The 57,671-nt window shown below is 45.6% G+C and carries 58 protein-coding genes, 2 tRNA genes and 2 pseudogenes (1 of these 62 only partly in view); 43 read left to right on the forward strand and 19 right to left on the reverse strand.

What is annotated here, in order from left to right; genetic code table 11:
• The 5 genes from polA to AAIH57_RS14595 form a co-directional block, all read left to right on the forward strand.
• A protein-coding gene (gene polA, locus AAIH57_RS14575; RefSeq protein WP_430022058.1) for a DNA polymerase I crosses the window boundary here: on the forward strand, window positions 1-103 show its 3' portion. 2,552 nt of this gene lie to the left of the window's left edge; only the last 103 of its 2,655 coding nucleotides appear in the window; its start codon lies off the left edge, out of view; its stop codon occupies window positions 101-103.
• A 115-nt stretch (window positions 104-218) separates the two neighbouring features.
• Window positions 219-1,049, forward strand: coding sequence for a DNA-formamidopyrimidine glycosylase (gene mutM, locus AAIH57_RS14580; RefSeq protein WP_413034196.1), 831 nt, complete (start codon window positions 219-221; stop codon window positions 1,047-1,049).
• Between the two features lie 192 nt (window positions 1,050-1,241).
• Window positions 1,242-1,997, forward strand: coding sequence for a manganese efflux pump (locus AAIH57_RS14585; RefSeq protein WP_430022059.1), 756 nt, complete (start codon window positions 1,242-1,244; stop codon window positions 1,995-1,997).
• Window positions 1,998-2,006: 9 nt separating this feature from the next.
• On the forward strand, window positions 2,007-2,603 hold the full coding sequence (gene coaE, locus AAIH57_RS14590; RefSeq protein ID WP_430022060.1) for a dephospho-CoA kinase: 597 nt from the start codon (window positions 2,007-2,009) through the stop codon (window positions 2,601-2,603).
• A complete protein-coding gene (locus AAIH57_RS14595) occupies window positions 2,600-3,163 on the forward strand; it encodes a lytic transglycosylase domain-containing protein (RefSeq protein WP_430022061.1) in 564 nt (187 codons plus the stop codon). Before coaE ends, AAIH57_RS14595 begins: the two co-directional genes overlap by 4 nt.
• A gap of 154 nt (window positions 3,164-3,317) precedes the next feature.
• Here the strand turns inward: AAIH57_RS14595 and AAIH57_RS14600 are convergent, their stop codons facing one another.
• Window positions 3,318-3,542 (reverse strand): alpha/beta-type small acid-soluble spore protein, encoded by a 225-nt coding sequence (locus AAIH57_RS14600; RefSeq protein ID WP_095288108.1) that lies wholly within the window; start codon window positions 3,540-3,542, stop codon window positions 3,318-3,320.
• A gap of 113 nt (window positions 3,543-3,655) precedes the next feature.
• Here AAIH57_RS14600 and nrdR point away from each other — a divergent pair, with 113 nt between their 5' ends.
• From nrdR to AAIH57_RS14620, 4 genes and pseudogenes are all read left to right on the forward strand, one after another.
• On the forward strand, window positions 3,656-4,123 hold the full coding sequence (gene nrdR, locus AAIH57_RS14605) for a transcriptional regulator NrdR (protein WP_175399660.1): 468 nt from the start codon (window positions 3,656-3,658) through the stop codon (window positions 4,121-4,123).
• Window positions 4,124-4,306: 183 nt separating this feature from the next.
• Window positions 4,307-4,379 (forward strand) — tRNA-Ala (locus tag AAIH57_RS14610).
• 311 nt (window positions 4,380-4,690) lie between these two features.
• Window positions 4,691-4,813 (forward strand): annotated as a pseudogene (locus AAIH57_RS14615) (BBE domain-containing protein); the annotation flags it as partial.
• A 479-nt stretch (window positions 4,814-5,292) separates the two neighbouring features.
• Window positions 5,293-5,934, forward strand: a complete 642-nt coding sequence (locus tag AAIH57_RS14620; RefSeq protein ID WP_430022160.1) for a formylglycine-generating enzyme family protein — start codon at window positions 5,293-5,295, stop codon at window positions 5,932-5,934.
• 71 nt (window positions 5,935-6,005) lie between these two features.
• Here AAIH57_RS14620 and AAIH57_RS14625 read toward each other — a convergent pair whose 3' ends face one another.
• Window positions 6,006-7,661, reverse strand: a complete 1,656-nt coding sequence (locus tag AAIH57_RS14625) for a DUF4179 domain-containing protein (protein ID WP_430022062.1) — start codon at window positions 7,659-7,661, stop codon at window positions 6,006-6,008.
• A complete protein-coding gene (locus AAIH57_RS14630) occupies window positions 7,636-8,181 on the reverse strand; it encodes an RNA polymerase sigma factor (protein WP_175399667.1) in 546 nt (181 codons plus the stop codon). Before AAIH57_RS14630 ends, AAIH57_RS14625 begins: the two co-directional genes overlap by 26 nt.
• Before the next feature lie 212 nt (window positions 8,182-8,393).
• Here AAIH57_RS14630 and AAIH57_RS14635 point away from each other — a divergent pair, with 212 nt between their 5' ends.
• Entirely contained in the window at window positions 8,394-9,239 is an 846-nt protein-coding gene (locus tag AAIH57_RS14635) for an AraC family transcriptional regulator (protein WP_430022063.1), read from the forward strand.
• 762 nt (window positions 9,240-10,001) lie between these two features.
• Here AAIH57_RS14635 and AAIH57_RS14640 read toward each other — a convergent pair.
• Both AAIH57_RS14640 and AAIH57_RS14645 read right to left on the reverse strand, forming a co-directional pair.
• Entirely contained in the window at window positions 10,002-11,216 is a 1,215-nt protein-coding gene (locus tag AAIH57_RS14640; RefSeq protein WP_430022064.1) for a hypothetical protein, read from the reverse strand.
• 933 nt (window positions 11,217-12,149) lie between these two features.
• Window positions 12,150-13,652, reverse strand: coding sequence for a hypothetical protein (locus AAIH57_RS14645; RefSeq protein ID WP_175399670.1), 1,503 nt, complete (start codon window positions 13,650-13,652; stop codon window positions 12,150-12,152).
• Between the two features lie 223 nt (window positions 13,653-13,875).
• Here AAIH57_RS14645 and AAIH57_RS14650 point away from each other — a divergent pair, with 223 nt between their 5' ends.
• From AAIH57_RS14650 to AAIH57_RS14660, 3 genes are all read left to right on the forward strand, one after another.
• Entirely contained in the window at window positions 13,876-15,360 is a 1,485-nt protein-coding gene (locus tag AAIH57_RS14650; RefSeq protein ID WP_430022065.1) for an amidase family protein, read from the forward strand.
• Between the two features lie 209 nt (window positions 15,361-15,569).
• Window positions 15,570-17,123, forward strand: coding sequence for a class I adenylate-forming enzyme family protein (locus AAIH57_RS14655; RefSeq protein ID WP_430022066.1), 1,554 nt, complete (start codon window positions 15,570-15,572; stop codon window positions 17,121-17,123).
• 345 nt (window positions 17,124-17,468) lie between these two features.
• Window positions 17,469-19,499 (forward strand): YheC/YheD family protein, encoded by a 2,031-nt coding sequence (locus AAIH57_RS14660; protein WP_430022067.1) that lies wholly within the window; start codon window positions 17,469-17,471, stop codon window positions 19,497-19,499.
• Between the two features lie 159 nt (window positions 19,500-19,658).
• On the opposite strand, the gene AAIH57_RS14665 is transcribed toward AAIH57_RS14660, so the two are convergent.
• The 3 genes from AAIH57_RS14665 to AAIH57_RS14675 form a co-directional block, all read right to left on the reverse strand.
• Window positions 19,659-19,955: a putative quinol monooxygenase gene (locus AAIH57_RS14665; RefSeq protein ID WP_175399674.1), complete on the reverse strand. Its 297-nt coding sequence runs from the start codon at window positions 19,953-19,955 to the stop codon at window positions 19,659-19,661.
• 94 nt (window positions 19,956-20,049) lie between these two features.
• Window positions 20,050-20,700: a nitroreductase family protein gene (locus tag AAIH57_RS14670; RefSeq protein WP_430022068.1), complete on the reverse strand. Its 651-nt coding sequence runs from the start codon at window positions 20,698-20,700 to the stop codon at window positions 20,050-20,052.
• A gap of 30 nt (window positions 20,701-20,730) precedes the next feature.
• A complete protein-coding gene (locus AAIH57_RS14675; protein ID WP_175399676.1) occupies window positions 20,731-21,150 on the reverse strand; it encodes a MarR family winged helix-turn-helix transcriptional regulator in 420 nt (139 codons plus the stop codon).
• A gap of 450 nt (window positions 21,151-21,600) precedes the next feature.
• Between AAIH57_RS14675 and AAIH57_RS14680 the strand changes: the two genes are divergently transcribed.
• From AAIH57_RS14680 to AAIH57_RS14715, 8 genes are all read left to right on the forward strand, one after another.
• A complete protein-coding gene (locus tag AAIH57_RS14680; protein ID WP_175399677.1) occupies window positions 21,601-22,122 on the forward strand; it encodes a TetR/AcrR family transcriptional regulator in 522 nt (173 codons plus the stop codon).
• Window positions 22,123-22,233: 111 nt separating this feature from the next.
• On the forward strand, window positions 22,234-23,187 hold the full coding sequence (locus tag AAIH57_RS14685; RefSeq protein ID WP_430022069.1) for an SDR family NAD(P)-dependent oxidoreductase: 954 nt from the start codon (window positions 22,234-22,236) through the stop codon (window positions 23,185-23,187).
• A 400-nt stretch (window positions 23,188-23,587) separates the two neighbouring features.
• Complete coding sequence (locus AAIH57_RS14690) at window positions 23,588-25,015, forward strand: NAD(P)-binding domain-containing protein (protein ID WP_430022070.1); 1,428 nt, start codon at window positions 23,588-23,590, stop codon at window positions 25,013-25,015.
• A gap of 138 nt (window positions 25,016-25,153) precedes the next feature.
• Window positions 25,154-25,630 (forward strand): hypothetical protein, encoded by a 477-nt coding sequence (locus AAIH57_RS14695; protein WP_430022071.1) that lies wholly within the window; start codon window positions 25,154-25,156, stop codon window positions 25,628-25,630.
• Between the two features lie 266 nt (window positions 25,631-25,896).
• Window positions 25,897-26,643 carry a DeoR/GlpR family DNA-binding transcription regulator gene (locus AAIH57_RS14700; RefSeq protein ID WP_175399681.1) on the forward strand — a complete coding sequence of 249 codons (747 nt, stop codon included), beginning with the start codon at window positions 25,897-25,899 and terminating at the stop codon, window positions 26,641-26,643.
• A 2-nt stretch (window positions 26,644-26,645) separates the two neighbouring features.
• Complete coding sequence (gene pfkB, locus AAIH57_RS14705) at window positions 26,646-27,557, forward strand: 1-phosphofructokinase (RefSeq protein WP_175399682.1); 912 nt, start codon at window positions 26,646-26,648, stop codon at window positions 27,555-27,557.
• 82 nt (window positions 27,558-27,639) lie between these two features.
• Entirely contained in the window at window positions 27,640-29,604 is a 1,965-nt protein-coding gene (locus AAIH57_RS14710; RefSeq protein ID WP_430022072.1) for a PTS fructose transporter subunit IIABC, read from the forward strand.
• 160 nt (window positions 29,605-29,764) lie between these two features.
• Window positions 29,765-30,553, forward strand: a complete 789-nt coding sequence (locus AAIH57_RS14715) for a class I SAM-dependent methyltransferase (protein ID WP_430022073.1) — start codon at window positions 29,765-29,767, stop codon at window positions 30,551-30,553.
• Between the two features lie 121 nt (window positions 30,554-30,674).
• Here the strand turns inward: AAIH57_RS14715 and AAIH57_RS14720 are convergent, their stop codons facing one another.
• The gene (locus tag AAIH57_RS14720; RefSeq protein ID WP_175399685.1) at window positions 30,675-31,814 is read right to left on the reverse strand and encodes a zinc-dependent alcohol dehydrogenase; all 1,140 of its coding nucleotides are present in this window, start codon (window positions 31,812-31,814) and stop codon (window positions 30,675-30,677) included.
• Window positions 31,815-31,892: 78 nt separating this feature from the next.
• Entirely contained in the window at window positions 31,893-33,056 is a 1,164-nt protein-coding gene (locus tag AAIH57_RS14725) for an oxalate decarboxylase family bicupin (RefSeq protein WP_430022074.1), read from the reverse strand.
• A 291-nt stretch (window positions 33,057-33,347) separates the two neighbouring features.
• Between AAIH57_RS14725 and AAIH57_RS14730 the strand changes: the two genes are divergently transcribed.
• Complete coding sequence (locus tag AAIH57_RS14730; protein ID WP_175399687.1) at window positions 33,348-33,908, forward strand: nitroreductase family protein; 561 nt, start codon at window positions 33,348-33,350, stop codon at window positions 33,906-33,908.
• Window positions 33,909-34,046: 138 nt separating this feature from the next.
• Complete coding sequence (locus AAIH57_RS14735; RefSeq protein WP_430022075.1) at window positions 34,047-34,589, forward strand: MarR family transcriptional regulator; 543 nt, start codon at window positions 34,047-34,049, stop codon at window positions 34,587-34,589.
• A 65-nt stretch (window positions 34,590-34,654) separates the two neighbouring features.
• On the opposite strand, the gene AAIH57_RS14740 is transcribed toward AAIH57_RS14735, so the two are convergent.
• Window positions 34,655-35,539 (reverse strand): SDR family NAD(P)-dependent oxidoreductase, encoded by an 885-nt coding sequence (locus tag AAIH57_RS14740; protein ID WP_430022076.1) that lies wholly within the window; start codon window positions 35,537-35,539, stop codon window positions 34,655-34,657.
• Window positions 35,540-35,742: 203 nt separating this feature from the next.
• Here AAIH57_RS14740 and AAIH57_RS14745 point away from each other — a divergent pair, with 203 nt between their 5' ends.
• A complete protein-coding gene (locus tag AAIH57_RS14745; RefSeq protein ID WP_312884391.1) occupies window positions 35,743-36,177 on the forward strand; it encodes a MerR family transcriptional regulator in 435 nt (144 codons plus the stop codon).
• Window positions 36,178-36,238: 61 nt separating this feature from the next.
• On the opposite strand, the gene AAIH57_RS14750 is transcribed toward AAIH57_RS14745, so the two are convergent.
• The gene (locus tag AAIH57_RS14750) at window positions 36,239-37,171 is read right to left on the reverse strand and encodes an AraC family transcriptional regulator (protein WP_430022077.1); all 933 of its coding nucleotides are present in this window, start codon (window positions 37,169-37,171) and stop codon (window positions 36,239-36,241) included.
• A 162-nt stretch (window positions 37,172-37,333) separates the two neighbouring features.
• Here AAIH57_RS14750 and AAIH57_RS14755 point away from each other — a divergent pair, with 162 nt between their 5' ends.
• The 5 genes from AAIH57_RS14755 to AAIH57_RS14775 all read left to right on the forward strand — a co-directional run bounded on the left by AAIH57_RS14755 (window position 37,334) and on the right by AAIH57_RS14775 (window position 42,061).
• Window positions 37,334-37,615 carry an Atu4866 domain-containing protein gene (locus AAIH57_RS14755; protein ID WP_430022078.1) on the forward strand — a complete coding sequence of 94 codons (282 nt, stop codon included), beginning with the start codon at window positions 37,334-37,336 and terminating at the stop codon, window positions 37,613-37,615.
• A 17-nt stretch (window positions 37,616-37,632) separates the two neighbouring features.
• A complete protein-coding gene (locus tag AAIH57_RS14760) occupies window positions 37,633-38,370 on the forward strand; it encodes an SDR family oxidoreductase (RefSeq protein ID WP_175399693.1) in 738 nt (245 codons plus the stop codon).
• Window positions 38,371-38,427: 57 nt separating this feature from the next.
• Window positions 38,428-39,330 (forward strand): LysR family transcriptional regulator, encoded by a 903-nt coding sequence (locus tag AAIH57_RS14765; protein WP_175399694.1) that lies wholly within the window; start codon window positions 38,428-38,430, stop codon window positions 39,328-39,330.
• Window positions 39,331-39,529: 199 nt separating this feature from the next.
• Entirely contained in the window at window positions 39,530-40,291 is a 762-nt protein-coding gene (locus tag AAIH57_RS14770; RefSeq protein ID WP_430022079.1) for a spermidine synthase, read from the forward strand.
• 273 nt (window positions 40,292-40,564) lie between these two features.
• Entirely contained in the window at window positions 40,565-42,061 is a 1,497-nt protein-coding gene (locus tag AAIH57_RS14775; protein WP_430022080.1) for a sensor domain-containing diguanylate cyclase, read from the forward strand.
• 79 nt (window positions 42,062-42,140) lie between these two features.
• On the opposite strand, the gene AAIH57_RS14780 is transcribed toward AAIH57_RS14775, so the two are convergent.
• From AAIH57_RS14780 to AAIH57_RS14795, 4 genes are all read right to left on the reverse strand, one after another.
• Complete coding sequence (locus AAIH57_RS14780) at window positions 42,141-42,500, reverse strand: winged helix-turn-helix transcriptional regulator (protein WP_413034161.1); 360 nt, start codon at window positions 42,498-42,500, stop codon at window positions 42,141-42,143.
• Window positions 42,501-42,720: 220 nt separating this feature from the next.
• Complete coding sequence (locus tag AAIH57_RS14785) at window positions 42,721-43,116, reverse strand: DoxX family protein (protein ID WP_430022081.1); 396 nt, start codon at window positions 43,114-43,116, stop codon at window positions 42,721-42,723.
• A gap of 57 nt (window positions 43,117-43,173) precedes the next feature.
• The gene (locus AAIH57_RS14790) at window positions 43,174-44,166 is read right to left on the reverse strand and encodes a Gfo/Idh/MocA family protein (RefSeq protein WP_430022082.1); all 993 of its coding nucleotides are present in this window, start codon (window positions 44,164-44,166) and stop codon (window positions 43,174-43,176) included.
• Between the two features lie 42 nt (window positions 44,167-44,208).
• Window positions 44,209-45,402, reverse strand: a complete 1,194-nt coding sequence (locus AAIH57_RS14795) for an adenosylhomocysteinase (protein ID WP_430022083.1) — start codon at window positions 45,400-45,402, stop codon at window positions 44,209-44,211.
• A gap of 220 nt (window positions 45,403-45,622) precedes the next feature.
• On the opposite strand from AAIH57_RS14795, the gene AAIH57_RS14800 reads away from it, so the two are divergent.
• A tRNA-Leu gene (locus tag AAIH57_RS14800) sits at window positions 45,623-45,707 on the forward strand.
• Between the two features lie 109 nt (window positions 45,708-45,816).
• Here AAIH57_RS14800 and AAIH57_RS14805 read toward each other — a convergent pair.
• Window positions 45,817-46,017, reverse strand: a complete 201-nt coding sequence (locus AAIH57_RS14805; protein WP_430022084.1) for a hypothetical protein — start codon at window positions 46,015-46,017, stop codon at window positions 45,817-45,819.
• A 158-nt stretch (window positions 46,018-46,175) separates the two neighbouring features.
• Between AAIH57_RS14805 and AAIH57_RS14810 the strand changes: the two genes are divergently transcribed.
• A complete protein-coding gene (locus AAIH57_RS14810; protein WP_430022085.1) occupies window positions 46,176-47,324 on the forward strand; it encodes a sn-glycerol-1-phosphate dehydrogenase in 1,149 nt (382 codons plus the stop codon).
• 245 nt (window positions 47,325-47,569) lie between these two features.
• On the opposite strand, the gene AAIH57_RS14815 is transcribed toward AAIH57_RS14810, so the two are convergent.
• On the reverse strand, window positions 47,570-48,166 hold the full coding sequence (locus AAIH57_RS14815) for a helix-turn-helix domain-containing protein (RefSeq protein ID WP_175399704.1): 597 nt from the start codon (window positions 48,164-48,166) through the stop codon (window positions 47,570-47,572).
• A gap of 447 nt (window positions 48,167-48,613) precedes the next feature.
• Between AAIH57_RS14815 and AAIH57_RS14820 the strand changes: the two are divergent.
• From AAIH57_RS14820 to AAIH57_RS14865, 10 genes and pseudogenes are all read left to right on the forward strand, one after another.
• A pseudogene (locus tag AAIH57_RS14820) lies at window positions 48,614-48,997 on the forward strand (phage holin family protein); the annotation flags it as partial.
• A 251-nt stretch (window positions 48,998-49,248) separates the two neighbouring features.
• Window positions 49,249-49,536, forward strand: coding sequence for a Dabb family protein (locus AAIH57_RS14825; RefSeq protein WP_175399706.1), 288 nt, complete (start codon window positions 49,249-49,251; stop codon window positions 49,534-49,536).
• 181 nt (window positions 49,537-49,717) lie between these two features.
• Window positions 49,718-50,179: a DUF86 domain-containing protein gene (locus tag AAIH57_RS14830; RefSeq protein ID WP_430022086.1), complete on the forward strand. Its 462-nt coding sequence runs from the start codon at window positions 49,718-49,720 to the stop codon at window positions 50,177-50,179.
• 11 nt (window positions 50,180-50,190) lie between these two features.
• The gene (locus AAIH57_RS14835) at window positions 50,191-51,156 is read left to right on the forward strand and encodes a DUF4261 domain-containing protein (protein WP_430022087.1); all 966 of its coding nucleotides are present in this window, start codon (window positions 50,191-50,193) and stop codon (window positions 51,154-51,156) included.
• Window positions 51,157-51,336: 180 nt separating this feature from the next.
• Window positions 51,337-51,732 carry a YtxH domain-containing protein gene (locus AAIH57_RS14840; protein WP_175399709.1) on the forward strand — a complete coding sequence of 132 codons (396 nt, stop codon included), beginning with the start codon at window positions 51,337-51,339 and terminating at the stop codon, window positions 51,730-51,732.
• A gap of 226 nt (window positions 51,733-51,958) precedes the next feature.
• Window positions 51,959-52,768, forward strand: a complete 810-nt coding sequence (gene racE / locus AAIH57_RS14845; RefSeq protein WP_312884396.1) for a glutamate racemase — start codon at window positions 51,959-51,961, stop codon at window positions 52,766-52,768.
• Window positions 52,769-53,003: 235 nt separating this feature from the next.
• Window positions 53,004-54,233 (forward strand): M14 family metallopeptidase, encoded by a 1,230-nt coding sequence (locus tag AAIH57_RS14850; protein ID WP_175399860.1) that lies wholly within the window; start codon window positions 53,004-53,006, stop codon window positions 54,231-54,233.
• 156 nt (window positions 54,234-54,389) lie between these two features.
• A complete protein-coding gene (locus AAIH57_RS14855) occupies window positions 54,390-54,641 on the forward strand; it encodes a hypothetical protein (RefSeq protein ID WP_175399710.1) in 252 nt (83 codons plus the stop codon).
• A 148-nt stretch (window positions 54,642-54,789) separates the two neighbouring features.
• A complete protein-coding gene (locus tag AAIH57_RS14860; RefSeq protein ID WP_175399711.1) occupies window positions 54,790-55,092 on the forward strand; it encodes an iron-sulfur cluster assembly accessory protein in 303 nt (100 codons plus the stop codon).
• A 21-nt stretch (window positions 55,093-55,113) separates the two neighbouring features.
• Window positions 55,114-55,335, forward strand: a complete 222-nt coding sequence (locus AAIH57_RS14865) for a DUF1450 domain-containing protein (RefSeq protein WP_175399712.1) — start codon at window positions 55,114-55,116, stop codon at window positions 55,333-55,335.
• A gap of 130 nt (window positions 55,336-55,465) precedes the next feature.
• On the opposite strand, the gene AAIH57_RS14870 is transcribed toward AAIH57_RS14865, so the two are convergent.
• Window positions 55,466-55,864 carry a hypothetical protein gene (locus AAIH57_RS14870; protein WP_175399713.1) on the reverse strand — a complete coding sequence of 133 codons (399 nt, stop codon included), beginning with the start codon at window positions 55,862-55,864 and terminating at the stop codon, window positions 55,466-55,468.
• 199 nt (window positions 55,865-56,063) lie between these two features.
• Between AAIH57_RS14870 and AAIH57_RS14875 the strand changes: the two genes are divergently transcribed.
• Window positions 56,064-56,345: a hypothetical protein gene (locus tag AAIH57_RS14875; RefSeq protein WP_175399714.1), complete on the forward strand. Its 282-nt coding sequence runs from the start codon at window positions 56,064-56,066 to the stop codon at window positions 56,343-56,345.
• Window positions 56,346-56,520: 175 nt separating this feature from the next.
• The gene (locus tag AAIH57_RS14880; protein WP_175399715.1) at window positions 56,521-57,351 is read left to right on the forward strand and encodes an aldo/keto reductase; all 831 of its coding nucleotides are present in this window, start codon (window positions 56,521-56,523) and stop codon (window positions 57,349-57,351) included.
• Window positions 57,352-57,671: the final 320 nt, after the last annotated feature.

Raw genomic sequence — 57,671 nt, forward strand, 5'->3', positions numbered from 1 at the left:
GATGAAGGAGCTTGTACCATCCGTTATGGAAAAGGCATTGGAACTTTCTGTACCGCTGAAAGCGGAAGTCAGCTTCGGGGAAAACTGGTACGAAGCCAAATAGCAGACCCCATGCGGGTTTCCGTTATTTCACAAACGTTACTTCACAAGGATTCGACACAAGAAGGGGTCCCGCTGAAGCTCATCTTCCGTTATAATATAGGGGAGGTGAGAACATCATGCCGGAATTACCGGAAGTCGAAACAGTCAGAAGAACATTAAATCAACTTGTTGTAGGTAAGACTATTGAACGCGTAACCGTTAGCTTGCCGCGCATCATTCAGCGGCCGGACGATATAGATGCATTTGCACTGGAACTCACAGGACACACCATAACTGGCGTGGAACGAAGAGGCAAATTTTTACGGATTTTGTTGGACGGGCTGGTACTGGTCTCCCATCTGCGGATGGAAGGAAGATACGGCGTATACCAGCAGCACGAAGAAGTGGAGAAGCATACCCATGTTATCTTTCACTTTACGGATGGTACTGAATTGCGTTATAAGGATGTACGTCAGTTTGGGACCATGCATCTGTTTACTGCGGGAGAAGAACTGGTATCTAAACCTTTGCTCAAGCTTGGTTTGGAACCGCTGGATCCGGCATTTACAGTGGCAGCCTTTCGTGATGCTGTTGGCAAACGGACAACCAAAATCAAGGCTGTGTTGTTAAATCAGGCATATGTCGTTGGCATCGGGAATATTTATGTGGACGAAGCCCTTTTTCGCGCAGGCATTCACCCTGAAACCATTGCCAAGACGTTGACCGAAGCCCAATTAACGGTGCTGCACGAGGCGATTGTAGCTACGCTGCAGGATGCCGTGAATGCAGGTGGATCTTCCATCAAATCGTATGTTAATGGACAAGGCGAGATGGGTATGTTTCAGCACCAACTGAAAATCTATGGACGTAAATCCGAGCCTTGTACAACATGTGGTACATTAATTGAGAAAAGTGTTGTTGGTGGTCGCGGGACGCATTACTGTCCGAAGTGCCAACCACTAAACTAAAACCAATGAAGATACAAATTGAAATTGTCGTTTACACACTAACGGCTTGAATTTGTATCAAATGAACGAAATGATTAAAACGTAGCACCCATGGATTACTCCCTCCATATACTGATATGGCAGAATAAGCGGGCGAATACCTACTTGAAACGGTAGGTTAAAATGAGTTCCCGCACAGGGGAGGAATCCGGGGTGCTGCATCATTTTATTTCATTGCTGGCGCTTGCTTTGGCGCTTAGTTTAGATGGTTTTGGTGTTGGGATTACATACGGGCTGCGCAGGACGAAGATCCCGCTGTTATCCATTGCTGTAATCTCCATTTGTTCGGGATTGGTCATTGGCCTGTCTATGCAGGTTGGCGTTCTATTATCCCATGTGGTATCTCCTGATGTGGCTTCGATCGTTGGTGCAGTTATTCTGATTGGTATTGGCGCGTGGTCATTGATACAGCTGATCCGAAAGCAAGGGAAAGATCGACTTGAATCGGATGCTGGGACGGAAGAAAATGGGGGCAGAGGGCAGACGACAGATGATAGACTGGTCAAAGGGAAAAATCAGGTGCTAGCGCTTGAGCTTGAACAATCTGTATCTGGCGGGTCCCTGGAACGAATGGTATTTACACTGGAGCTGCGGAAGTTAGGTGTCGTTATTCAAATCTTGCGCAGTCCTTCCAAAGCGGATATGGACAATTCAGGCAGCATCTCCGCCCAGGAGGCGATGTGGCTGGGAATTGCTCTGTCACTGGACGCTTTCGGTGCAGGACTTGGAGCCGCTTTGCTGGGTTTCCCCACATTGTGGACTGCGCTTGTCATCGCATTGTTCAGTGGTGCATTTCTGTTACTGGGCATGAAAGTCGGATTGCGTTTTGCAGCTCTGCGCTGGATGAAGAGGCTGTCTGTGCTGCCTGCGTTGTTGTTAATGATTATGGGAATAATGAAGCTGTTATGAGGTGAAACGATGAATATTGGCTTAACCGGCGGGATCGCAACGGGAAAGAGCAGTGTTTCCGCCCTACTTGCCAGTAAGGGAGCGCTGCTGATCGATGCAGACGTGATTGCCCGGGAGGTCATGATGCCCGGGCATCCCGTCTTGGCTGCCGCTGTAAAGCGGTTTGGACAAGCCATATTGAATGAGGATGGGACACTGGATCGGAAAAAGCTGGGAAGCATAGTGTTTCAGAATCCGGATGAGCGCAAAGCTCTCGAGGCAATTACACATCCGGCTATACGTCAGGAGATGCGGGAGCGTGCTGCTGCATATGAAAAGGCCTATCCGGACAAGCTTGTGGTATCAGATATTCCTTTATTGTTTGAATCCGGTTTGGAAAAAGGCTTCGATGAGGTTATGGTTGTATACGTCCCGAGATCCGTGCAGCGGGAGCGACTGATCAAAAGGGATGGAATGACAGAGGCCGAGGCCGAGGCTCGTATTAATGCGCAGATGGATATTGAACATAAGAAGCAGCGTGCTGATGTGGTTATTGACAACAGCGGCTTATGGTCGGATACGGAGCAGCAGGTTATTTCATTTTTGCATCGTAAGGGTTTGATATGAGGTTACTGCGCAAGAAACGGGTACTGCTGTTGATGTTTGTTTCATTTGTATTGGTGCTGTTCCTGAATACAAACTGGATGGCGTGGTTTTATCCGATTCATTATAAGGAAGAGATTCGTGCCCAATCTCAGAGCTATGAGGTCGACCCTTTTCTTATCGCTTCCATCATTAAGGTGGAGACCAATTTTAAAACCAGCAAGGAATCCAGAAGAGGTGCCATCGGGCTGATGCAGCTGATGCCGGATACAGCAAACTGGATCATGGAGCAGGCTAAAATTCCGGGGACATCGCTGGAGGAACTGAAGCACGAGCCTGAAAGGAACATCCAGCTTGGAACATGGTACCTCCGTAACCTCTCAGAACAGTTTGATGGCAATGAGACGGCAATGATTGCCGCATATAATGCCGGACCAGGCAAAGTCAGCGGGTGGCTTAGAGATGGTGTGTGGGACGGTTCCTTCGAAACGGTCAAGGATATTCCTTTTGGAGAAACCCGGCACTATGTACAACGAGTCATTTATTATTATAATCAGTATGTAAAGATCTATAATACGTTCTGAAGACGGACAGCAAGCATTTGTCGAAGTAGTCAAAAGTATATCAGTCTAATTCGATTATCTTCTATGAGCTAAATTGAAAAGCAAAAGCACAGAGCAGGCCGGTGAATCACCGGCCGCTCCATGCTCCTCTGTGTAACATATTACGATGCAGAGATTATTGGTATTGACCAGCCAATTGCTGTTCTGCAATTGTTACCAGACGTTTCGTGATGTATCCACCGATCGAACCGTTCTCGTAAGAAGTCATGTTACCTTGGTATCCGTCTTGTGGGATGCTGATTCCGAGTTCTTGAGCAACTTCATATTTCAATTGCTCCAGTGCTGCGGAAGCGCGAGTTACTACCAAGTTGTTGGAGTTACCGTTGCTGTTTTGGGCCATTGCTGTTCACCTCCTCGCGGTTGGTAAAAGTATTATGTGTCTTCAATGCGATTTTCATAACTAGATGTTTCAGGGAATTAGTGGTAAAAGTAAAACATGGGAAGTGATCTGAATTGAAATGTCCTTATTGCGCCTACCTAGGCACAAAGGTGCTGGATTCACGGCCAGCCAATGAATCCAAATCAATCCGCCGCCGTCGTGAATGCGAGCAGTGCAGTCGCCGCTTTACAACATTTGAAATGGTGGAAGAGACACCACTGATCGTCATCAAGAAAGACGGCAGCCGGGAAGAGTTTAGTCGTGACAAGATTCTCCGTGGTCTGATTCGGGCTTGTGAGAAACGACCAGTCTCTGTAGAGAAGCTGGAGATGATGGTTTCCGAGGTGGAGAAGTCACTGCGGAACACAGCTGAAGCTGAAGTTGAGAGTCGTCAGATTGGTGAACTGTTGATGGAGCAGCTGTTTCCGGTTGATGAAGTGGCCTACGTACGTTTTGCATCCGTGTATCGCCAATTCAAAGACATCAATATGTTCATGAAGGAATTGAAATCGTTGTTGTCCAAAGAGGATCTCGAAGATTAGAGAAGTGGATCATGGGAGAAGAGCAGTCTGAGCTTTTGACACGAGTAGCCATTCCAAGAGGTTGTTCTTCTCCAAACACTTTGCGTTCTTAAAAAGTTGTTGACAGCTAATGCTGCATTTTATATGATATAGGAGTCGCCTGCGGAACTGCTGCAGAAATTGACAAGCATCTTAATGTAATGTGGGGCCTTAGCTCAGCTGGGAGAGCGCATCGCTGGCAGCGATGAGGTCAGGGGTTCGATCCCCCTAGGCTCCATAACTAAAGAACCCGCTAAACACAAGGATTTCCGAGTGTCTGGCGGGTTTTTGTGTGTACAGATTGTTCAAGAGCTTTTGTAGCAACTTATAATCTAATGTTCTAATCTTCTCGTTCTTTAATGTTATTAAAAATCTCACGGTATTGAAAATCTGACGTTTTCATCACAGTTAAGGAGCCATCGGGTTCCAATACTACAGCTCTCCACCTGGTGCATGGAAGAAATCCCATGATTTCATGCTGCCTGCAAAATCTCCTCCTCTCTAATGCGTTCATTCTTCATGACATGTTTCAAATAATTCCCATTTTAAGGGCAGGTTTATTATGGAGCTAACTATGCCAGATTACGGAGAGTAAAAGCCAAATATGACCCGAAAAATGTGTTCAATAATCCACAAAGTATCACTCCGGCAGGGTACACAAGGGCTAGATAACATTTTGATTCATCTGTAGCAGTATCCATGCATCCGAGAAAAAAGCGTCCCTGTTCAGTAATGCGGACTTCAGTTCTGTGATCAAACAAAGATGATCTTTTAGAACTGGAGTCCTGAACGTGGAGAACTCGCTCATAACATCCTAAGGAGATCTAAGCAGTGGTCCCACAATTTGCAGAAAGTGATAGCAAAAAGTTATACTGTTGATCTCCAGGGTATAGCCTGAAATTTTTGATTACGGTAACATGACAGTATAATTCTCCTTTAAAAATACATATAGTGCCGCTAATGTGCTGATGGCAATAGTTATTGGCTTGAGTTTTTTCGAATAGACGGCGTACCCACGATCACAATGCGGACAACCGCTACATTGCTGAGAGCTACGTCTGGAGCTTCACTACAGAAAAGTGAGAGGATCTGGAACATAAAGAGGAGGAGACATCTTGTTCAATGAAGGTCATCATGCTGCACATTACCCAATGGTTCAGATCCCTGCAGGAAGTGTTGGATTACGAGACGATCGGATTAAAAAGACATGGACGGTTGATGTCAATTCCTTTTGGCTTGCCTCGATTCCAGTGACGAATGAGTTATACCATTCTATTGTGCAAAGGAGCGCTGAGCGAAATAATCATCCCCTCTCACCGGTTACCAATGTTTCATGGAATGAAGCGATTCTCTTTTGTAATTTGTTATCCCAGCAACTAGGGCTACAAGAATATTACAAAGTCAGCCAAGATAGGGAGAGAGTTGCTCGTAACTTGGGAGCAGATGGTTATCGTCTCCCTACGGAAGCGGAGTGGCAGTATGCGTGTAAGGCTGGCACCAGCGGTTATCGTTATGGAGAGCTGAATGACATCGCCTGGTTTGAGGAGAATTCGCAAGGAAGGGTCCACGAGGTCGGTACAAAGGAAGCGAATGCGTGGGGGCTCTACGATATGCTTGGGAACGTCTGGGAGTGGTGCTGGGATCAGTATGATGAAGAGGTGTATGGTTCCTACCGTGTGTTCCGTGGTGGCAGCTGGGCAGAAGAGGCCAGAGGTTGCGGCTCGACGTGCCGACGTCGAAGCCACCCTACCTTTGGCATTGATGATCTGGGCTTTCGCCTTGCTCGAACATGAAAACTAAAAATGCCCTTGTACAAGGGCATTTTCCATGTGGACTGCATTTTTATATAAAGTTTTTTTAGAAACTACTTATTGCTTGTGAGTGGAATTCGTAATTCTTCATCCGGCTTTTTGGTTGTATAGTTCCATACATACAGATCTATATTTTCACCCTTAAAATCTTTGTACACTTCCGTATGTTTATTATCCGAATCATTAAAATATAGCGGCGCTAAGTAATGCTTGTCTCCCTGTTCAAGGAAATAGGATTGATTAATTCCGCCAAATGTAGTGTCCGGGCTGAAGGACTCAACATACAGGTTACCGTCCTTGAGATAATACGTCCAACTCAAACGGAATCCTTCGTAATCACTCGCTATTGTTTGTGGCTGAGTAGAGATATCCGTTAGACGGATAGAAGCCTGGCTTCCAGCATGTTCATCTACTCGATCCTTCGCGATCAAGGTCATGGGTTTGTTGGACAAAGAGCAAACATCCATCAGGAGTGAGTCCGTCTGCTCAAATCGCAGTTCTGTTTGGTTAGGATTCACTGTACCTTCAAGGGAAACATAGCCTTCCATCGTTTTTCCGTCGACTTCCAGCTGATAGGTCCGGTAAGGAATTCTAAAATAGTCTTCTTGGTGATTAATGGTTACTCGAATCTGTGTTGGCGTCACCACAATCCCACGAATGCTAGCCTCTCCACCCATAGAATTCAATGGAATGTCCATTTCTTTCTTAACCGTTCCCGTTTTCATCTGCTGTTGAGACAAGGAGAGATCGAGGTTCCATGTTCCATCAATTCGTTCTTTCTCATGTGTATAAGTGAAGGTAAAACGATTGGCCTTTTCTTTGAACTGCTGCCCGTTAAATATTTGCATGCTGGAGTAAGCTCCCGTTGCTCCCGCCGTGCCGTAGACAGGGCTTTCCGTTTCCTTAATGATGTTCCCATTTTGATCATAAGCCGTGATTCTGGCCCAAGTCTGTTCCTGTAACTCTTTATCTGTAAAAGTCACGTTGGAACGTATCATGATTTGATCTTCCGTGTGCTGGAAGGATTGTACTTCTACCGCTTCGATGCCATCCTTTTGAATATTGAATTTCTGAGTATTAGTATCTTGGGGATCGAGTGTAATGTCCTCCTGAATGTCTTGCAAATAACGAACACCTGTAATGGAGAATTGAAGTCCTGATTGGTGGTTCTTTGGCATTACCCAGTCCGTTTCGAAGTATCCCTGATAAACACCTTGCTCTTCGTTCCATTTTTGAGAATAATGTCCTTCAATAGGCTCTCCATTGCTGTCTTTCAAAACCATCTGATCATATCTGATTTCTTTTCCGTCTGTTTCCATGCCAGGTTTAATCGTGTAAAGAAGAACCGTTCGGTTATCATCCACAAAAGCGTTATGCACTGTTAGGGTAACTCCGTGGGCCGTGACACTTTGTTCAATGGACTGGCCATACCCGGCTTGAAGTGCCGACTCAATTCCTGACTTGTGGGAAAGAATGTCGCTCCAGTCATATTGAAAGGCAGCATATACCGGCGTAGCCATGACTGCCACAGATACACCCAGAACAATGGCGACTTTGGTTTTTCCCCGCTGAGAGTTATGCTTGATCTCATCAACTACCCGCAGCTCGCCCATTTGAATGCTGTTGAACATTTTTCCAAAATCCGGATACTCTACGTGTTCTGAATGATTCTTCATGTGCTTCTTAACCTTGGATTCTACTGTATTCAAAATGATTCTCTCCTCTCGTTTTAACCTTCTCGTAGTATTCCAGTTTCTTTCGCATCATTTTGAGAGCCTTGTGTAATCTTGTTCGAACCGTACCCTGACGTATGCTCAGGATCTCCGAGATCTCAGCAACAGAGAGATCACCAATGTAACGCAGAGTTACAACACTTAGCAGCTTGTCCGGCAATTTTTGCAGTTGTTGCTCCAATTCCGCGAAAGATAGCTTAGCCATAACGATTCCATCAACGGAACCTTTGGCAAGAGCCTCGTGTTCATGTAAGTTCTGTAATTGATCTTGCTTATCACTTTTGACTTTGTTTTTACGAATAATGTTAAGGCAATGGTTCATGGCGATCCGCATAATCCAGGCCTTTAAATGTGTGACATTTCTCCAGTCCTGCCGAAATACAGTTACAAACACATCATGGCATACATCCTCGGCATCCTGGATGTTTTTGAGCATATACAAGCAGGTGCGATATACATCTTTGTTATAAGTATTGAAGAGTTCATGCTCGGTCACTTCCGGTACTCCTTTCTTGTTGGGATATATTATAGACAAGTGAGCGTCGAAAATGATTCACTTTTTTTATTCTAGTGCAGATAAGATTGGGTTATAGACTCATTACGGCTAAGAGTAATCATATAAAAGTCAATCGGACAGATCAAAGCAAATAATGACAGGCAGTAAGATAGGCTTTCATCTATTATAGAAGTCAAGGAGTGGTCAACCATATGAACTGGATTGAATCGTTACAGAAAGCTATACAGTATATAGAAGAGCATTTACTCGAAAATGTAACGATGGAGCAGATTTCAGCACAAGCTCATATTTCGCCTTTTCATTTTCAACGTACGTTTGCACTATTAACAGATGTTACCGTATTCGAATATATACGACGGAGACGATTAACATTGGCGGCACATGAGCTCTTACAAAGTGATCACAAGATTATTGATCTAGCGCACAAGTATGGATATGACACACCTGAATCTTTCTCCAAAGCCTTTCGCAGACAGCATGGAATTGCACCAAGTGAGGCACGAAAAAGCAGCACCTCGATCAAATCATATAATCGCTTGGTTATTCAAGTCAGTTTAAAAGGAGCAGAACCGATGAATTATAAAATTGTTGAACAGGATGAATTTACGTTAGTTGGAATCAAGCAGGCCTTCTCTTATGTAGATGGGGAAAATTTACGAGAAATCCCGAAGATGTGGCAAGAAGCGTATTCCAGTGGAACAGAAGATCGTTTAGTGGAACTGAATAATGGGGCTATCCAAGGGTTACTTGGAGTCTGTGTAGACAAGACTGAGATCGAGGACAAGCAAATGGAATACTGGATAGGTACGGCTTATGAGGGTGAAGTACCGGAAGGATTGGCATCCATAACGATTCCTGCTTCCAAATGGAGTGTGTTTGAAGTACAAGGTCCGATGCCTGAGAGCATACAGAGCCTATGGAAACAGATTGTCTCCGAATGGTTCCCATCAAATCCTTATGAGCATGCGGGTATTCCGGAATTAGAAGTATATCCGGGCCATCATCAACCACCCCAAATTTGGATACCGATTAAATAAAGGAGGTGAAATGAATAACTTCAAATTTTCATCCTTTTCGAATAGTAATTCCACAGCTTGTAAGCGGGGATACATCGATATGGTGGGAAAGTACGTTAAACGATGACTTAACAGCAGACAATATCGGGTAGCTTAAACGTCGAGCAGTTAGGGAAAAGCAAGGATTTGACTCTTTCCGATGTTGATTTCTATATTTAGAAGATGGAGGTGTTCAAAAGCTTTTCAACACCCTTCATCAACACCTTATATTAAAATCTTAATTCAAAACCTTTTCTTAAAGCCATAGATCAACACCTTTAATTAATACCTTTTTACAAGCCATAAAAGTGCCTCGAAAAGCTTGAACCATAAGGGCTTCTGTATCTGGATAAAATTAGATATAGAAAGCTCTTATTTTTATGCAAAATAACAATTGCAGGACACACATTCGAGAACACTAAACGAACACTAAATGTATAGAAGCCCCCATCAACGGTCAATTCATCCAAATGAGTAGAATCGATATAGACATCACCTACATAACAAAATCACATGATAAAAAACGTTATCCACAGTATTATTGATGAAATTGGGATACAAAGGAAGTTATGAGATCTCTTCTATTACCCTACTTTAAGACAGGTCCCGTTAAAAGCACCCTCAAGAACAGCAAAATTGAACATCAAATAAGCAGTCGCTCTACCAGTCGTAGAACCACTGCAATACAATTTAGGCTGAAAGCGAATTGAAGGGAACACAAATAAATCTAACCAATGAAAAAAATTAGATGACGCTCGTTTGATAAGGACTATTTTTTTGGTTACGGATATACTTCTCAATTTCCATTTTGATCTCCAGGATAGGGGCTGGGAGAGTTTTGATGCGGTAATAATGGTGGACAAACCATTCAGGATGTTGCCTGAAACGGTTGAGCCAGTACATGTTGATGAGACGAAGCTTGTCCCACACTTTCATTTGTTGTTTATGGGCTGCTTCAATTAGTTTTTGATTAATGACAGAGATCTCATCATTCGCATAGAGGTTGGTCTCCGCCATGTGTTTCTTCTGCTCGATATGTTCAAGTTCCATAGACAATTGTGCAGCGTAGTTGAGCTCGGCGGATTCCATAACGGACCGAAAATAGGCACTGATTTCATTGAGTTCATTTTTTTCTTCATTAACAATGTACGCCGAATCTTCTCTGTATATCATGTTGAAGAAGGTTTGTGACCGTCTTCTATTTTTTTGAATGCTGAAGAGGGCATTGTCAAAAATCTCGGTTGCATATTCATATCCAAATTTGGCATAGTAGTCTTCCATTACTTTTGCTATTTGCCAAACTGCTTTACGAGACAAGAAGTCACAACAAAAACGATGCTTCATAAGCTGTTTGGTCACCCATAGCTCAGCACCTTCCGAATAAACTTCACCCATGTCGATCCATTTTTGATGAACGTTCAGGACTTGGAAGTTTTCCGTGTGTATTTTTATTTTTAGATATTTGGCTGCTTTCTTTAGGATGGTTCTAGCTTCCTTTGGCGTGCGTATGTTAAGTAGGCCTGCTGCCCCGTAAAGATCATTTATGTAACCCCAGCGGAAATTGCCTGGAATGTAGACAAGCTCTTTGCCGACATAATGAAGAACAAAGCGTTGAACATTTCGATCCTCGGACAGAAATTCTTCACAAGTAAAGAATGCAAAATGTTTGGCATATAGGGTTTCTTGAGAAAACTCCGCCTGATCGCGTACAAAAACATATCGATCAAAAAACAATGTACCGGAGTCATTGTAGTGGATAATACCTTCGTGTTCTAATTTGTGGAGAAGAATTCGGATACGATAAGTGGAGGTACTCATTCGTTTTGCGAGCTCTGTCTGAGAAAGTGGAACTTCTCCGCCATATGCGCAAACGGTACCCAGCAGGAGTTTGAGTTTGAAAAGCAAACGAGTATCATGATGTAGGGTCTGTGCATCGAATAGATCAGGATGGTGTTTCATCTGCGCCTCTCCTTAACTCCCAACTGCAAAAATGGGTAGGGAAAATAAGGGTTTTGGCTTTTGTTTTTTTAGAAGACATGCTATAATGAACACATCAAAAAAGAAGCAAGACCAAGACCCCGACTTTTCGTGGTTTTAATAAGTGTCAGTCGCCAAACTATCCACTTATTAGAACGATATCGTTGGGTTCTTTTTTTATTTTTATAGAGATTTTTATTAGCTTTCCATTCACTATATATTGATTATAGCATCCGTCTATTTAATTGGGAACACCAGTGGTAGTACGAGAAATGAGTAATAAAAATAGAAACAAAGAATGAAACCGTAGTTTTACGATTATACATATAGTACGAGAAAAAAGTTAGAAAATAAAAAATAGGGCTACAAGCTTGAACTTTTTTTGTGCTCAACAAATATAGAACTTTTTTTTAAGCATTTTAGTACGTGGAATTCGTAATAAATTTAGTATGGTACGATTTTTAAGTAATAATTATTAGAAAGTACGAAAAATAAGTGAGAATTACGATGATATCAAGGATCCTACCCTGTAGTTGGAGAATTGAAACATAGATTTGTAGTACGAGTAATTCGTAATAAAAATGGAGACAGCCGATTCTAAGCATTATAAATGATGGATAATTAATAAAGAACGAATAATAAGTAATAAAATGAAATACGGTACGTAGTTTTCGTAATAAAATAATATGATCTAATTGTTTTAATAGCACTATAGCAGCATATTCAATTTTATTACTTCATCAAGTACGAGAAAAAAGTAATAATTTAATACAAGTACGAAAATTGAGTAATAAAAATTCAATAAGTAGTTCAATAGAGTAGATCGAAAGAGATTCCTAAAATGCTTAGGCTAAGTAAACGGTGCACGACATTCACGGCAAATGTACATAAACAAAAAAAATTGGAGAATGTGGTTCATTCTCCAATAAGTTCGGTTTGTATAGGGAAGGTAAGTTGTATAGGCGGTTCCGCCTGATCAAAAAAGTCATGCATTTCCGTGTGAGTCAATGGAATAAAGGAAATTTCAAAAGAGGAATGTAGTCTTTTATAATCAGCAATCAGAAAATTCAGGCTTTTAAACTCTTCTAGAGCATCCTGGATTTTTTTCATATTTTGTTCCGTTTTTCTTTTATCCATCCGGACTTTACGCAAGAAGTAGCTGAGCGGGAAGATATCTATGAATTGGTTCCCTTGAACATACCGCTCCAGACGTTCTTTCTGTAATGCATGTACTAAAATCTTTGAGATGTTACCTTCGATGGAGTTAAGGCTGTCTCTATAGATCTTAACGGTCTGCTGATTAATATATTGTTGGTGGAAATAAGTACCGATGACAATTTCAGCATAACGTCTACCATTTGGATTGGAGTTGATGACTACCGAGTCAAATATGGACCAGTCCGCAGAACCAGATCTGGCTTTTTCTGATTTTTTCTTAATCACGGCCTGGAAGCCGAATGATCTGATTTTACGTAATCTTTTCTCAATTTCAACATAGTTTTTCACACCAGAGGAATTGTAGGCTTTACTTACTAGCTTGGAAATATCAACGGTGATCGTACGGTCGGTGTAGAACGATTCATCCTTTTGGGATAGGACGTAAAAAATGATATCCCGATCGGTACCATCCAGTGACTTCGTAAGGCTTTTATCAGCTAGCAGGAAATCTCCATCTTCCACTTTGATAATCGTGCGCAGAAACTCATTGTCACTGATCTCATAATCATCGAAGTAGGTTTGTTTGTTGGTGATTTCGTCCAGTTCCATTCTGATCTTCAGGTTTGTTGATTTTTCCGCAAAAACGACATCTTCGATCAAGCCATGAGGCTGCACATCCACTGCATTCGTCAAATCGTGTTTATCAATAATATCAGCGACAATAAAATGAAGATCGGTATCGATCGCCTTTTTGATCTGATTGGTTTTTTTACTCGACAAGTAGCGATAGTCAGTAAGATAGGTGGAGCTGGTGGTTGCCCACTCACTTATTTGTTGCAAACGTAAAGCTGGTAAATCATTCAGGTCTTTTACGCCAATCAGTCTTTCGGATTCAGCAACGATATCCAGCCCCCCATTGGATGCTTTCATTTGCTCCAGTGCAAGTTTCCAAGAACTTATTTCGATCAAAACAGGGTTATTTGGCACGGAATCCAGTTCTTCTTTAAATTTCTTGAGCCAATACTTTTTGCTCTGCTGTCTTTTGCGATAATTTTTATCCCGGATTTCAACATGATCCTCCAGATGAGGAGTATCAAATCCAAAATTCTGAATGAGGATTTCCTTTATCACCTCAAATAGCCAGGTTTCTTTTGTCGTGTTTGTAGACTCTTTGTAGACGTACATGTATAAATGATCGACAATTCTTGGAGGTAAACACTCAATTGTCTTTGTAATTGCAAAAAGCGAAAGTTTAACCATAGCCATTCTCCCTTAAAAAAACTTCTCCATAAAAATATATCATAACTTCCTATCAATTAGGGCAGGGATTATCATGGAAAAGTATTTCATGTGGGAAAAATGACATCTGACAAAGGCTGTCTTTTTATAATTACTGCTTCTGATCTTTGCAGCGAGGCAGAGGACAACAGATTTGTTCGTCGAACCATAAGTAGTAACAAGCAAAAAGGGAGAGGCTGTAAAAATGGATAAAACGGTAAGTGATCTTTTAGTAGAGGCAGACATCGTTTCGGTACAGGCAGCGATGGAAACAGGTTCTTTATCGTCGGAGGTTTGCGTTCGCTGGTATTTGGAGAGGATTGGAAGGCTCGACCCTAAGCTGAAATCGGTACTCGAAATCAATCCGGACGCGATAGAGGTTGCCATTGCGCTTGACGCGGAGCGGAGGGAATATGGAGCACGCGGACCGCTTCACGGCATCCCGATTCTGCTTAAGGATAATATCGATACAGGAGACCGCATGCATACCAGTGCCGGTTCAGTCGCGCTTGCCGAACATTTTGCATCAACGGATTCGGTAGTGGCTGCCCAGTTAAGAGCCGCCGGAGCTGTATTCCTCGGAAAAGCAAATATGACGGAATGGGCGAACTTCATGTCGAGCACGATGTGGTCGGGGTATAGCTCCAGAGGTGGACAGACGCTCAATCCTTACGGTCCTGGAGAGTTGTTCGTTGGGGGATCGAGTTCAGGTTCCGCAGCAGCCGTTGCTGCGAATCTGTGTACCGCTGCCGTGGGTACAGAAACATCGGGTTCAATTATTAGCCCGGCCTCCCAAAACTGCCTCGTAGGTCTTAAACCGACAATCGGCCTGGTCAGTCGTACAGGAATTATTCCGATTACGAACAGCCAGGATTCAGCCGGCCCAATGACGCGTACGGTCCGGGATGCTGCGATTTTGCTCGGTGCGATGACTGCGGTGGATCCGGATGATGCAGCGATGCATGAGAATGGACGGGTAGTCTATACAGATTACACGTCCTTCCTGGATGCGGATGGCCTGCGAGGTGCGAGAATTGGCGTTCCGCGGTTTTATTATCAAGGCCTGGATGAAGCAAGAGCGGAGATTATCGAACGGGCGATTACTGTATGCAAAGAACATGGAGCCACCATTGTGGACCCAGTATCTTTGCTCTGTGAGAGTGCGAAGTGGGACTGGGACGTGATGCGGTATGAATTTAAAAAAGGGCTGAATGATTATTTAGCCAAAGCTGGTCCGGGCGCTTTCGTTAGGACGTTAGATGAGCTCATCGCCTATAACGAAGCAAACCGTGAGGTTGCCCTTAAGTATGGACAAGATACGCTGATTTGGTCGAATGAAACAAGTGGTACATTGTCTGAACCGGAATACTCCGAGAGCTTGCGACTTAACCGTGAGTTATCTCGGGACCAAGGCATTGATCACGCAATCCGCGAACATCGACTAGACGCTTTGCTGTTTTTGGGCAATGAGGATGGACTCGATTTGTCCGCGCGTGCGGGTTATCCTGTCATTACCGTTCCGGGCGGGCATACGGAAACAGGCACCACCGGGGAAGATGGCTATACGACCAAAGGGCCTCAGGGAATTACTTTTGTCGGAACCGCCTACAGTGAGCCCATCCTTTTGCGACTAGCCTATGCGTACGAACAAGCAACAAAATACCGTTTTGCGCCAACCGATCCGGTGTAATCTTAGAAGAGTGTAAACGGACACGACAGCTCAACAACCAAAAGAGACGGCAACCATCCCTGGCTGCCGTTTATTTACTAACGTCAAGTGAGTTATACATTATTAGACAATCTAATGATGTTAATCGAAAATTGTTATGTCTAATTTTTCCAATAGTATGATATGCTCTCGTTAATCCTAGTACTCAAACCAGATTAAGGGGAGTGAACATGTTTCTGTTTGAACGACTACCACTAGCAGCAAGTTTGTTTTCTGATGCGCCAGCACTTTTAAGATACGGGCAGAAAATTACATACGGTGAGCTCTATCATCTCGCTGAAAAACTTGGGCGTGCCTTCTATGCTGAGGGTCTTCAACCAGGGGATCGGCTTGCTATTCTCGGGGATCCTGATCCCCAAATGGTTGTTTCACTCTATGCAGCGGTTGAGGTGGGTGCAATACCAACAGTGATTTCACCGTTGCTAAGTCCTCCAGAGATTGCAGCGATTCTTGAGAACGCTGAGCCCAAATTCCTGATCCATGATAACCGTCACGCCAAGGCAGCTTACTCCGCTGTAAAACTTCTTTCGAGATCTCCAATACTTTTTGCGACTGAAGAAGGTTCTGTTTCTGATTCATTGGGATCTATTTTACACCAGAATTTGGGATTACGACCCATTGAAGCGATTGACCGCAAAATGGAGGATACCGCCGTTTTAATTTATACAGGAGGAACGACTGGCAGACCAAAGGGAGTAATGCATTCACATCTCGGAATTTCAGCATGGAATCAATGTACGCCTACTAAAGGCTTGGGGTATGACATGGATCGTCGAGTGTTAGTACTTAATCTATCTCACCTAGTCGGCCAATTCCAACTGTGGGCAACCATGGCAGCCGGAGGCTGCCTGGTCTTTCTAGATGAATATCCGGCTAACGTTCAGCGTATCGTTGAGGCAGTGGAACGCGAACAGATTTCGCACCTCAGTACGGTCGGACAATTGCTGCGTGACCTGACCAGTGAGGTATCCGTTATGGGTAAAGATTTACCAAGCCTTAAGGTTATTGGTTGTGGAGGATCTGTCATTTCACCGGATACCCTAAAGAATGCGGTTCAACAGTTTCCAGGAGCGTTGATCGTTAACAATTACTCTCAAGCAGAATGTGGAATGGCGATCAGTCGACTACTGCCTGCACTTCATATGGATGATCCGATCCGTCTTCGCTCAGTAGGGCGTCCTTCGGATTTTGCTGCACAAGGAGAAAAAGCCTTTCAGGTCCGAATCGTCACTGAAGAGGGGCAGGATGCACTAGATAATGAACCTGGCGAAATTGTAGTTCGCGGATCCCAAACGATGTTGGGGTATTGGCATCAACCAGAGGCTTCTAGCGAAGCAATAAGCAATGGATGGATACGAACTGGTGATGTAGGGTGTTTGGATGGTGAAGGATATCTATATGTGCTGGATCGTTTCAAGGATATGGTCATCATAAATGGTTCAAATGTGTTTTGTCCTGAAGTGGAACAAGTGATCATGACTCACGAACAGGTTATAGAGGTTGCCGTTATCGGACTTCCACAACCCAATGAAGGAGAGGAACTCGTTGCTTGCATCGTTCTACGTGAAGGTGGTAGCCTAGAGCTGGAAGGATTGTGGGCGTTTTGTGAACTCAGGCTAGCACAATATAAATGGCCAACGAAGATATATATTCTCGATACTCTGCCGCGAACCGCCGTGGATAAAGTGGACAAAAAAAGGTTACGCATGCAAGTACTTTTGTAGTGAAAAAGGTTAAAACCTGAAGTGATATGTTCTGTAGGGTTAGCTATCGGTCGACACGATCGATTGCTTATATTGTATTAAACGTATATTCATATTATGTAGTCTGATTATCATTGAATCTTAGGATGCTAATCCTGAATTAGTTATCAATGAAGAAACAAAACCATGCCGCGGAATTGTAGAGTGGATCAAATAAGTGACGAATGCAAATAATATATTTTTGATAGATAATTATAGTGACGGGCGAGTATTCACCTACGTGGATGCTCGCCCTTTCTGTGTTCAGAATATGTTCAGCCCTGCCATGTATAATCGGCTTTAGAATTTTCGATATGAGGTGGTTAGTTGTTAATCGGTGTATATCGCAAAAACGATCCTCTACAAACACTGCCCGAGAGACGAATCAGCGAGTTGGTTGCAGAGGGATGGAGACAGGGTGTAGATGTATTTTTCTTTGATGCCAGCTGCATTGATATGGAGCAGGAAAGCATTAAAGGGAAATTTCAGGTGGGAGACTCCTGGATGGAGAAGAGGATCTCCCTGCCGGACGTAATTTTAAATGAAGCACCTGATCCGGTTAAGAGCAGACCAGAGAGTGAGAAGTGGCTGCGCCGCAGGGTGCCTTTTACGACATTTCTGATCCATGGCAAATATGAGATTCATAAGAAACTGGAGCCATTATTCCAGGATCATATGGTGCCAACAGAGCGGCTGCTAGATCTGAATGGACTGCTGGCATTTTTGGATGTGCATAATGAAATAATCGCCAAACCCGATCAGGGGTGCAGGGATAATTCTATTTTTACCGTGAAGAAAAAGGAACAAAACTACTTATGGCGCCAGCATGCCGAGGAAATCCAGCTCGATTATACTGATTTGGAGAAGCGTGTACAGGACGTTTTGGCACAAGGATCGTATATTATTCAGCCTTATTTTCCTTCGATAACAGAAATGCAGGAGGTCGTGAACTTCCGAGTACATATTCAGCGCAATGGTACGGGACGGTGGGTGGTAACCAAGGTGTACCCTATAATCGGCGCCCCGAATTCCATCATTAGCAATTTAAGCCAAGGCGGCTGTACCGAGGATGCAAAAAACGTGTTGCAGCAGTTACTTTCAGATGATGCAGATCAGATCATCCGTGAAATGGAACGGCTTTCTATTCGGATGGCAGAAATAATGAATCGTTCGTACTCCTTTCTGATCGATGAGCTCGGGATGGATTATATAGTGACCCCTGAAGGGCAATTATTGTTTCTGGAAGCCAGCATAAGTCCTCAAACGCGATTTCATGAGCGGGAACGGGCGGCAAAAGCGATTGAATATGCACAGTATGTGGCGAAGGCAGGGCGCATGGTGTCGAGTCCCGTTGTGGCGATGCTGACTGCTGACTCAGCAGACGAACCGTTGGCAGCTGCCTGCGCTTACGCAGCGAAGTGGAATGACGCAGAATTCTATTATTTTGGCCCAACGGATGTGCATGCTGAATTGCGGTTCATCAAAGGCTGCGTCTATCAGGATGGAGAGTGGGAAGCCCGGTACTGCCCTTTTCCTAATGTGGTCTACGACCGATTGAAGGAGCGCGGCAATGCGAGTTACGATAATGTTTACGCTGCTTTGACACATGTTCCTTTTACGGACGAACGAAGTGGTGAATCCCTTAGCAAGAAAAAGATATATGAATTTGTACAAAAGGATCCGGAGCTGTCGACTCATCTTATCCCTTGTCAAGCAGTTAAACACACTGACGAGGTTCCAGCTTTTATTGATACGCACGGTACTTCTATTATCAAACCCTCTCGGGGGTCATTGGGTGAAGGGATACTCATTGTTCAGCGGGAAGAGAATGGTTATGCCGTAAAGGACCATCAGCATATTCACAAAATGAGTGAGAAGGAATTCGCCGAATGGATCACGATGATCGCCAACAAAAACAGCCATATCGTTCAAAAGTTTATCCGAAGTGAAACCCGGAGTGGGCTTCCTTTCCATATTAGGCTTCATCTTGTTCGTAACGGAGAAGGCGAATGGTCGCTTATATCGGCATTTCCCTTTTTGTCGACGCAACGTGATCATAAGGTGGTCAATCATCCAGACTCTCTGCGTGCTGTTACAACATGGGATTGGCTGTCACGGCACGAGTTTTCCGATAAACAACAGGTTATGTTTGCCATGCTTAAACGGTTCGCATTAAAAATGGCCGATCATATTGCCGGCAGTGTAACAGATCGAATATGTGAGTTAGGGATCGATGTGGGAATCGACCCGTCAAGCCAAATATGGCTTTTTGAAGTCAATATGAACAGAAACGGTTCAACTCATCGAGAGTTTGATGTCGCGCAGAACATTATTCCGTTTGCCCTTTCTTTGCAATGAATTTCTGATACAAAATAATAGCTAAGATTGAAATATCTTTTTTTTCAATGGAAAAAGCCGTTCCAAAGTCAAAATGACTTTAGGGACGGCTTCTTTTAATGGCACTAATGGAGCCTGCATGCCTTGTTATTGGATTAATCAGATCAAACTTAGTGTGACTTAGTGTTTAACCGCTTCGCCAGCGAATACTTCCACGTTCATCGGAGCAGCCATGAAAGAGGGTGCTTGTTGAACAAATGCTTGGAAATGCGTGCTTGCGTTATGGGCTGCTGTAGCTGCTTCGTCTTTCCACAATTCGATCATGACATATTGATGTTCTTGTTCTGTGCTTTTGTTCAGAGCATAGCTGATATTGCCTTCTTCATTGCGTGTTGCTGCAACGAGTTCTTTGGCTGCGGAGAGGAAAGCTTGCTCTTGTTCCGGTTGAATTTGCAGGTGTGCGTGAATGATAATCATGTGTATTTACCTCCGTTAATGTATATAAATTTGTTTGAATGGTGCCGAAATGTTAAGGGTGACGCTATTCATTAAAAAGGTGAAGATAAGATGATTATGCCCAAGTTGTAATGGTATCAACAGGCAGACGGTAGGATGGATGACCATCTTTGGCTGATTTGCCAATGGAGATCAGCATGACTGGTTGATAGCGTTCTTTGTCCATACCGAAGGCTTCAGCGATCTGGTCTTTTTCATAACCGCCAATAGGGTTTGTATCATAACCATGCGCACGTGCGACAAGCATCAATTGCATGGAAACCAGACCTGCATCAATCAGGTTGACATCGCGAAGGGCGGAAGGTGGCATAACATCGTAATAAGGCATTACTTTGGCTAGCTGCATATCCTTCACTTCTTGTGGCATATAACCGAGTTCTACAGCTTTACCAAAAATCTCATCCATATACTCAACATTGTTCATGTCGATAAACACGCCAATGACTGCGGAAGAAGTCAGAACCTGATTTTGATTAAATCTGGCAAGAGGAGCAAGCTTCTCTTTTCCTTCAGCGGTGTCCACAACCAGGAAACGCCAAGGCTGCAGGTTGATGGAGGATGGTGCACGGGAAGCTTCTGCCAAAATTTCGGTCATTTCTTCACGGCTGATTTTTACCTCTGGATCATAAAGTTTAACGGAACGACGGCCATACGTGATTTCGTTAAAATCATTTGTTTTTTGGAACGTACTTTGAAAGGTACTCATGAAATGAATCTCTCCTTGTAAAAGGGTTTATTAAAAATTGTTTTGCATTCGTTCGAGATAACTCGCGAGAGCTTGAATTTCCTCTTCACTGAAGTCATGTAAAATCTGATGAATGAAATTTTTCTTCTCTACTTTGTAACCTTCAATATGTTTGCGACCATCATCGGTCAGACGAACAAAGGTGACCCGATTGTCTACCGGATTTTTGCGTCTGCTCACCATGCCGTCAGCTTCGAGCTGCTTCAAATGACGGGTAATGGCGGCACTATCGATATTAATGATTTTTTGCAGCATCGACTGGTTGATCTCGTCGACCTGATCCAATTCATGCAAAATCTCAAAACGTGATGAACTGATCCCAGTGCAGCGCTCGAACTTGGGACTGATTTTGTTGCCAAGTGCATTGAGCAGGTTGATGATCTGCTCTTCCTTTGAAACGATACGTGTCACGACTAGACCTCCCGGGTGAATCTGGACATGAACAACGGCTTATGTTCACACAATCCGATTGTGGCCTTTATGCTGTGCCATTGCTAATAAAAAATAATGGATGCCTCAATCATTGACACATCAATCATTGATGGCTCAACTAATATATCATGGCTATTTTTATTTTGCAAGCCAAATTCATATGAAAAAATATGCACATGAATTTTGTCGGCTCTTTATGGAGTAGCATGTCCCGTTTTAGAGAGAAATATCGTAATAATGTTGTGAATGAGACATTTATCAACTCTACTGGGCAAGGATAATGAATGAATACAACTGTAAAGCGAATTCAGCAGCAGTATAATTACCCGCCAACTCAAAATGGCTAGAGAGATCTTTTGCAAAAACGGCTGGTATCCTATATACTTCAAGCTATTGATCAATTAATAACTATGGTTAGAGGTGAATAATATGACCAAAGATACAACGGCTTCAGTGAATCGGCGGAACGATATAATCTCGGCAGCCATCGAAGTATTTGCAGAGATCGGCTACTACCGTGCAACGACAGCTCAAGTAGCTGAAAGGGCACAGATTTCGCAACCGTATATTTTTCGCTTTTTCAAAACAAAAGAGGCGCTGTTGCTGACTGCACTGGAAGTTTCATGGACGCGGGTCATAGATTCGTTTCGGCTGGTGGTGGAAACGGCCACACCGGATCAACTGGAGAGCGAGTTGATTGAAGCGTACGAGCAGATTTTGGAGTCTCACAAAAGCGAAATTATGCTCCAGATGCAAGCACAAACCATTCAGGAAGATGTCATCCGGCAGGCAATGCAAAAAGGTTTTGGCGAAGTAAGAACGATGGTTTTGAATGCTTTTAGCAATGCAGGCATTGCCGATGCGAAGCAAAGAACGTTGGTTTTCCTGGCGATCGGCATGTTATGCAATATATCGACAGCACTGGATATGCCTGAGCTCAAAGAGAGATAGAGAGGGTTATTACCCTTTTCAACAATAGTTATTGATCAATCACTAAATATAGGTTATATTGTTTTCAAGTAAGTAATTGATCAATAACTAAACAGGAAAAGGAGAATGGACATGAAAAAAGCTATTGTTATCGGGGCAACAGGCGGAACAGGTGCGGCAGTTACACAGGAATTGATTAACCGGGGGATATCGACTGTGGCCTATGGGCGTTCACGACACAAATTGGAACAGCTTGCTGCAGCATTGGGGTCTCCAAGTCACCTTCAGCTCGCCGTGGGGGATGCCTTCGAACCGAATGAGATCATTGCTGCTTCCCAGGAAGTTGATGTGATGTTTCACTGTGCCAACGTCCCGTATAACGAGATGGAGAGCAGGCTGCTACCTCTGGGTGAATCTGTTATGAAGGCAGCAGAGCAGTTGGCTCTGAAGGTCGTTGTCATAGATGGTATATACCCTTATGGGAGAAGCCAAATGAATGAGGTAACGGAAGAACATCCGAAGCAGCCCCATACCCGAAAAGGAAAAACAAGACTGGCCTATGAACAGATGTTATTCAGCAGCAAGTGGACCAGAGCCCAAGTCATGATTGTACGCTTGCCTGATTATTATGGTCCGACGGCGAATGAGGCATCCTACCTGGGATCAACACTTGAATCCATAGCGAAAGGTAAAATGGCCTTCTTTATCGGTAATATGAAGACTCCGCGGGAGTATATCTATTTACCTGACGCAGCAGTCATGGTGGTGGAGTTGGCAAACAGGGAGAATACGTATGGGCAGAACTGGAATATTCCCGGTTCAGGCATCATCGCAGGTAATGACATCGTCCGGATTGCACAGAAGGCAGCAGGTGTAACCAAACCTGTAGTGCCGCTGGGTAAAATCGGGTTGTCCTTGATCGGGCTGGGGGTGCCTGTGATGAGGGAAATTGTAGAGATGTTATATCTGACCGAGGAGCCGCTCATTTTAAGCCGACAAAAGTACGAGCGCAACATTGGTCCGGTGCAGGCGACTTCGTTCGAAGAAGGAATTGCGGTGACAATCAGACAGCTGCTGAAGAAGTGAATTATATTTTTTGTTCATTTGTAATTGATTGATCACTAACAAAATATAATATGGTATATCTAATGATGGGCAGATCCAGAATTTTTATGGGTCTGCTTTTTTTGTCTTGATGAAGATGAGCATGAATAGTGGCTTTATGGTTTCTGATAGACAACCGATAGGACATCAGGCTTTGTTTCGTTACTATCCACAAGCATGTTAGTTATTTTTAGATGTGATGACAATAAATATGACGTGAACTTCAAAACAAGAAAAAGAACTCATATAATAAACGGTAATATAACGCGGAGATACAATGAAATACAACGAATCCTCTTGATCTGACGTTAATCTGACATCGATTTTCAAAAAGAAGATAGATCTAATTTTTACAAAGTGCATATTGAAAGGGTTGAGGATCATGAGCCTTGAAGCTTTGAACCAACGTGTAAAAGACGATCTCACTTATTTGGCATATGGCGGGGCAGATTGGGTGCGTCCAACGAAACATGCCGATGGACATGTATATGACGTGATTATTGTAGGTGGCGGACAGAGTGGCCTGGGGGCTGCTTTTGGCCTTCTGCGTGAGCGGATTTCCAACATTCTAATTATCGACGAAAATAAGGCTGGACTGGAGGGACCTTGGGAGACATACGCTCGCATGGTAACCCTGCGTACACCTAAACACCTAACGTCCATTGATCTTGGAATTCCCTCCTTAACGTTTCGTTCCTGGTGGGAAGCACAGGTTGGACCTGAAGGTTGGCAGGCGCTGGACAAGATTCCACGCGGGGATTGGATGAATTATTTGCGTTGGTACAGGGAAGTGTTGAATTTGCCTGTAGTCAACGAAGTGAAATTAAAAATGATCGAACCCATGCCTGAAGGAGTCCACCAACTTCACGTGGAGGGTCCCGGAGCTACTTCGGGTCAGCTGCTCGCGCGTAAAGTTGTGCTGGCCACCGGTATACAGGGAGGGGGAGAGTGGCATGTACCACCCATGATTGCCGAACGATTGCCAAGAGAGCTGTATGCTCATACTTCGGAGGCTATCGATTATGAACGGCTGCGGGGCAAAAGAATTGCAGTGCTTGGGGGAGGTGCTTCTGCTTTTGATAATGCGAGTTTTGCACTCGCAGCAGGTGCGGCTGAAGCTCATGTATTTGTGCGGAGAGAACAACTTCCAAGTGTAAATCCCATACGTCAGATGGAGCAATCCGGAATGATTGAACGTTTCCATGCATTACGGGCAGCCGACAAATACGCGGTGATCTCACACTTTTTTCAATTTAATCAGCCTCCAACCAATGATACCTTCAACCGGGCTGCGGCTTGGCCAGGGTTCGAATTACATTTGAATTCACCTTGGCTCAATGTGGAAGCGAACGACAATGGAGCAGTGGTCACGACGGCTGAGGGGCAATTTGCTTTTGATTTCCTGGTGATTAGTACGGGGCTGTTAAGTGATCCCGCATTACGACCAGAACTCCAACTGGTGGAAAAACATATTGCTCGTTGGGCAGATTGTTATCAGGCTCCGCCTGAGCATCGCAATGAGCTGCTGGATGCACATCCCTTCCTTACTTCCGGATTTGCCATGACAAGCAGAAGTGAAGCAGGTGAATCACAGCTGCATGGGTTATTCGTTTTCAATTACTCGGCTCTTGCAAGTTGTGGCTTGTCCGCCTCTGCAATCTCCGGTACCAAGAGTGCTGTTCCGAAGCTTGTGTCTGCCATAGCTGATCAGCTGTTTCTAGATGACCGGGAGACGATACTGCAGCAATTTTATGATTATAATGAACAGGAATTCACAGCATCTTGGGCAAAAAGTGGCGTTCCTGGCTGATCCAGTTCTTATCCAATCCTATAGACCGTTCAGCGTGCTTATGCTGTGCGGTTTTGTTTATTTTATAGGAGAATCTTACACTCTGTGCGGTTTTGTTGTAAAATGTCGAATGGAACATGTAAAGGCAGGTGTAAGTGGATGAAAGAAATGAACTACGAACAGTTTAGAGCCCATTTGAAGAAAGCTTCCCGCAAACGGGGCGTACCCATGATCAAGATTGTTGCTTTTCAGGAGAAGTATATGAAGATTGAGGATATTCAATTTTTCGATGTAGAGCAAAACTACATGAGTGTCCAGGCATGTAATACGCTTTGGATGAACCTGGAGAACAAGTCTTTTCGAAACATGGTGTCTCACCCTCTGCAGTTTTATAGGGATATGGAAGACCTGGGAAGGCAATCGTTCGAGAATATGATTAAAGAACTGTATGATACAGCAGTTCCTCTTTTATTGGATTATGATCCCAATGATTATTACACATCTGAACAGCTGGCAGCGATCCTGGCTACCGATGAAAATAAGCTGATTGAGCAGTTGGAGATGGGACGTTTTAAAGGTGCTTTTATTAATGAAGAGGGAAAATGGCTTAAACCCAAACCAAGGATGAACCCATAGATGTTTGATAATCCTGCAATGTAACAGCTGCAGGTTTTTTGATGTTTGAGCAAGGTAGAAGATACTACCGCTTGTTAGGGAGTAGAAACTACAGGGATAGGATTTTAGTATTGGATGAAAGTGAACGTTTTAGTTTATATTATGGGAGATACTGGAGTGCAAAAGTCGAAAGTTGCGAATTTTTGAAGGTTTCTAAATTATTTTGAATGAAAATGATTGTTTTTTGCGAGATTTATGTTACTATAGAAGCAGTTGGAGGAATGAAGATGCTGACTGAAGAACGATATGCTGCAATTATAGAGCGCTTACATCAACAAGGGATTGTCAAATTGCAAGAGCTTGTCGACGTGCTCGGTGCTTCTGAATCAACGATAAGACGTGATCTAATTGATTTGGAGAGCCGTCAGATGCTGAAACGTATACATGGCGGAGCAGCACTCATGAATGAGAAGACACTGGAACCGGGCATGGAAGAGAAAACATCCAAAAACATTCAACAAAAGGTGACTATTGCTCGTTTGGCTGCACAGGAGATCGAAAATGGCGATTGCATTTATCTGGATGCAGGTACGACAACATTGGCCATGATTCCCTACATTGAAGCCAAGGATGTAACCGTTGTAACCAACGGCCTGTCTCATGTGGAGGCGCTGGTAAGCAAGCGGATTCAGAGTTATTTGCTTGGCGGCATGATGAAAATTCATACCAAAGCCGTAATCGGCAGTATCGCGTTGCAAAACATGGACAACTTCCGTTTTGATAAATGTTTCCTTGGTACAAACGGTGTGGATCCCGAGATGGGGTATACGACTCCTGATCCGGAGGAAGCTTTGATTAAGAGGCGTGCACATCAATTGTCCGGAAAATCATATGTACTGGCAGATTCGAGCAAAATTGGCGAAATTACGTTTGCCAAATTGTTCGAGCTGGAGGAGGCAGACCTGATTACGGAGCAGATGCCAGAGCACTGGCGGCCCGTCATTGCGCAGAAAACTAAAATAATTGAGGGATAACAATGATATATACGATAACGCTTAATCCTTCCATTGATTACATCGTGGAAGTGGATGACCTGAAGCTCGGCGGCTTGAATCGCATGAACCGGGATTTGAAACTTCCGGGCGGCAAAGGCATCAATGTATCACGTGTGCTGAATCAGCTGGGAGCAGGTAACACGGCGCTTGGATTCCTTGGTGGATTCACAGGCCGCTTCATTAATGACAAATTGCAGGCGGATCTTATTCAGACTGATTTCGTTACCATTGCCGATGATACTCGCATCAATATCAAGTTGAAGCACGGAGACGAGACCGAAATTAACGGGCTTGGCCCAGCTATTCGTGCAGAAGAAGCAGAAAAGCTGCTTCACAAGCTATCCTCCCTGCAAACAGGGGATATCGTCATTCTGTCGGGCAGTGTTCCGCCGTCCCTTGGAACTGATTTTTATGATCGACTCATCCAGGTATGCAAACAAACGGGTGCAGAGTTTGTGATTGATACCACTGGACCAGCGTTGATGGAAGCACTCGTGCATAAGCCATTACTGGTGAAGCCGAACCATCACGAGCTTGCTGAACTTTTCGGGGTAAGCATCGAGACACGGGAAGAGCTGGTGTTGTATGGTCGCAAGCTGCTGGAAGCGGGGGCCAAGCAAGTGTTAATCTCCATGGCTGGAGAAGGAGCGCTGTTCATTACCGGATCGGATGTTTATCATGCGAATGTTCCAAAAGGCATTGTGAAAAATTCGGTTGGGGCTGGAGATTCCATGATTGGAGGATTCGTAGGCACCTATGTATTGAACGGAGACATCCTTGAAGCATTCCGTACAGGAGTCGCATCGGGAAGTGCAACGGCTTTCTCCGATGATCTCGCAACACGCGAATTTATTGAGGAGCTGAGAAGCCAGGTCACCATTACCAAAATGTAGAACCAAATTTCAGTGCAATCCAATTGTAAATATAATCCGGCCTGCGGAGTGCAGGCCGACTGAACTTAAGGGAGTGTAACACATGAGAATAACAGACCTGATGATCCAGGAAACGATGATCATGGACCTGCAAGCCACAACCAAAGATGAAGCCATTGATGAACTCATTGCAAGCCTGAATAAGAGTGGACGCATTAATGATCCGGTTCTGTTCAAGGAAATGATCTATAAACGAGAAGCAGAATCCAGCACTGGGATTGGTGGCGGTATTGCAATGCCCCATGCCAAGACTTCTGCCGTGAATGAACCAACAGTTGTATTTGCGAAAAGCAGAAAAGGACTTGATTTTGCAGCGCTTGATGATGAGCCTGCTCATATATTCTTCATGATTGCTGCGCCTGAAGGTGCGGGTAATACTCATCTGCGCACACTAGCTGCTCTTTCCAGGCTGCTGATTGATAGCGATTTCATCGCTCAACTGATGAGTACAGATACGCCTGCAGAAGTGAGTGCACTATTTGATGCGAAGCAGGAGGAAGCAGCGAAGCAAGAAGCTGCCAAGGAGAAAGTCAAAGCTGAAAAGGCTGCAAAAGCAGCAAGCGAGGCCAGTTCTACACCGCAAGCTCCTGGTGTGATTGTTGGAAATGAGAATTCTGAGGATTTCGTAGTTGCCGTTACGGCTTGCCCAACAGGGATTGCACACACCTTTATGGCTGAAGATGCACTTAAAAAGAAAGCTCAGGAAATGGGCATTAATATTCGCGTTGAAACGAATGGTTCCGAGGGAGCCCAGAATGTTTTGACTCCAGACGAGATCGCTCGTGCCAAAGGTGTTATCGTGGCCGCGGACAAAAATGTGGAGATGGCCCGATTTGACGGTAAACCGGTATTGCAAAGACCAGTAAGCGATGGTATTCGCAAGTCTGAAGAGCTGATTCGCAAAGCAGTGAATGGAGATGCTCCAATCTATCGCAGCCAAGGCGGAAGTAGCGTTAAGGAAGATGGATCTAGTGCGGGCAAAATGAGCGTAGGCAGCAAGATTTATAAGGATTTGATGAACGGGATTTCGCACATGCTTCCGTTTGTCGTGGGTGGCGGAATTCTGCTCGCAATCTCTTTCCTGATCGAACAGCTTGCAGGCGAGGATAATCCCCTCTTCCAACTGCTGCAGACCATTGGTGGCGGAACGGGTGCGTTCCACTTCCTGATTCCAGTACTGGCCGGATTTATTGCCATGAGTATCGGTGATCGCCCAGCTCTGATGCCGGGTATGGTTGGTGGATTGATGGCGGTTAACTCCAATGCTGGTTTCCTTGGCGGACTTGCTGCCGGTTTCCTGGCAGGTTATGTGGTTATTGGTTTGCGTAAATTGTTTAAAGGATTACCGAAAGCCATTGACGGTTTGAAACCAATTCTGTTGTATCCCGTGTTTGGATTGCTCATTGTTGGTGCAATCAGTTACTATATCTTTGATCCGATCTTTGGCTCACTTAACACATGGCTTGTAGATGCACTTGGAAATCTGGGAACAGGAAATGCCGTATTGCTTGGCTTGCTGCTTGGTGGCATGATGTCCATTGATATGGGTGGGCCGTTCAATAAGGCAGCCTATACCTTTGCGATTGGTGTGTTCACATCAAGTGGCAATACGGACGGTGCCTGGATGGCTGCCGTTATGGCAGGCGGTATGGTGCCACCTCTGGCCATCGCTCTGGCTTCAACGTTCTTCAAATCCAAATTCACGGAGCAAGAACGCAAATCGGGCTTGACTAACTATGTACTCGGCTTATCCTTCATTACGGAAGGCGCAATTCCATTCGCTGCTGCTGATCCGCTGCGTGTACTGACATCCTGTATCATTGGTTCGGCTGTTGCAGGCGGTCTCACACAGCTCTGGAGCATTAACGTACCAGCACCACATGGTGGAATCTTCGTAGCAGCTTTGGCCAATCATGCTATGCTGTTCTTGCTCGCCGTTGCGATTGGTGCAGTGATCTCCGGTCTGATTCTGGGATTGTGGAAGAAGTCACCGACCCTTGTGAAATAATGAAAGATTAATTTAATGGTAACAAGGCATTTCCTGAGTGGGCTTCATTCAGGAGATGCTTTTTTATTTTCGCTGAGCAGCAATCTGTGTTAAAATGGTTACAATAATTTAACTTTTGAAACGATGTTTCATGTATCGGAACATTTGGCAAGGAGGAAGCATGTTGACGAATGATGCAACGAAAGGACAAGTACAAAAACAATTTGGCAAAAATGCCGAGAAGTATGTGACCAGTCCTGGACATGCAAAAGGTGAGGATCTTGATTTACTGGTGGCTTCATCCCAAGCAAGTCCAAATATGCAGGTACTTGATATAGCAACTGGAGGAGGACATGTTGCGTGCGCATTGGCACCACTTGTTCAGCAGGTAACTGCACTGGATTTAACCGAAGAGATGCTTCAGGTGGCTGAAGGCTTTATTCGGGAGAAGGGGCATCAAAATGTGAAGTTTGTGCCGGGAGATGCAGAGCATTTGCCGTTTAATGATGATGTCTTTGACATTGTCACCTGCCGGATTGCCGCGCATCATTTTCCGGATGTGCCGTCTTTTCTATCTGAGGCGTACCGAGTAACGAAACCAGGTGGCAGGCTGTTATTGATTGACAACGTGGCACCTGAGCGTGATGAATATGATCAATTTTACAATGAAGTGGAGAAGCGCCGGGATCCCAGTCATGTTCGTGTGTGGCGCAAGTCGGAGTGGATTCGGATGATAGAGATTGCGGAATATCAAGTGGGAACGATGATTTCCTTTGAGAAAAGCTTTATCTTTGAAGACTGGTGCAAGCGTGCCGGACTGCCGGAAGCAGATGGAAGAGAGCTTGAAGCAAGCATGCTCTGTGCACCTTCGGTGATTAAAAAGTTTTTTAGGTTTGAAGAGGTATTACCAGGCAAACTTGAGAGCTTCGGGGGAGAGAGTGTACTCATTCAGGCGTCAAAAGCGAGATAGCCGTAGTATGCGGGCAATGATAACAGAGACATTTTTCATCCGTTTGCACAGGAAAAACAACAACCAAAAGGGCAGATGCACCTGTAAATGGCGCACCTGCCTTTTTCATTGGGATCATTCATTAAGGTTTCAGCACAACTTTAGTACATTCGTCTTCATGATCGTTGAATATCCGGTATGCCTCACTGGCATTTTCGAGTGCAATGCGATGGGAGACAATTTCGGTCGGATCGAACTCACCTGCAGTAATTTTGCGGAACAATTCCGGCATATAGTGAATGACAGGTGCCTGTCCCATTTTAAGATTAATATTGCGTTCAAACATACTTCCGAGCGGGAACATGTTGTAGGACGAGCCATACACACCAGTAAGCTGCAATGTACCAAACTTGCGAACGGCTTTCATGCCGATTTCAATGGCACTCAGTGCCCCGCCGTGAAGTTTCAGCTTCTGCCCGATCTCCTCCAAAGTGGATTTCTTGCCGTCCATGCCGACACAGTCGATCACCACATCGGTACCTCCGCCCGTAATCTCGCGGATATGTGCACCCATATCATCATGATTTTCAAAATTGAAGACTTCCACATCATTCATGCGTTTGGCTTTTTCCAAACGATACGGGAGCCGATCAACTGCAATAACCCGCTTGGCGCCTTTCATCCAGGCAAACTTCTGCGTCATCAGGCCAATTGGTCCGCTCCCAAGCACAGTTACGGTATCTCCTGGTTTAACACCGGCATTTTCCACACTCCAGTAAGCGGTGGGAAGAACATCGGACAGAAACAGCAGAGCTTCATCTTCCAATTCACAGGATTCCGGAATCACGAACGGCATAAAGTTACCGTACGGCACGCGCAAAAATTCAGCCTGTCCACCAGGGTAATTTCCGTATCGTTCCGTAAAACCGAAATAACCACCGGTGTGGATATCGGGATTACCATTAGAATTGTCACACTGGCTCTCCATGTCGTGATTGCAATAGAAACATTCGCCACACGAAATGTTAAAAGGAAGGACCACGCGATCCCCCTTTTTTACACGTGTGACTTCAGGACCTACCTCTTCCACGATCCCCATCGGTTCATGACCGATGACATAATCCTTCTCGGCCGGCAATGCTCCCTGATAAATATGAAGATCTGATCCACATATGGCGGTGGAAGTAATACGCACGATAATGTCATCCTTTTGTTGCAGTCTCGGATCTTCAACCTGTTTCACCTGAATATCCTTGGTCCCTTGAAAAGTAACGGCTCTCATCAACATATTCCTCCTATCATATTGTGACTCTCTGAGAATTACCCCGTATGGAGCCATTTGATAGAGGTCCATACCAAATTAAACGACAGGCCACTTGACTTTACGCAGCGCCTTAAGCAGCTCGGAGGAAGCGTGCAGATTGTCACGGACAAGCTCACGAGGCGTGAGTGCCATCCACTGATTCAACGAAATGTCCTCGAAGCGGTCACTTCTAAAAATCTCCAAAAACCACAGGGTTTCTGTGCTTGTATTCTGAACATAGTGTCCCATGGCAACCGGAACATACCCTACATCTCCGGCTCTGTAATTGAATGTGCGTGCAGTGCCGTTCCCCCCAAATACGGTCATTCTTCCTTGCCCTGTCAGATAGTACTGCCATTCATCGGCATTTGGATGCCAGTGCATTTCACGCATGCCACCAGGTTTAATCTCGACCAGCGCAGCGGCAATGGTTGTGGAGATGGGGAAGTTGGTGGAATCGACGATGCGCACGCTTCCCCCTGGCGTAATCAGGGGTTCCTGAGCGAGGAGGCGATGTTTGAATGAGAGTGGGACGGTACCGTAGGGTGACGGAACTTCCTGACTTGCGACAGAATCAGGGACCTGATCTTGGAAAATATAAACCTGATCTGCCGGTCGGGATTGAAACGCAGACTCTGGCACACCAAAATTGACAGACAAAACCTCTGAGGGGGTGTGAGCAAACCAGTCGGAGATCGAAAGAGTGTTAAGATCGGAGAAGGCTCCGTCATCAAAAACAAGCAAAAATTCACAGCCCTCTTCCAGTCCTTGAATGGAATGGGGCAGACCTTTGGGGAAAAACCACAGGTCACCAGGCCCGACATCGGCGATAAAATTGCGGCCATCCTGATCGATGGACGTAATTCTTGCCGTACCCCAGATCATATACGCCCATTCGGACTGTTGATGCCAATGAAGTTCGCGCACGCCGCCCGGAGTCAAGCTCATATTTACTCCAGCCAGTGTCGTGGCAATCGGCAGATCTCGTACCGTTATTTCACGTGACCAGCCACCATGGTTTAACTGCATATGGGTATCGGAAAAAGACATTTTCAGATTGGGCATCAGTCCCGAGTCTGTTGCGGGAGGAACCAGCATATCCGGATTTTCACGGTCTCTCATGACATCACGCGGGCCCAGATCGGGTCCGCCGGCTCCGTCTTGCCGGATCGGTTGTGGAACAATGAGCAGTTTACCGTTATGTTGTGATCCTTTTGTCATTCGTTTATCCCTCCAGTTCAGATCATGCTGGTCAGACTGGTCGTCAATCATATTCTATGAATCAGGGCCTGGATATTATGAAGGACAGGGGAAAGGCTGGATCAATGGACTTGTCTGTGCCACAGACACTCAAGACATGGACGGTGATGAAGACGTTTCTGACATTCGCTGTTGTAGTTGGCACTTAAGGATTGACGTGCACAGCATATCATAGTACCCTAATATTGTTTCATATGAAACAATTAATTTGCAAGTGGGAATACAACCTTATTCGGAAATGGGGAAGTTCATATGACAATAGCCGATACGATTCGTTCTCGACGAAGTATCCGCAGCTTCAATACACAACCGGTGTCCACGGACTTAATAATTCAATTGCTTAATGATGCGGTCTGGGCACCTAATCATGGCATGCGAGAACCATGGCGTTTTATTCTCGCCGAGCGTGCAGAAGCAAAAGAACAGGTGGCCAGTCTGATGCTGGAATCGGTGCAAAACATGAAATTGATGAAGCTGATGCCTGGCAAACTGCAGCAGGCGCTGAAAAAGAAGTTCAGCCACATGCCTGCGCACCTTATTGTGGTAATGAAAAATGAAAAGGATCAACATAAGCAGGAAGAAGACTATGCGGCTGTAAGCTGCGTTATTCAGAACTTTCAACTGCTTGCCTGGGAACAGGGCCTAGGTATGATTTGGTCCACGATGGAATACATTCATTCCCCCATTTTTTGCGAAGGTCTAAGCGTGAAGACAGATGAGCGAGTAGTTGGTGTGTTGCATATGGGGTACTTCGATAAAACGCCGAAACCCAAGTCGCGCACCTCTGCTGAACAAAAGCTCACCTTGCTGTAGTCCTGGAACAGAAGTGTGATATAAATCGTATCAATCCTGATCGTATTGTTTCCAGTGAAACCAATCATGGTGTATAATGTATGTTATTCAAGCCTGGCTTGCATAATAGACCGAGACGAGAAAAGGTTGGGGAAAACTATGGATCATGAACAGACGGATCTGCGTTACATTTATGGATTGTTTATTAAGCTTTTGCATCAAAAAGAACAAAAGGATGACCAGGAAAATCTATTTCTCATGGATATTGTTCGTAAGACTGTATCATCAGAAGCAGCTTTGAACATGACGGATGTGCATGTAATTGCGTGTATTGGTGAACACGAACCCATTAATCTGACCTCGATAGCTGAACGGATGGAACTGAGCAAGGGCAACACCTCCAAAGTGGCCCATAAACTGCTGAAGCAAGGATGGCTTCGAAAAACACAGTTAAATGACAACAAAAAGGAGATTTATTTCAGGCTGACATCACCAGGCAAAAAGCTGTTTCATGTTCATGCCGATCTGCACGTGAAGGTTGAAAATCAATTCCTCCGTTTTCTGGGGCAATATAACAAAATGGAGCTTGAATTTTTAAAGAGATTTGTGCTGGATTTGACACGTTTCTATGAGCAGTTGGATACTCGAAGTTTAATTGAGGACCTGGAGGAAGAGAATGATCCGACAGAGAACAAAATTTGAACGGAGAAAACCCCGTGACGAGCACGGGGAGAATGTTGCTTGCTGAAGCAAAGCATTACCAGATATTAATTGCTTTTCTGATGTCCACTTCCTACAGGTACTGTATGTAGAAATTCTTGCTCATAGATCTCGTGGACTCTGTTTAAAACTGCAGCGCCGTGTTCTTTGAAACGAAGTGATTTCGCTTTGTTTTTAATCAGAAACGTACCTGGCTCGTGTCTAGTTGATGAAAATCCTCCATTGTAGAGCAGGGAAGCGCCATGACTTGGATGAGGAAAGAACAGTTTCATGATGGGCTTGATGTAAAAGGGCAGACCGGATTTTTTGTTGCCGCGTAAAGTATTGTTTCCTCCAGGGTCTACACTCAGAAGACGAATACCGTCTGTCTTAGCAGCATCGGCTGCTGCCTCATGTGTCCATAAAGAGAGACCAAGCTTCGAAGTGGCATATGGACCAAACAGCTTCTTGAATTCGGTCGGACGTTCCAGAATATTCAGATCAAATCGTTTTAGCATGTTGAACGCACTGGTTGAAGTGTTAACGACTGTTTTCAGTTGTCCTTTGAGCAGCAGTCCGTATAATTCCTTGTAAATGATGTAAGGTACCACGGTTTGCAATTCAAAATGCATTTCATGCCCCTGGTCAGAGTAACGAAGCTCGGAAGCACTGCCTCCTGCATTATTAAACAAGGCGTCAATCGAATCAGTCTCGGACTTAATCTGATCGAGCGCAATTCTTAGGCTTTCATAGTTGGTCAGATTAGCCTGAACCAACCGAAGCTGACCTGAACGTAATGCATTTTGGATATCGCCTTGCTCTGCCGGAAAAAGTGAGCGGTTGAGGCCAATAATTTGCCATCCTTCAACCAATAACATGCGGGTCAGTTCAAGACCGATTCCTGAGGTAGAGCCTGTAATCAGAGCGGTGTGAAGCTTGTTTTGTGTATTCATAGATACCTCCAAAGGATGGGAATTACAGAACGAATCTGTATGTTGTGTTCAGTCTATAATTTGGAGTCGACTCCAAGTCAAGCACCTGGATTGAAACATTTTTCGGTCTGAAATCGCTGTTTAATTTTGGGATGATTCGCCTTGACTTGGAGCTGACTCCAAGTTGTATGATGGAGGTATGAGGAAGAAGGAGGCAGATGCGGGTGAGTGGTGAGGTATTGTATTCCATTAAGGAAACAGCAGAGAAGGCTGGGTTATCGGAAGATACCATTCGATATTATGAGAAGATTGAGCTTCTGCCACGAGCCGATCGGAAGGCTAATAGGCACCGGGTATATCGGCAAGAGGATATTCGAACCATGAAGCTCATTAGCTGTCTGAAGAAGACAGGCATGTCTCTCGAGGAGATGAAGCCATACTTGCATATGTCGATGGATTCGGATCTTGAGGACTTTCCAGAAGAGCGTGAGATGCTGGTGAATCATCGAATGAAAATAGAAGCTCAGATTGCCTCGCTGCAGCAGGTAGTCGATTTTATCGATGAGAAGCTGGACAAGCGGAGCATGTATCCGGACGAATGCACTCTAACCGCAGAAAAGCAGATGTCTGTATTTGAAAAAAAGAACATGTTCCTCTGATCGCCACGTTCCGTTGAACTCGAAAACCCTCGTCTGGAAGACGTGGGTTTTTTCCTTTCTTTTAACTTTCGATTTGCAGAGCATGACGAAGACGTTTGATATCGCTTTTTGGGGGGAGGCCATACATTCGGGCATATTCCCTGCTGAATTGGGAAGGGCTCTCATATCCAACCTGAAACGCCGCATTGGCTGCATCGGTCGTACCTGCAATCAGCATGCGCCTGGCTTCCTGCAATCGGATCTGTTTCTGGAATTGTATAGGGCTCATGGTGGTGATGGCTTTGAAATGATGATGAAGGGAGGAAGAACTCATATTGATCATATCCGCAAGCTGCTCAACCCGCAGGGGTTTGTCATATTCGGATTGGATGACTTCAATTACCTTGGCAATGTGCTGGGCGTGACTGTTTTGAACCGCAAACTGTTTAATGGAATGTCCGTGTTCATCCTGAATAATTCGATACAGCATCTCACGGATGAACAGGGGGGCAAGTACAGGAATGTCATCAGGTGTGTCGAGCAGTCGAATCAATCGAACCGCCGCTTCGAGAAGCGAAAGCTTGGTGGAGCTGACAAATAATCCTCGCTGCGTTGCATTGTCGGGTTTGAATTGTACAGAAGCAGCATCCTGTATTAGATCGAAAATCTGTCCAGAGTCAAAATCAAGACGCATACATAGATAGGGCTTCTCTGAAGAAGCCTGAACAACCTGTCCTGAAATAGGCAAGTTTACGGAAGCTACCAAATATTGTGTCAGGTCGTAGGTGTAGCTTTCCCGGCCGAGTATGACTAATTTGGAGCCTTGAGCAACAATGCAGAGAGCAGGTTGGTGAACGGAATATATGGGCTCGGAAATCTCCGAGGCACGGATCAAAGAAAGCGATGGAATGGCTGTGGGATGAATCCCGTCATTTGGAGTAAAACGCTCGATAAGATGAGCCATTTCCTGCTGCTGCCGTGTGACATGGTTATCCGTCTCTAATGATGAAAGCATGGAGTATACATCCTCCTTTCGTGAATCTTCTTCTGTTATTCTAGAATGTCCTGGAGGAATAGGCAAGATTACTGCTGGATTCTTCTATCGGGTAGGATGTGATCTCCTCCATAATGAGGATAAGCAATTGAAGCTTATGCAGAACAGAGAGGAGGCAGGAAGATGAAACACAATCCATCAGTTAGCAGACAGGAGAATAGCCACCCTTATGTTGGCATGTGGGTAACGAAGGACGGTTATATCCGGCACGAGCTGCTCCCGAACGGGCGATATGATGAAGCCAGAGGTCAAAGGCAAAGTGCATACCAAGGGAGTTATGTGGTCGCAGGAGACCATATTGAATATGTGGACGATACCGGATTTACAGCGGATGGAGATTTCATAAACGGCATTTTGTATCATGCAGGCATGGTTTTGTACAGGGAATTAAACGATAACCAATGATGAAGGAGAGATTACACATGTTTAATATCAAAGGAAAAGTTGTTGTCATTACGGGGGCGAGCAGCGGAATTGGGGAGGCTGCGGCCCGTTTGTTGGCACAGCAAGGAGCGCATGTGGTCATTGGAGCAAGACGTGTCGAGCGTTTGCAGGCACTGGCTTCCTCAATTCGTTCAGAGGGGGGTTCTGTGGAGTTTCAGGCATTGGATGTTACCCGGCTGGAGGAAATGCAGAGTATTATGGATTTGGCGCTTACTCGCTTCGGGCGTCTGGATGTTGTTATTAACAATGCGGGCGTGATGCCTCTTTCCCCTCTTGAAGCGTTAAAAGTAGACGAATGGAATCGGATGATCGATGTCAATGTTCGGGGAGTACTGCACGGGATTGCGGCCGGCTTGCCAGTAATGAGAAAACAGAGTAGTGGCCAATTCATCAATTTGGCTTCCATTGGTGCTTATACCGTTTCCCCAACGGCATCCGTATATTGCGCAACCAAATACGCGGTCCGTGCGATCACGGAGGGCCTGCGTCAGGAAGTGGGTGGAGATATTCGGGTAACCCTCATTTCCCCGGGGGTGACCGAATCGGAACTGGCCGAGACCATCTCGGATACAGAAGCGCGTGAGCTGATGAAAGATTATCGGCGTGTATCCATCCCGGCATCAGCCATCGCCCACAGCATTTTGTATGCCATCAGCCAACCGGCTGAGGTGGATGTCAATGAAATTGTCGTCAGACCAACTGCAAGTCTGGCTTAAGGCAGAGACTCTTTTGGTATATAATAGAATCAATTATACGAAAAGAGGAATAACACGTTGACTCTGCAACAATTAAAGTATGTGATCGAAGTTGCCACGCGCGGCTCCATGAATGAAGCAGCCAAACGGCTATTTATTTCTCAGCCCAGCCTGTCGAACGCCATTCGCGATTTGGAACAGGAGATGCGCATTACCATTTTTGAACGTACAAATAAGGGGATTTCGTTATCCAAAGAAGGGGTGGAATTCCTCAGTTATGCCCGTCAGGTCGTAGAACAGGCTGAACTGCTGGAGAATCGTTATCTGAATGCCAAGCCCTCTCCGCAGCATTTCTCGGTATCAACCCAGCATTATGCGTTTGCAGTTAATGCCTTTGTACGTCTGGTGCAGCAGTATGGACAAGATGAATACGAGCTGGCTCTGAGGGAGACCAAGACATATGAAATTATCCAGGATGTAAAGAGCCTGCGAAGTGAAATCGGGATCCTGTATTTGAACGAGTTCAATGCCAAGGTAATTAACAAATTGTTAAAAGATGCTGGACTGGTGTTCACTAGCCTGTTCACGGCTAAACCGCATATTTTCATCAGCGTAAAGAACCCGCTGGCTAAGCAAGAATCCGTAGCGATTGAGCAGCTTCAGGATTATCCTTATCTGTCATTTGACCAGGGGGAATACAATTCATTTCATTTTTCCGAAGAGATTCTGAGTACGTTATCCCATCCCAAGAGCATCCAGGTCAATGACCGGGCAACATTGTTTAATTTGCTCATTGGTCTGAACGGTTACACGATCTCAACAGGTGTTCTCAGTGCAGACTTGAATGGAAATGAGATTATCCCTGTTCCATTGGAATGTGAGGAGACGATCAATGTGGGCTGGATTAGCCACAAAAGCACCTCTCTCTCCAATCTTGGTGTGGAGTATGTCAAAGCCCTGCATGAGGCCATAGAATCTTGATTGCACAGGGCATACAGGCTAATAATCCTAATGTTTTGTAGATAAAATTGGAAAAATATTTTATATCTGGGTTGAGCTCAGGCGCTGAATATAGACCATTTCCGGGTAACCGGGAATGGTTTTTTTGTCATTTTAATGGAGTATGGCTCTAAAGAGTTGGTATAATGAAAAATAGTATATTTAGGAGTAGTGGATTGGAATGAGAGGAGAACGGTTGGTGAAGGTTTTATATCGTAATATGAGTGAACAGCATGCGTTAACCGTATATGACACAACCAAGCTTTATGGGGAGAAGGGGCGTTTTAGGGTTTTGGAGTTTTCGAATGAGGCAGTGCAGGGGGCTATGGATCTGGAAAAGCCTTCACGAATGCTGCTTGAATACCCGAGAGCGATGGTTCATCTAATGGAACGGAATCATCCTGATTACGAAACTGTTTTTGTGGTGGGGCATGGAATCGGTACCCTGTCGACTTACCTGTCGAACCGCCTTGTTAAGATCGCCGAGCTGGACGAAGAAGTGGTTGAACTAAGCAAAACTTTATTTGGATACAAAGGCAGTGAGGTCATGGTGGGAGATGGTCGGGAGCTGCTGCAGCAGGAACCATCCGGAATGTATGATTATATTATTGTCGATGCCTTTACTGCAACGGGGACACCCATGCAGTTTACCTCCAGATCTTTTTTTGCCATGGTTCAGGACAGGCTTCGGTCTGGAGGAAGCATACTCTTGAATGTTTTCGGGCGTACGGGCAATGACAGACTGGTAAACGCCATATATGCAACGCTGGCGGAACAGTTTGCTTACACACGTTCCTTTGCACTGCCCACAGAAACGCAGGAAGAGATCCAAAATCGCATCCTGGTGGGTAGCAGCGCGCCCATTGATTTCCAATCGAGGTTCATGGCTGGCTTCGTGGAGCAGGAGCCTGGAGAAGGTTATATCATCGTGGATGAACTTTGAGTAAGTTGGAGAAGGCAAACGCCTTATTTTATATTTGGCATGGAGTTATCAATGTTAATTGAAGAAAATGTAAAAAAATTCACACAAAATTCATACATTCATAATACCTTTCGTTTAGAATAGAAGGAATATGCCTTTTCATGGAAATCCGGGGGAAGCACTAATGATCGCAGAGAACAAAGCATCCAGATTGCAGGGAAAAGTAAGAAACATCAAGAAAATCAGTCTTACCGCCCTGCTCAGTGGACTAGTCTCCATTTCGGTGCTGATGACATGTTTATTTCATCCTATACATCTCAGAAGCAGTCACTCATTGATAATACCTTATCTCTCAACTATTCGAGCGCAGCGCAAATGAGTCAGACACTGGATTCGCTATTCCAGTCCATGCAAAACAGCTTGAAATATGCTGCAGACTATTTTCCGCAAATGGACTATTCGGATACGGAAAAATTGGATTCGACGCTGGAATTGATTCGCAGCAGCAGTAACTTTTTTAATTCAGTCACTTTAGTGGACGACAAGGGAGTCATTCGTAGCGCATCACCTTATTCTAATAAAAACATTGGAATGCAGATTAGCTCTAATGCTGCAAAGAAAGCTTTTGAATCGAGAGCATCCTATATTTCGGAAGCCTATCAATCGCCTCTTTCGAAGCGCAGAATTGTGTTTGTAAATGAACCCATCTTTGATGCTGCGGGAGTGTTTAAGGGGATGATCGGCGGGAATATTTTTCTGCAGGAAAATAATATTTTGAACCTATCATTTGGAAGTCAATTGAAGACGAGTAATGGCTCATATTTTTTTATTGTCGATGCCAAGGGTACACTTTTATTTCATCCAGATACCAAACGGATTGGCGAAAATATCAGTAAAAATGAGGTCGTGCAGAAATTGCTCGATAATCAAACAGGTAAGGAACAGTACAAAAATCTGGCGGGCGTAGACTCCCTTGCCGGGTATCAGAAGGTGCCGGCTACCGATTGGGGTGTGGTTGTCGTATCTCCTACCCAGACCGTGTACGATCAGCTGAATGAGCATATCCGCATGTTATTGTTGTACACTTCGGTTCCATTTCTCATCCTGACCCTGATTGTCATTCGCGTGGCACGGAAGCTTGCGAGTCCTTTTGTATATCTGGCCGACCTCGTCAATCAGGTGGATCAGGGGAAAGTGGACCTGCCAACAATGAGGCCTCATTGGAACCGGGAAGCGGATTTGCTGACCCGCACGGTTTTGGGTGCGTTGGCGAATTTCCGCAAACAAACGGATCAGCTCACCTATGACGCCAGAACCGATGTGTTAACAGGTATGACGAATCGCAGGACGTTTGAAGAAGTCATTCAGCAATGGATTGATGAACAGGTAATATTTTCGATTATTGTCATTGATATTGACCGGTTCAAATCCATTAACGATACTTACGGACATCACGCCGGAGATCAGGTTCTTAAACATATTGCGGGTCTGATCAAGTTAGCCGTTCGTCCGCAGGATGTAAGTTCCCGCTTTGGCGGGGAAGAATTTGTGGTCCTGCTTCGACACACCGAGTCTGACACCGCCTATCAGATCGCCGAGTATATTCGCATATCGGTTGAGGCAAGTATCATGCCGGTAGACCGTTCGGTAACCATTTCCGCAGGCATTGCCGAGTATCCGCTGCATTCATCCTCTGCCACGGAACTATTTCATCTGGCGGACAATGCGCTGTACCAGGCGAAGGAAGAAGGCCGTAACCGTACCGTAACCATTCAGACCGTCGAAAAGTAACAGAACAGACGGGTATTATCCTCTATAGATTACACCAAAAAAGCTGATCCCTTGTGAAAGGGACCAGCTTTTTTAGCCATTACACTTCCTGTGACTTGGCCTGAACTTCATTTGTATATGTCTCTCCCCAGTCACGCATGCTGTAGATGATTGGACGCAGTGTTTCTCCAAAGGGGGTAAGCGAGTATTCCACTTTGGGAGGTACTTGAGGGTAAATCTCCCGGTGTACAATCCCGCTGCTCTCCAATTCTCTTAATTGTAAGGTGAGCATTCGCTGCGTAATGTCCGGAAATAACTTTCTGAGTTCATTGAATCGCAAAGAACCCGAAAACAAGTGATACAGAATGGCACCTTTCCATTTGCCCCCAATGACACTAAGTGTAACTTCCACAGCACAACCATAGGGTTTCGGGCATGCTTCTGTTGAAATTTTTTTCATATATCTGCCCTCCGTAAGCGATTGTGTATAGTATCAATTTAAGTACTACGTACCCAAAATGCGTGTATAATCTCTTCAAAGCATATCATGTCTGATTCGGATTATAAACCCTGGTACCGAATGAGTTGAGTAAGGAAAAACAACAAAAAGCCCGGTTTCGCCATGCGAAACAACGGGCTTGTGAGGATGAATAATAAACAAACAAGTCAGGTTTAAAAATTTACATCAAGGCGTCAAGTGAGTAGGCCCCGGCACCAGCCAGTCCCACCCCGACCAAAGAGCCAAGGATGACGAGATTGTATTCATATCCTCCATTGAGGTTCCATAGTCCCTTGCCTGCGTGTACTTTCACGATCGCAACAGCCATGGGTATAAACAGCAGTATCGACCCAACTGCGGTCCACAATCCTGCGACGAACAACAATCCGCCAATCAGCTCGGTAAGTCCAGCGCACACAGCTAGGGCTCTCGCAGGCTTGAGCCCGATTGCTTCAAAAAATGAAGCTGTGCCTGAGATGCCTTCACCGCCAAACATGCCAAACAGCTTTTTGCATGCATGACCCATCATAAGGGACCCAATGACAAGCCGAATAACTAGTAATCCTGTGTCCAGCATAAAATCTTCCCCTTCTCTTGATGTGTGAATCCGATCGCTTTCTGTAACGGTTATACGTCAGACCAGCGCAGCCAATATGGTGTCGCACAGGGCCATCGTTCCAATGTTATCCTTGCCACTCGAATGCGGAAGTGCCTTGTTGTGACAACATGCCATGAAGTGTGCCATCTCGCCTACAAATCCACGCAGATAGAGATCACGGTAGGCGCCAGACATGGGAGAGCCGGAAGGGGTGAAGACCGTATCCTGCTCTTCAAGAGACTTCCAAGGGAGGCTGTCCGAAGTGCGGGAGTGGTGAATAGTAAGTGTATTAATCTCATCTGCTGATACAAAACCGTGATCGAACGTGACCAGCAGACTTTCGCTCTCGCGTGACCAAGCACTCATGCCTGCAAAGTAGGCGCTGCCCACTACACCGTTATTGAATTTCAGGGAAATGCTCTGGTTGATATGTTCTCCGTCCTTGATCGTGGTACCCGTCACTTGCTGTACTTCTCCGAAAAGAAAACGCATCAGATCTACCATGTGGATGGCTGCCAGTTTCATAAACTGTTCCTCATCCTTGCAGAAGGGTGTGCTGTCCACGGCAAACCTCATTTGAAATGAACGTGCTCTGCCCATGGAACCATCATCAATTTGTTCTTTCAGTTTCAGATAAATAGGCGCATAACGCTTCATGAATCCCACCATTAATACCACGCCAGCCTTCTCGGCTGCATTGGCGATTTCAGCAGCTTCTGTGGCGGTCCAACCCAGTGGTTTATCCACATAGACATTTTTGCCAGCCTTGATGCATTCGAGGGCAAGAGACGTTTGATCCTGAGGTTGTGCTACCACAATAACACCGTCACAATCTTCGTTTTGCAGCATTTGGCTCACATCATCATAGGCTGTTCCCGTGCTGCCGTATCGCAGCAGAGCGGCCTGAGAACGCTCGATACTGCGAGTGGATATGGCTTGAATGGTAGCTCCCGCTTCAATAGCGGAAGGATAAATATTGGTGGTTGCATGGAATCCAGCACCGATAAAACAAAGTTTTGTTTGTGTCATAAGCATTTCTCCTTCATGGTTTGTAGTATCATTTCCAGGGAATTACACAGGTTTCTCGCTCAAATGGTACAGCATCTTGCTTGCAATCTCCGTATTGACGATATGAGGGACAGGCTGTGGTCCATTCACCAGATGCTGGCGATGTTGGACGAGGTAGAGCAGGGAAGCAGCCTGAAGGGATAAGCCAAGATCCATCGTCTCTGCAGGATTTCCGCCTCCTCCCGCGAGATTAAGCATCTCACCTTCGGTAAGCAGCATGAGCCTACGGCCATTCGTGAGGGTGAACTGCTCGATATCTGCTGTTAGACGTTCTATATGTTCGGCTTCCTGCCGAAGACGGTCCAGATCCATTTCCCAGGAGAAATGTCCAGCGTTGGCAAGAATCGTACCATCGTTCATCTGACTGATATGTGCCATTGATATGGCGTTGGGGCGACCTGTCACCGTGATGTAGACCTGGGCAAAAGTAAACGTTTCTTCCAGCTTTGCTACGCGGAAACCATCCAGAGCAGCTTCAAGTCCTGCCATGGGATCATTTTCGACCACAATGACTTGGCTGCCTAAATTGCGCAGATATCTGGCAATTCCGCGTCCACACGTACCATATCCTACGATGACGAAGCGTCTTGTAGGCAAAATCAGATTCGTGGTGCGCATGAACCCTTCGATAATGGTCTGTCCCACGCCGTGTTCATTCTCCATGATCCGTTTGAGGGGACTGTCGTTAATTACAATAATCGGGAATGAGATGGACTGCCCCGTTTCCTCACGCAGCAGATTGGCCCCTGTTGTGGTTTCTTCTGTTCCCCCAATGAGTGAGGTATAGTCATAGTGCTGAAGGAGGGTGCGAGCCAGATCAGCTCCATTATCCATTAAAAGGTGTGGTTGGTGTTGAAGCACACGATGAATATTGTGCATATGCTGAGTGCGTCCATCGGAACGCTGCCCATATACGGTAATGCCTTCTGCTATGAGTGCAGCAGCGACGCTGTCCTTTGTTGTGCCCGGGCTTCCTGTTAATACAACATGGGCTCCGCCAGCTTGAAGGGTTCTGCATAGTACGGCCGTCTTGGGCTCTACATGAATACAGATTCCAATGGTAAGCCCCGCAAAAGGCTTTTCTTCGGAAAAACGGGCTTTTAATTCGGCGAGCAGGGGCATATGCATTTCTGTCCAGTGAATATTTCGTTTTCCTTCTTCAATGACTTCGGGTGTCATGGTCATAGGTTTGCTCATATTCCTCTCTATCCATAGGGTTGCCTGTCCTTGAAGGACAGTTGCTTAGAGCTAACGATAGGAGGTTTTTGTTTTTGAAAAAAGGACATATGTCCTATAAATATGAATAATAAAAAGTTATTGCATTCTTCTTCCAGAGCATGTATACTCTTAATTACGGTGAAACGAGAGATTGCTTAGCCGGAATGCTTTTCATCAACGATGAGAAGATACATATTATGCGGTCGTGGCGGAATTGGCAGACGCGCACGGTTCAGGTCCGTGTGGGCTAACCCCCCGTGGAGGTTCGAGTCCTCTCGACCGCATCGAAGAGAAAAAGGTTCGGAGATTTGCTTTGGCAAACTCTCGAACCTTTTTTTATTGTTCTTACTATTTTATAACGAAAAAAAGAGCTCGAGGCTCTTATTTGCGAAATTACGTTTTTGGATCAGATTGCTGGCGCTGATGTAAAACTACCGCCGTCCATAGTCCGGCCAATGCACCAATTATACCGAAAAACGCAACACTTCCGATCACTTCATATGCTCGAAATTGGAACAAAAAGGCAATTCCGCTACCCAAGGTCGTTCCTGCAAGAAAACCGAGAGAAATACCCGTGTCTTTGCCAAGCTGCATTGGATCACCTGCTTCAGAGAGTTTGTTAAAACATTTGCAAAATCGGGGTACAAGAAGTAAAGTGTGATCAGGAAAATCATTGAAATTTTCCCTGTACTCATTGTGTGGCTTTTCCAGTGCAAATATGCATGAACCTAAAAACGGGAGGTTACGATCAAATGAATATGAACGAGCGAATTGCGGCTTGGAATCTGGAAGCCCAGCAGTGTACCTGTGGACATGATCATCGATTGGTACAAATGCAAGTGTTTCTGGAACAGGGTGCGATCAGGCGGTTGCCAGAATACTTGTCTGACCAGGGGTATAACGAAGTTACGGTGGTTTACGATGATCAGACAGGACCCGCAGCAGGATATGAAGTGGTGAAAAGGTTACGGGATGCAGGTCTTGCTGCAGATGAATTCCGGATGCCGGAGAACAGTGCGGGAGACATTATTGCCGATGAGGCTGGGATTGTGCAGGTACTGCTTGGTGTAAAACAAATGAGTCAGGCCATCATCGCAGTGGGATCAGGAACAATACATGATCTGGTAAGATTTGTGTGTGCCAAAATGAACAAACCGTTTCTGTCTGTTCCAACAGCGGCATCGGTTGATGGATTCACTTCTGCAGGGGCGCCGCTCATTGTAAGCGGCATCAAACAGACTTTTCAGGCTGTTCCTCCTGAAGCCATTTTTGCGGACATCAGCGTGATCGAGCAAGCTCCCCAAGCAATGACGGCAGCTGGATTTGGGGATATGTTAGGCAAGTACACATCTCTGGCAGACTGGATTGTCTCCCGAGAACTGGGTGGGGAGCCGTTCTGTCCGGTTGCTTACCGAATGACAGAAGAGGCGCTGACGGCCTGTATCGATAATGTTCACGCCATTGCGGAAGGGAGATCCGACGGGGTAACGGCATTAATGGATGCACTAATTATTTCGGGGGCCTCTATGTTGATCATCGATCATTCCCGTCCGGCATCCGGTGGTGAGCACCACATTTCGCATCGGTGGGAGATGGATTTGATGGTAGCGGGCCGCAAACCTGTTCTGCATGGAGCCAAGGTGGGTGTAGCCTGTGCGCTCCTTGTGGAACGGTACAAGGAACTCGCACATTTGTCCAAAGAACCTGTGTTTGAGGTGTACAGCACTTTGCCAGATGCGTCACAACTTGTGGCATGGCTCGAGCAGGTGGGGGGTCCGACGACAACAGAACAGCTTGGGGTAACGCCCGAAATGGTAGAGCATGCTTTTGCAACAGCTCATACACTTAGAGAAAGGTATACAGGACTAAAATATATCAATGAGATCCTTAACGTTGGATAAAATGAATCGAGCTGTACCCTGAGGTAAAGAGATGATTACTTTTGCTGCTATATTTTGTACGTACAACTATAATATTTTTGAGGCATTAGTCGGAACAAGTTTTCTTGAGTGAACTTTTTACTCATCAACGATACCGTTGGAGGAAGTAGAAGGATGGCCGAATAACAGTTCAATAGATCACGTCCAATTAAAAAGGCTCTGCCTTCCCGGATGGGAAGAACAGAGCCTTTTGTCTGTTCGCTCATTTAGTTGGTGCGTTGGTCTTTCAGGATGACATCTGCGAACAAGATGGTTTTCGGGATGCGGAAAAATTGTTCCGCTTGTTCCTGAAACGCAGCAGAAGGCAGCGTTCCCTGATGCAGCCATTTGCGGAAGGTGCCGGGATGAACCCCGATCCAGTGGCTGACATCTGTCACCGACAAATCATGGACCATACACAAGCCTGTCAGAATACGGTTGCTAACCGGAGAGCGGGTCACCGTACGCTTCATGAAACGGGAAGGCTCGGGCTGACAAATGACCGGGCTTTTGCGCACCACTTCTTCATTGAAGAGGATGTGACGCGGGTAGCCTAGCAGTTGGCACGCCTTGTCCAAATTGGTACTGCCGGGTATCCGCCCCTCATACACCCACGCGCTCACGCTGCGTGATGAGATGGATAGATCTTCGGCTAACTGGGACAACTTGATATCATTGGCCATCAGCACGGCTAGAAGAACTCGGTTACGGATTTGACAGCGTGTCGGTTTTCGGAATCGTTTAACACGGACGCCTTTTCCCAAGTATTTACGGTTGATCAGAGACCACGCCTGGATGGAATGTTGTTCTGGTTGATTAGGCATATTTCCTCCGATTTTTTTAACCAAATACTACAATAAGAACCGGGGTACTTTCAAGTGCCGTGTGCACTGGTTTGATTTAAGCTTAAACTGACGTGAGCAAGGAAGGAGGAATTATGGACTAGGGTATGCGCAATTCACTTCCTAGTATATTCCTAGATTACAATGTTTCACTAAATTTCAGGGATCAAAAAGAATTCTAACATCAATAAATTAGGTCTTAAGATTCATTCATAGGACTATTTTACTTTTCTCTGTTTTTTGTTGATCTTATGCGGATTTTTACCTAAAATTCACCAATATTATCGGGTGGCCATTGTGATCTTCCAGCGAAAACATGCACAAATCCGAAAGTGATATCCGTGGGTTAAACCAGGCGATTGGTCTGTCAAAATCTATGACTCTTACATATCTTGTATAGTGATCAATTCAGAGGGAGGGGTGAAAAACGTGAGTCCAGCCATAAATACCTTTGCTGCTATTTCTGGAGCATTTGTAAGTTTTGCTTTTGGGGTGTGGGATGAATTGCTGAGTCTGCTCGTGATTGCAATGGCTGTGGATTATGTGACAGGTATCGCTGCAGCTGTAAGGTCGGGTACAGGTTTGAATAGCAACATTGGGTTCTGGGGACTTGCCCGAAAGGGGCTGATGCTGACCGTTATCCTTCTTGCTCACCGTATTGATCTGCTGATGGGGACAGATATCATCAAAGGAGGAGCCATCTATTTTTACCTCGTTAACGAGTTGATTTCCATTACGGAAAACTATGCGAGAATCGGACTTCCACTACCCAATAAGCTCAGACAGGCCATCGCTGTTCTGAAAAAGGAGGAGGAATTGTCTGACCGGGAGTGGTCTGTACCGCAAGTTCAAGCACCCAAAGCTGATCCGAAAAGCCCTTCAGAGGAGGCAAGCCCTTCACCGGATCAAGACAAACCGGAAAAGAAAAGCTCGTAGTAACATTCCTTTGTCATTTAGAGAACGTTTCCATGTATCCTTTCGCAATAGGTAACGTTATGATATATTTTGGTTACACGAAAATTCATTCATTTCTACTAATATAAGCAAACGGGGTGCTTGTTCTGATGATTAAACATATTGTTCTTTTTAAAATGAAAGATCGTTCTCCGGAAACCATTGAGGCAGCTGCGAACGTTCTTCGCAATTTGCAAGGCAAAATTGATGTCCTGGTCTCATTGGAAGTAGGTGTGGACGTACTTCGCTCCGACAGATCCTTCGACATTTCACTTACAGCCGAATTTGCTTCACTGGAAGATCTTCAGGCCTACCAGGTTCACCCGCTTCATCAGGAAGTAATCAAGTATATGAACGAAGTCAGAGAACAGTCGATCGCAGTGGACTATGAAATCTAAATCTAATTCAATCATTTCATTCTGCAGTTGTTAAAGGAGACTGGGCATGAGCGATTTAAGAGACGTTATGGAATTTTTATATATTTTTATCGTATTTTTGATCGCTTGTCCGGTGATGCTTTTCTGGCTTAAGCGAAGAGGAAAACGGAACCGATAATTCAGCGAACGGGAAGTGAACGCATTGTATTACGTAAACAGAGAACAGATTGCCCGCAGGCTTGCTGCCGTGCCGGAGGTTGCCGAAGGGCTTCGCCGAGCATCACAAGCCTGGGATGGCAGTCTTATGCTGGGTTTGGTCCAGGAGCGTTGTCTACACCTGGCTATTGAGATTGTAACAGATGTGGGCAGCTATCTGATCGACGGTTTCATTATGCGGGACGCAAGCAGCTATGATGATATTATCCAGATTAATCACGAAGAGAATGTTTTTGACGCTTCGACTTATGAGGTGCTCCGGCGTCTAGTCTCGCTGCGCAAGCCATTGGTACAGGACTACTTCAGCTGGAAGCGTGCAGAATTGCATCCGCTGAGCACAGAGGTGCCGGACATCCTGGAACAGTTTGCTGAGCAGGTCAGTGTTTATGTGGAGAAAGAACTTGGTCCGTTCCAGCATAATCAGATCGAGGGACAGAGTAAGGAATGAGGGGAAGCAGCATGACAAACGAAAGACAAGATGAACTAGATAAAAAGGATTCAAATGAAGTTCCTTCCGGGTTCCATCCCGTATACATGGTGGAGCTCTTATTCCGAGAGGAACCTGTGGTAAATCGGGTACAGTTACAGGATGCGCTGAGCCGGTATACCGGAAAAGTCCGTCTGGCTGTGAAGCAAATCAACGAACAACAGCCCTCGCAGAAAAAAATGGATGAAGCAGGGACGCATTCGGAGGAAGGCAATGCTTCAGCGTATAAGCAAGAGATGCTTGTTTTCTACCATCTGGATCATCAGGTTTCATTTGAGGAAGGGGCTATACCTGCACAGAACTGTATGCTCCCTGTTCACGGGATCAAGGATCGTTCGCGTTTCGGAGGCGCAGTGCAGCAGGCATGGCACTGGCCTGAAGCGGGACAGGCAGTGAAGTCAGCAAGATACTCCATCCGGCTACATGACATGTTCTCTGCAGCCATGCCGCGCAAACAGCGTCTGGAATTATTCCAAAATATGCTCCAGGCTGTAATGGAGGTTCTGCCTTGCGAGGGGATGTACTGGTACGGCAGTGACAAACTGGTGGAGCCGGAAGCTTACATTCAATCACAGAAGCGGGAAGAACATCTCTACGCAGCGATGAATGTTCGTATGTATCAGGCAGGCGGGACTGAAGAACAGCGTGAACTGGTTATGGATACGGTTGGATTGTCTGCACTTGGTGTTCCTGATGTACAGTGCCATTTTACAGGATTGGATCCGGATACGGTTGCCCAGACCTTACTTGGAGCAGCCTATTACATATTCGATCAGGGGGATGTTCTGCAGGACGGGCAGACGCTGGGATCTTCTGGAGGAAGACGCTGGCGCTGTGAACATCAGGCTGCGCTAATTGCGCCAGGTCGTTATGTCATTGACCTCAATCCCGGAGATGCACATGCAGCTCAGCCGCTTGATTCATCTCGGCATATTTGATACTGACAATCGGGATAAGCAATAATGGGCTTAAAAAAGTTTTTGCCGTCTGGAGTGTCAGGTCAAGCCCTTGCTGCTTATACTGCATCAACAGAGTAGGCATTCGCCCGGATCAATGAGCATCTGGATGTAGTTGCTTGTTATTCGGTACTTCATTAAAGGTAAAGGGAGAGATGCGACGTGAAGGATTCAAACAAGGGTTTGTTGTGGGGAGCATTGATCGGTTCGGTAGTAGGTTCTGTGACAGCTCTGCTGCTCGCGCCAAAATCCGGTCGTGAGCTGCGTCAGGACATTTCGGAGGGTGCACGTCAGGTAACTGAAAAAGGGCAGGAACTGGCCGTCAAGGTCGGCGAGCAAAGCTCACAGATCGTATCCAAAGTTAAAGAAACGGCTGACGTTGTGATTCAGGATATCCAGTCCTGGCGGAATTGCGCAGAAGGGAAAGAATTGCGTGTGTCTGCCGTCATTGCCGATTCTGATTCGGCTGCAGACACTTCCATAGATAACAATGGGACGGAGTCTGGCATTGACGTGGTAGCGAAGCTGCCTGTGGATGATTCGAAGGACAATATCTGAAGCAACGGCAGGTATAAGCAGGCTTTCCTCGGAGAATGAGGAAAGCCTGCTTTGTTGTGTGCGTCAATGATCAAGAAGCACAGCATACGGCCATTTATTTGAACCCTGAGATGAAATCGGGTAAGATGTAGGTACCTTTTTGCCGGAAAAATCATACGGTAGGATGAAAGCTCTGGAACCGAATCGTTATCAGAACCAATTTAATGAAGAAGGAAGCGGTGTGTTCGTGCAGCAAGCAATCGCTATATTAGACTCCGGTGTAGGGGGGTTGACCGTCGCCAAGGAAGTGATGCGTCAGCTCCCGCGGGAAAAGATCATTTATTTTGGAGATACTGCCCGGACACCGTACGGACCCCGTTCGTCCGAACAAGTGAAACAATTTACGGAACAAATCGTTGATTTCTTGATCCAATTCGATCCGAAGGTTATCGTAATCGCCTGTAATACCGCTACGGCAGCAGCGCTTGATTATATTCGGGCGAAGGTAAACGTGCCAGTTATAGGGGTTATCCACCCCGGGGCGCGTGCTGCCATTACGGCTACCCGCACAGGGCGCATTGGCGTCATTGGTACAGTGGGAACGATAGGAAGTGGTGCATATACTTCGGCACTTAAGCAGTTGTCCCCTTATATTGATGTCGTTAGTCAGGCTTGTCCTGCATTGGTGCCTCTGGTGGAGCAAGGTGAATTTCGTTCCGAACAAACAACGCTTACGGTGGAGCAGTCATTGGGCCAGATCAAACAACAGCCAATTGATTGTCTCATTTTGGGTTGCACCCACTATCCATTTCTCATGGAAACGATCCAGGAAGTCATGGGACAGGAAGTGAAATTGATTAGTTCGGCAGATGAGACGGCGAGGGAAATCAGTACGATTTTGTATGATAAACGAAAGCTGGCAAGTGGGAATGAGACACCGGTGCATCAGTTTTTCTGTACGGGAGACCCGCGCATGTTCCAGAATATTACCCGCCAGTGGCTGGGGGAGCAAATCTCGAAAACGCCTGTCGTATGGCAGGTTACCCGATTGACGTAGCTTAGCACTATTCATTCATACATGAGTTAATGTTGACGCTTAACCCACAGCACTCATAAGCCAACCGGAGCCTTTCGAGCTCCGGTATTTTTATTTTTATATGAATAGTGATCGAGACGGCTTGCGTGATTCATGTCACATGACGGACAACCGGGTTCGCATACATATTAGGGTAGAAACCATTATGAGCACAGGACAAGGAGAATTGCGTTCTCCTGCCGGGAAAGGAGACACCATGGAACTTCAGTGGATTATTGTTCAGTCAGGGGACACCTTATCCCGCGTAGCCTCAGCGCATCATATGACAAGAGAATTGCTGGCTGCCCTGAACCCGGAAGCAGCAGCACAACCCTATTTGCTTGCTGGACAGATGCTGCGTATACTACCGGGAACCGGTCGAAGATATGCAGTTCAGCCTGGGGAGAGCGTGGGTTTGATAGCGGAACGTTTTGATTTGAATGAAGAGGAGCTGCGTGAGGCTAATCCCGAGTTTGCGAACGTTACGGATTGGTGCGGGCGTTGTATTCATATTCCGGATTCAAATGGCAAAACTATTGTCAGGCTGCAGGGCGAGTACGGGTATCGTGAAATGAACCGGGATATAGTTAAGCTTGTGAAGCAATACCCGTTTATCACCACAGGTTCAATCGGTACAAGTGTAATGGGGAAGTCTTTACCCTACTTGAAAATTGGCCAGGGAACGCGACATATTCACGTCAATGCTTCCGTGCACGCCAATGAATGGCTTACAACAGCGGTGGTCATGCGTTTTATTGAAGACTATGCAAGAGCGTACAGTGCCCGCGCCCCATGGCACCAGTTTCAAACGGAACGATGGATGCGGGAAACGACGTTGTGGATTGTGCCGATGGTGAATCCCGATGGGGTTGAACTCGTTCAGGAAGGCGTCGTGAATGAACATCCCCACGCCAAGCAGCTGCTGGCCTGGAATGCTGGACGGAAACACTTTACCCATTGGAAGGCCAATATTAGAGGAGTGGATCTTAACGATCAATTTCCGGCTCACTGGGAGGAAGAGGCAGCGCGAAGAGGAATTGTGTCACCTGGTCCCCGGGATTACGCGGGAACAGCCCCTTTATCTGAACCGGAAGCACGGGCACTTGCGCAGTGGACGGAACAACACAGCTTCGCTGCTGTCGTTTCCCTGCACAGTCAGGGGCAGGAGATCTACTGGAACTACCGCGATTTGGAGCCAAAAGAGAGTGCACCCTTATCGCGCAGGCTGGCCCGAGCCTCAGGTTACAAGGCAGTTAAGCTTGGCGGAAGTGATGCAGGATACAAAGACTGGTTTATTCAGCAGTTTCGGAAGCCTGGGTTCACGGTTGAGGTTGGGCTTGGGGTTAACCCATTACCAGTTGAACAGTTTGATGATATCTGTGTCGAGGTGGGCATGCTGCTGGCTGAGTTGCTGTCGGATGGGGATGCAGGGTCAGAGTCCACGTGATGAAACGTTCAGCTGGTCATCTTCGTATAAAAGAAACGGGCGCTGTAACGGCGTCCCATCTTTTTTTATTGGATATCATATTGCTCTTGAACGGGTAATAAGTGGAATACGATTATGTGCCTTTTCTGGCGCATGAAGAATATTGGAGGGGTTCACATGAAGTGGAGAAGACTGCTGTCGTTCAAACGATGGGCCGAGGTGTTCAAGAGACTGCCCCGCCTATTGCGGGCTCCGCAGATCCCTTTGCATGAGAAATTGTTGTTCATCATCCCGGTTCTACTGTATTGGGTGTTGCCCGACGTGCTGCCGTTTATGCCTATCGATGATATCGGTGTTACTTTGCTGCTCATGAACTGGTTTGTTAGTCGTGCCGAGCGCAAATATCCGGTACTTCCGTCTCGTACCTAGTCGAGATTTGAGATAAAACGGATCGTTTTACACCGATTTGCATCAATGTTATTGCGAAGCGGAGTAACTTTCTTTACAATAGATGCTGGAGTTTAGAAATGCTGAAATTGTTGGAACCAGCAATTACAATATAGGAGATGAAGTTGAAATGAACTGCAAAATTACTCGCAATGCGGCAAAAGTATTGAAACTGGAACTGGACAAGCCTGAGAACGAAGGGAAAAAACTTCGTGTTGTCATCACGCATGCACACGGTGATCACGCTCACTACGGACTGGATCTGGACACGCCTAAAGATAATGATACTGTGGTATCCACGGATAAAGAGATCGATGTAATTCTTGAGAACGATCAGCCGCTGCTGGATGGCGTTAAAATTGACTACCTGTACCTTCCTCAAGAGGGGTTTGTTATCACGAATCCTTCCAAAGGGAACCACGGCGACCACTAAGGCCGCGAAGAAGGGGAACTCATGGCTAACGATATCCGCGTATGCGAAAAGTGTAATCATATCAGGCTGAAGTCGATTGTACCCAAGCTGGAGAAAATGGCTCCGGAAACGGAGATCAAGATTGGATGCAAATCGTACTGCGGTCCGTGTGCGAAGCGTGCTTTTGTATTTATTAACGGTCGGTACATTAGTGCGCCAACTGAAGAAGAAGTGCTGGCGAAAGTCGCAAAATTCGTGAAGTAATGTTTTTGTGATCGGAGAGGACTTAAATCGCCCGCGAAATAAAAGGGAGAGGCTGATGCCTCTCTTTTTTTCATATGCAGTGGTAACTAGGGTAGAAGAATTGCGCTGTTCCATGAACCAATAGGGTGGGTTATATGGAAGCATCCTTTTTCATCTCATAGATATCAAAGGTGTCCTCATGAATTTCGATGGCGATTACCGTGTCGTCTTTCTTGAAAAAATGCACACTCCCCAAGCGCTTCTCCTCCAACTCAATCCATCCTTCATCGTGTAACTTTTGAAAGTAATCCGTTGGGGGATAGAGACCTTGTTCACCTCCAATATGTTCCAATTCATATGCCAATCCCATGTGGATATTGGTGTTTGCCGAATTTGTCGTAACTTTTAACGGTTTGGCATTCGAAGGAACTGGAATATCCGAATTCATAGAGGAGCTTGTATAACCGGTTATTTCATACGTCGAAGACGTACAGCCGCTGGTTATCAATAACAAAGTCAATATGATGAGAGAAATCCGCAGGCTTTTCAAATGACCACTTCCTTCTGGCAAAAGGTATTTATGAGATAAACGCAGTGAGTAAGGGGAAGGTTACAAACCTAGGGTCATGATGATTCAAAAAGGAGTCACGGCAGGCCGTTCATAATTGTTCTGCAAAAGAAGAATAAGGCAGGACCTCATCAACCATCCTAAAGGGGTAACAGGAACATGATCCCAAGGAGGAATACTCATGCCGAAGCGTTATGATTCCAGTTTGCAAGCCGATACGAACGTATCTCAGGCGCAGAATGCAGTGAACAAACTACATTTTGCCGTTTCTCAGGCCATGTCACATCCAACCGAACAGACCATTGAGCAGGCTGAACGTCGTTTGGCGCATACGGAGCAGGCCATGCTTCAAGCCGAACGTTCGCTGGGAGGTCAGGGCGTTGAGCTGGCAGAAGAAATGTTTGCTGAGGAGAAGAGAAGATTGAACTCCATCCAGAGTCAGAATGGGCAAGGGAATCAATAACTGTTCCTGTCACACCGGAACCCGCGGGCTATAGAGCTTTGCGGGTTTTTCATGTCCCTTTTTTGAATGTCTCCGAGGAATGAGCCGCCCTGGGCAGTAAATAAGGAAACGCTTAAATTTCTGTCAGAAGGTTAATAACCCTTGAGCAGGCCAAATTCCATACGGGAGGTACAGGATGACCAAACATATTACAGATTGCACGATTCTGAATAATGGGGTAACGATGCCTTGGCTAGGGTTTGGAACATACAGAGCAAAGGGTAAAGAAGTTCAGCAAGCAGTGGAGACGGCATTGGAAGTTGGATATCGCAGCATCGATACCGCGTCCGTCTACGGGAATGAAGAAGAAGTGGGACAAGCCATTGCGAGCAGCGGAATCGCCCGGAATGAGCTGTTTGTGACAACCAAACTCTGGAATGAGGATCAGGGATTTGATTCGACGCTCAGAGCATTTGAAGCCAGTCAGAAGGCGCTCGGACTGAATGTCATAGATCTATACTTAATTCACTGGCCAGGCAGAGACCAGTACAAGGAGACGTGGAGAGCGTTCGAACGTCTATATAGCGAAGGAAGCGTACGGGCGATTGGTGTTAGCAATTTCGAAATACACCATTTGCGCGAGATTATAAATGAATTTGGAACGGTACCTGCGGTCAATCAGGTGGAACTGCACCCGGGGCTGATTCAGCAGGAACTGCAGGATTTCTGTGGAGAGCAGGGAATTCAGTTGGAAGCCTGGAGTCCGATCATGCGAGGAAAGCTGAACAATGAATCCACGCTGAAGGGCCTTGCTCAAAAATATGGGAAGACACCCGCTCAGATTATTTTGCGCTGGGATATTCAAAACCAGATTGTAACCATTCCGAAGTCAGTTACACCCGAGCGTATTCGTGAGAATGCAGACATTTTTGATTTCGAATTAACGCCGGATGAACTTAGATCGATTGATGCCTTGGATTCTGATAAGAGAACCGGGCCGCATCCGGATCAGCTTTTTTGGGACTGATGCAGCTCCATCCCAATATAGGTATTCAACTTTCTGTTTGCGATGGTTCCGGATACGGATCGTTCTTCCGATCGCCTTTCAAAGGCCAATACATCGTAGACAGATAGACCAATTTATGCCATAAACTGAAAGGTCCTCTTCCAGAAGGAGAGGGCCTTTTCTCCCTTTCATAATTGCTGTCGTTATTCATTGCAGAGGGTTGTTGGTCAGCTGGCTGCAATCCCGCAGAACAGAGGTTAAGCTGCCTTAAGGGAGGCTTTTGATAAAGAACAACTTTTAACGCAGGCAACCTTAGAGATTCAGTCAAAATAACGAACAAA

This window comes from Paenibacillus sp. MABNR03, from assembly GCF_050455445.1.
Taxonomy (GTDB): domain Bacteria; phylum Bacillota; class Bacilli; order Paenibacillales; family Paenibacillaceae; genus Paenibacillus; species Paenibacillus xylanilyticus.

Excerpts from the sequence above, each read along its gene's own strand:
- mutM (WP_413034196.1), top strand. The coding sequence starts at position 219 with ATGCCGGAATTACCGGAAGTCGAAACAGTCAGAAGAACATTAAATCAA.
- coaE (WP_430022060.1), top strand. The coding sequence starts at position 2,007 with ATGAATATTGGCTTAACCGGCGGGATCGCAACGGGAAAGAGCAGTGTT.
- AAIH57_RS14595 (WP_430022061.1), top strand. The coding sequence starts at position 2,600 with ATGAGGTTACTGCGCAAGAAACGGGTACTGCTGTTGATGTTTGTTTCA.
- AAIH57_RS14600 (WP_095288108.1), bottom strand. The coding sequence starts at position 3,542 with ATGGCCCAAAACAGCAACGGTAACTCCAACAACTTGGTAGTAACTCGC.
- AAIH57_RS14620 (WP_430022160.1), top strand. The coding sequence starts at position 5,293 with ATGGTTCAGATCCCTGCAGGAAGTGTTGGATTACGAGACGATCGGATT.
- AAIH57_RS14635 (WP_430022063.1), top strand. The coding sequence starts at position 8,394 with ATGAACTGGATTGAATCGTTACAGAAAGCTATACAGTATATAGAAGAG.
- AAIH57_RS14640 (WP_430022064.1), bottom strand. The coding sequence starts at position 11,216 with ATGAAACACCATCCTGATCTATTCGATGCACAGACCCTACATCATGAT.
- AAIH57_RS14645 (WP_175399670.1), bottom strand. The coding sequence starts at position 13,652 with ATGGTTAAACTTTCGCTTTTTGCAATTACAAAGACAATTGAGTGTTTA.
- AAIH57_RS14650 (WP_430022065.1), top strand. The coding sequence starts at position 13,876 with ATGGATAAAACGGTAAGTGATCTTTTAGTAGAGGCAGACATCGTTTCG.
- AAIH57_RS14655 (WP_430022066.1), top strand. The coding sequence starts at position 15,570 with ATGTTTCTGTTTGAACGACTACCACTAGCAGCAAGTTTGTTTTCTGAT.
- AAIH57_RS14665 (WP_175399674.1), bottom strand. The coding sequence starts at position 19,955 with ATGATTATCATTCACGCACACCTGCAAATTCAACCGGAACAAGAGCAA.
- AAIH57_RS14670 (WP_430022068.1), bottom strand. The coding sequence starts at position 20,700 with ATGAGTACCTTTCAAAGTACGTTCCAAAAAACAAATGATTTTAACGAA.
- AAIH57_RS14680 (WP_175399677.1), top strand. The coding sequence starts at position 21,601 with ATGACCAAAGATACAACGGCTTCAGTGAATCGGCGGAACGATATAATC.
- AAIH57_RS14685 (WP_430022069.1), top strand. The coding sequence starts at position 22,234 with ATGAAAAAAGCTATTGTTATCGGGGCAACAGGCGGAACAGGTGCGGCA.
- AAIH57_RS14690 (WP_430022070.1), top strand. The coding sequence starts at position 23,588 with ATGAGCCTTGAAGCTTTGAACCAACGTGTAAAAGACGATCTCACTTAT.
- AAIH57_RS14695 (WP_430022071.1), top strand. The coding sequence starts at position 25,154 with ATGAAAGAAATGAACTACGAACAGTTTAGAGCCCATTTGAAGAAAGCT.
- AAIH57_RS14700 (WP_175399681.1), top strand. The coding sequence starts at position 25,897 with ATGCTGACTGAAGAACGATATGCTGCAATTATAGAGCGCTTACATCAA.
- pfkB (WP_175399682.1), top strand. The coding sequence starts at position 26,646 with ATGATATATACGATAACGCTTAATCCTTCCATTGATTACATCGTGGAA.
- AAIH57_RS14710 (WP_430022072.1), top strand. The coding sequence starts at position 27,640 with ATGAGAATAACAGACCTGATGATCCAGGAAACGATGATCATGGACCTG.
- AAIH57_RS14715 (WP_430022073.1), top strand. The coding sequence starts at position 29,765 with ATGTTGACGAATGATGCAACGAAAGGACAAGTACAAAAACAATTTGGC.
- AAIH57_RS14720 (WP_175399685.1), bottom strand. The coding sequence starts at position 31,814 with ATGAGAGCCGTTACTTTTCAAGGGACCAAGGATATTCAGGTGAAACAG.
- AAIH57_RS14725 (WP_430022074.1), bottom strand. The coding sequence starts at position 33,056 with ATGACAAAAGGATCACAACATAACGGTAAACTGCTCATTGTTCCACAA.
- AAIH57_RS14730 (WP_175399687.1), top strand. The coding sequence starts at position 33,348 with ATGACAATAGCCGATACGATTCGTTCTCGACGAAGTATCCGCAGCTTC.
- AAIH57_RS14735 (WP_430022075.1), top strand. The coding sequence starts at position 34,047 with ATGGATCATGAACAGACGGATCTGCGTTACATTTATGGATTGTTTATT.
- AAIH57_RS14740 (WP_430022076.1), bottom strand. The coding sequence starts at position 35,539 with ATGAATACACAAAACAAGCTTCACACCGCTCTGATTACAGGCTCTACC.
- AAIH57_RS14750 (WP_430022077.1), bottom strand. The coding sequence starts at position 37,171 with ATGCTTTCATCATTAGAGACGGATAACCATGTCACACGGCAGCAGCAG.
- AAIH57_RS14755 (WP_430022078.1), top strand. The coding sequence starts at position 37,334 with ATGAAACACAATCCATCAGTTAGCAGACAGGAGAATAGCCACCCTTAT.
- AAIH57_RS14760 (WP_175399693.1), top strand. The coding sequence starts at position 37,633 with ATGTTTAATATCAAAGGAAAAGTTGTTGTCATTACGGGGGCGAGCAGC.
- AAIH57_RS14770 (WP_430022079.1), top strand. The coding sequence starts at position 39,530 with ATGAGAGGAGAACGGTTGGTGAAGGTTTTATATCGTAATATGAGTGAA.
- AAIH57_RS14775 (WP_430022080.1), top strand. The coding sequence starts at position 40,565 with ATGTTTATTTCATCCTATACATCTCAGAAGCAGTCACTCATTGATAAT.
- AAIH57_RS14780 (WP_413034161.1), bottom strand. The coding sequence starts at position 42,500 with ATGAAAAAAATTTCAACAGAAGCATGCCCGAAACCCTATGGTTGTGCT.
- AAIH57_RS14785 (WP_430022081.1), bottom strand. The coding sequence starts at position 43,116 with ATGCTGGACACAGGATTACTAGTTATTCGGCTTGTCATTGGGTCCCTT.
- AAIH57_RS14790 (WP_430022082.1), bottom strand. The coding sequence starts at position 44,166 with ATGACACAAACAAAACTTTGTTTTATCGGTGCTGGATTCCATGCAACC.
- AAIH57_RS14795 (WP_430022083.1), bottom strand. The coding sequence starts at position 45,402 with ATGAGCAAACCTATGACCATGACACCCGAAGTCATTGAAGAAGGAAAA.
- AAIH57_RS14805 (WP_430022084.1), bottom strand. The coding sequence starts at position 46,017 with ATGCAGCTTGGCAAAGACACGGGTATTTCTCTCGGTTTTCTTGCAGGA.
- AAIH57_RS14810 (WP_430022085.1), top strand. The coding sequence starts at position 46,176 with ATGAATATGAACGAGCGAATTGCGGCTTGGAATCTGGAAGCCCAGCAG.
- AAIH57_RS14815 (WP_175399704.1), bottom strand. The coding sequence starts at position 48,166 with ATGCCTAATCAACCAGAACAACATTCCATCCAGGCGTGGTCTCTGATC.
- AAIH57_RS14825 (WP_175399706.1), top strand. The coding sequence starts at position 49,249 with ATGATTAAACATATTGTTCTTTTTAAAATGAAAGATCGTTCTCCGGAA.
- AAIH57_RS14835 (WP_430022087.1), top strand. The coding sequence starts at position 50,191 with ATGACAAACGAAAGACAAGATGAACTAGATAAAAAGGATTCAAATGAA.
- AAIH57_RS14850 (WP_175399860.1), top strand. The coding sequence starts at position 53,004 with ATGGAACTTCAGTGGATTATTGTTCAGTCAGGGGACACCTTATCCCGC.
- AAIH57_RS14855 (WP_175399710.1), top strand. The coding sequence starts at position 54,390 with ATGAAGTGGAGAAGACTGCTGTCGTTCAAACGATGGGCCGAGGTGTTC.
- AAIH57_RS14860 (WP_175399711.1), top strand. The coding sequence starts at position 54,790 with ATGAACTGCAAAATTACTCGCAATGCGGCAAAAGTATTGAAACTGGAA.
- AAIH57_RS14865 (WP_175399712.1), top strand. The coding sequence starts at position 55,114 with ATGGCTAACGATATCCGCGTATGCGAAAAGTGTAATCATATCAGGCTG.
- AAIH57_RS14875 (WP_175399714.1), top strand. The coding sequence starts at position 56,064 with ATGCCGAAGCGTTATGATTCCAGTTTGCAAGCCGATACGAACGTATCT.
- AAIH57_RS14880 (WP_175399715.1), top strand. The coding sequence starts at position 56,521 with ATGACCAAACATATTACAGATTGCACGATTCTGAATAATGGGGTAACG.